The following is a 57548-nucleotide window of genomic DNA, read 5'->3' on the forward strand; positions in this document are numbered from 1 at the left end:
CGGGTAAATACCAAACGGGATCGCCTCTTGCTTCGCTCGAGACGCTACATTTTTATACTCGTTACACTCGTTAAAAATATGCGCCTACGGTTCGATCCCTACTCCATAAAAACATAAATCAAAAACACCCACACAGAGTGCGTGGGTGTTTTTGGTTTTGCTCCTCGGGTAGGGATCGAACCTACGACCATCGCCTTAACAGGGCGCCGCTCTACCGCTGAGCTACCGAGGAATATTTCTACTTTTTAATATACCCTGTCGAAATTCTCTTCCTTCTCCAGTTTTCAAAAATTTTTCTCGCATACGCGCTTTGGCGCGTGTTTCGCATTTTTCTGAATAAACAAGCATGAGAGGTCGGCGGGCTTTGGTTGGTCGCACGCTACCTCCATTATGTTCACGAACACGACGAGAAATGTTTTTTGTAAGCCCAGTATAAAAACCAGAATCTTTCTGGCTTTGTAAAATATAGACATAATACATGGCCTTATTTTATCACCGTCGCTGAGCCCTGCCTGCCGGCAGGCAGGTACCGAGGAATATATTTCTGCAATGTACAACTAACAGTAGTATAGTGATTTTTTGGAAAAAATCAAAAGAATAGATACACTTGATGGCATGAAACCCCTTGTTCGACTCCCCTTCATTTTTCTACTCGCATTCATTCTCAACTTTGTGTGGGAAGAATTACACTCTGTGTTGTATGTACATTATCAAGGTGAAGCGATTACACACCTCATCTTGTTACGTGCGGGACTTTTTGATGCATTCTTTATTACACTTGTATCGCTTCCCTCTCTGTTCATTCCAAAACTCCGCGGAAACCTTATTCTCCCAACCATTCTCGCAACTATTTTTGCAATAGGACTTGAACTGTTTGCTCTCAATACGGGACGTTGGGTATACACAGACGCCATGCCACTCATTCCATATATACAAACAGGATTCACTCCCTCAATTCAACTTGGTCTACTGACTCTCATCACACTATTTGTAGTACTACAAAAAGAAAAGGAGCCGATTGCCTAGAGTGTTCTCGGGTGGTAGAATGCTGTTATCTCTATCAGGGGATGGAGGTGCTTATTATTAAACAAGCCTAATATGAGGAATGCCGTCGTATGACGGGTCAGCATGGGGCTTACTCCCCTTTTTTGTATTAACGATGCATGTATGTGAATCACACAGTGTGGTTCCCCACTGAGACGTTAGTACACAACAGACATTAGTATGACTACAGACACACTTATATCTACAGAAGATGTAGATGTTAAAGATAAAAAAGCAGACCGCATGATGAACGACTTTCTCGTTCAGACAAAAAATCCTCCCGCAGTAGGAGATATTGTTGAAGGACGTGTTATTGCGCTTCACAAATCATCCGTCTTTGTTGACGTCGCACCATTTGGTACAGGAATTATTTTCGGTCGCGAGTTCAACAACGCGCGAGACATCATCAAAAACATTTCAATTGGAAATGAAGTAACCGCAACGGTTGTTGATAGCAACAACGCTGACGGGTATTTTGAGTTGTCTCTCCGCGAAGCACGCCAAGCACTCATCTGGAGCGAGGCGGAAAAAGCGGTCCGAGAAAAAATCTCATTTGTGCTTCCTATTAAAGAAGCAAATAAAGGTGGTCTTATTCTTGAATGGCAAGGAATTGCTGGATTTCTTCCTGCGTCACAACTCTCAACAGACAAATATCCTCGCGTTGAAGGCGGTGATAAAGACAAAATCTTTGATGAATTACAGAAGCTCGTTGGACAAACATTGCAGGTAACACTCATCACTGCAGATCCAAAAGAAGGAAAACTTATCTTCTCGGAAAAAGGGACTGACCAGAAAGAAAAACAGGCGCTTGTTGAGAAGTACGCAGTTGGAGATGATGTTGAAGGAGAAATCACTGGCATCGTTGACTTTGGTGTCTTCATTAAAGTTGAAGACGGCCTTGAGGGACTCGCGCACATTTCTGAACTTGACTGGGGTCTCGTTGATAACCCACGTAAAATCTTCACTGTTGGACAAAAGGTTCGCGCACGCATTATTGAAGTGAAGGATGGAAAGATTTCTCTTTCTATCAAAGCACTCAAAGAAAATCCTTGGGGAGCAGCCGCAAAGAAATTTGCGAAAGATGACATCGTACAGGCCGTCATCATCAAGTACAATAAACACGGAGCACTCGCATCCATTGAAGAAGGTGTTGCTGGTTTGGTACACGTTTCAGAGTTTGAATCTATTGAAAAATTGCGCGAGACACTTGAGCTCGGTAAATCATACGCATTCAAAATCAACCTCTTTGATCCAAAAGACCAACGCATGACACTTTCCTACACTGGAGCAAACAGTAAATAATTATTTTCACGTAGTGAAAACGAACGAACGCCACTCCTCCTAGGGTGGCGTTTTGTTTTTACCTGCAGGAAAATCTAGAGAACAGACAGAGGAGGTGTGCGTTTTGACGAGAGAAGGTTGCTCATCTCCTCCGTAAGCACGCAAAATGCGATTGCTTCCTCGAGAATGGGGTCAAACGGTACCGCTCTGCCAATGAGCCATTCTCCGCACAAGGTGCACTCAATCTCAATAACCCCCCAACTACCATCTTCCATGGAAAATGGCGTTTGTGTCTTCTCACCGTCGTGAAGACACAACATCTGGTTCTGGTGCGCCATGTGAGAACCCCTTTCGTAGGTATATATCGGATACGATTCTGGAAACAACTCTACGCCACAAAATAGTTTTGTGCAAGAAAATCAATTACACATGTTCATCGCACGACCACGCCCGTCACGCACGATGAGTACAAGTGCTTCACCTATTTTTTTTGTCACTTTTTTGAGTGTAACGGCATCATCTTTTACCACCTTTCCTAAAATAAATGTAAGCACCTTCTCCTCTCCTTGTGGTTTTCGCAACTTGCCCGTAGACGTTGTTGGTGTAACGCCAACACGAATACGAACAAATGCTCGTGTTTTTAGTTGCTTCATCACAGAATCCACACCTCGGTGCCCCCCAGGCCCCCTATCAAATGAAATCTTGAATGAACCCAGTGGAATATCAATATCGTCATGTACCACAACAATATATTCCGGTTTTATTTTGCGAACCTTGGCCAGATACGCCACCGCAAGACCTGACTTGTTCATAAACGTCTCAGGAAGCACGCATTCAACGGTGTGCGGGTTTATTTTTCCTTTAGACACAAGTGCTTCTGCTTTTGACTCTTTTTCAAATGAATCAAAATCCATTTTTTGTGCGAAGGCGGTCACCGCGTCACGCCCAATGTTGTGTCGCGTGTGTTCGTATTCATCCCCAGGGTTACCTAAACCAACAATAAGATATTTCATAGACACTATGGTAAGTGTTCACTCACAGACAGTCAATATCTATGAGCACACATGACACAAATGCGCCACAACACGAAACAAAATATTGCGTCAAGGAGAAAGCGAGTATACACTTATCTCGAAATGTTAGAGCAAAACGAAAAAATCGTTGACTCGCCAAAACTTCCTCCTCAAAAAAGCGGAATGAGTGTGTTCTTCTCCGAACTTGTTCGCTTCATCTTCATTGCTGTGTTTATTGTTCTACCAATACGTATTTTTATAGCGCAGCCATTTATTGTAAGTGGTGCATCTATGGATCCCACCTTTGCAAGTGGCGAATATCTCATTGTCGATGAAATATCATACAAATTTGAACAACCACAGCGTGGTGATGTCATCATTTTTAAATATCCCTTGGACACATCAAAATATTTCATTAAGCGTATTATTGGTCTTCCCAGCGAGCACCTCACCATCACAGGGAGCACGATCGTTATACAAAATGCTGAAAATCCTGATGGTTTGACGCTCAATGAAACCTATCTGACACACAAAACATTTGGTGATGTTGATGTTGTGCTCGGGGTAAATGAGTACTTTGTCCTTGGTGACAATCGACCCGCAAGTTCCGACTCACGTATTTGGGGATCATTGAAGGAAGAATTTATTATTGGTCGCGCACTCGTTCGACTTCTCCCGGTCACGCGCATGAATCTTTTTCCTGGTTCACACACATATTTCATAAGCGAAGAATCTACAACCACCCCACTATCCCAATAACCATGCCACACCCATACCAACAACATCGAGAAGGGGTCCTGCAGAAACCAATCGTGTCGCGGGACAAACAGTTGTGGTATGGATATGAAGGCAATTTAAAAAAGGCAATTGATGTTGCTGATTTTTATGGATTCAAACTCGCAAGCCCGCTCTCCATTGAAAAAGAGGACCGAGTACATGAAAAACGACACCATTGTCCCGCACAGCACGTTGCAGCACTACGTTCATTTGTTACTGATGAAGTACATCGTGGCGGTACTGTTCGTGTCGCTCATACGCGACGTATTCCGTATAAAAAAGATATTGAATTACGCCTTGAGATTATTGGTGACCGAGAAAGTTCAGCTGAAGGACTCCTGTTTCAAACAGTTCAATCCATACTGAACGAGTATGACCACAAACATATCACCGCCTCAATCAACAGTATTGGTGCGCGAGAATCAGTAGCTATCTTCACACAAGCTCTTGCAAACTATTTCCGACCACGCCTTGGTGATATTGAGACATCCTGTCGGGAAGCATTTAAAGAAAACACATTTGCACCTATGCAATGTCGGCATCAAAAATGTATGGATGCACGCGCCGAGGCACCCCAATCACTTAACTATTTATCCGAACCAAGTAGACGACATTTTAAAGAGGTGCTTGAATATCTTGAATCACTTGGTATTGCGTACACTGTTGACCCGTCACGTCTCGGCTCTGAACACTACTCCTCACGAACTATTTTTTCATTTGCAGATACTACTACGAATGACATCCCGGCAGATGTGCCCCTTGTGTGGGGAGAACGCTATGATCACCTCGCAAAAAAACTCGGCATGCGCAAAAGTATTCCCGCACTGCACGCAACATTCCTTTTTGATACAGAATCACCTCGTGAGAAAATAACACTTCTTAAACGAGCACCCAGAGAGGCGTCCGTCTATCTTATTCAAGTTGGTTTGCAAGCAAAAATTCGCGCCCTTATTGTCGGCGAAGACCTCCGAAAAGCGCACATTCGTGTTACCACCACACTTCACAAAAATAGTGTGTGCGAACAAATGGATGAGGCGCGTGGGCTTGGTGTTCCTTTTGTTGTCATTATTGGACAGCGGGAAGTATGCGAAGGAACGGCGCTCGTTCGACACGTTACCACCAACCAACAAGAAACTATTCCTCTTTCTCAATTATCCCTCTACTTGAAGAACCGTGTCCGCCGAGCGTAGCAAGCACCTTGCACAGCTTTTTTTGGCATGGTAGAATGCTTTTTCATGAATCCCGTTAGAGATCGTATAGTTAGTACGACCCCATGCGGGAGGAAGAAGAAGTATCTGTAATGCAATTGTCATACTAACCAAAGAAATCATTGTATTTCTTAATCTCTAACGGGATGAAAGCAAACGTGCACATCATTAAAACGGAGCGGGAGAACAATATGAGTCTTCTTCGCCGTTTTCGTCAAAAAGTGAATGAGTGGGGCGGGCTTAGGAAGCTTCGTTCAATTAGATATCACAAACGGGATCTTTCGGGATACGTCACAAAAAAGAACCGACTCAAAGCGATTGAAAAGAAGGTTGACCGTGAACGACTTTTCAAACTTGGTCACGTTGACCACGCCTAAGGCGAAACATGGCTACGCATTGCGCAACTACTCTTACGACAACCGCCCCTCTTTCAGTACCGAAAGAGGGTCGTGTTTTTGCACGTATGGCACACAATGTCCTCGGCGCATCATATGAACTTTCTTTGGTATTTATTGGAAATGCACTTTCAAAAAAACTAAATAGTACCTATCGAAACAAAAACAAGGACACCAACGTGCTCGCATTTTCCCTTTCAAAAACATCCGGCGAAATCTATATCAACATTCCCCTTGCACGAGCCGAGGCGAAACAATTTGAATCTACTCCCCTTTCACACATTCGTTTTCTATTTGTACATGGACTTCTTCACCTCAAAGGTCACGACCATGGAGAAAAAATGGAGCGGTTGGAACGACGCCTTATGAGAGAGTATTTTTCAAAGGCATAGGGAGTTTTTGGCGCCTGAAAAATTGGAGCTGTATTCCACTTTTTTCCTTGTTTATAGTGCTCGGGGCGGGATATACTATACGTATACAAAATCATGAGTAGAATTATTTCCACAGGTCTTGCCATAGGCACAACGACCGTTCGTGTGGTCGTTTCTGAATATGTAAAAACAGATCGCGGCCCACTCCGTCGCGTTCTTGGTACTGGCTTTTCAGAATCATCTGGACTTCGTCACGGATATATTGTTGACCCAGAACAAGTAACCCGGAGTGTTTCGCGAGCGCTATCACAAGCACAGCGAGCCGCACACGTGAACATACAAAACGTGCTCCTTTCAGTTGGTGGCACCGGACTTGAATCATTCACCACAACAGGTTCAACGAGCATCACTCGCGCGGATTCAGAAATCACAGACCTTGATGTAACGCGAGCGTTTACCGCAAGCCAAGAGATGCTCCCCGACATTGCTCAGATGAATCGAAAAATAATTCAAACCGTTCCACTTTCATACAAAATTGACGGAAAAGAAGCCCTTAGTCGTGTTGTCGGTATGCGAGGTTTAAAACTTGAAGTAAAAACACTTTTTATTACAGTGCTCGAACAACACCTCTCCGACCTTATTGAAGCTGTTGAGAGTGCGGGTGTTGAGGTTCGAGAAATTATTGCCGCCCCTATCGCATCAGCTGTTGCCACACTCACCAAAGCACAACGCATCGCTGGTGTTGTTCTTGTTGATATTGGTTCAGAAACAGTATCACTCATTGTATATGAAAACGACACACCGCTCTCACTAAAAGTATTTCCACGTGGTGGAAATGACATCACCAACGATATCGCACTCGGTTTGCGTATTCCGATTGAAGAAGCAGAGCGGGTGAAAACGGGAACAGGCATGTCCGTGCAATATCCACGAAAGAAAATTGATGAAATTATTACCGCACGCCTCAAAGATATTTTTGACCTCGTCCAAACACATTTGAAAAAAATGGGGCGCGATGGTTTACTTCCTGCTGGTGTTGTTCTCGCTGGTGGTGGTGCACAAATTGCGTCAATTGTTGAGATAGCAAAAAGCTCTCTCGCGCTTCCTTCACGACTCGGCATGATTGAAGTCAACAGTACAGCGCACGGACAAGTGTACGACCCGTCATGGACAGTGGCCTATGGGCTTTCAATTCTTGGTTTGTCTCCCGATATCGCCACAGGCGCACAAATATCCACGCTCGGACAAAATCTTAAAATGTTTAAGCACACAGGGTCGCGGCTCGGTGAACTCTTCAAAAGATTTCTTCCATAGTGTTTCTAATTAGAAAATAAATATCTGATTCGTCAACTATTTTCTTCCCTTTGACACATATACCCCGCACTAAAAAATCCTTAGTGCTGGGTATAGCCAAGGGCGACTCTATCTGATACGATTGCGGTATTACAGGGGTAGTAATACGGCTTGCAGAGAGACTCTGGGCCAGATTCTTATTATTTATGGCTACTAAAATTGAACCGGTTGTGGAAGCATTCGCACGAATCAAGGTTGTTGGTATTGGAGGGTCAGGATTGAATGCGGTGAACCACATGATTAGCGAAAAGGTTCGCGGTGTTGAATTCATTTCTATAAACACAGATGCGCAAGATTTACACCACAGCAACGCAAAAAAGAAAATTCATATCGGAAAAAATTTGACGAAAGGACTCGGTGCAGGAATGGATCCAGGTGTTGGACGACGTGCCGCTGAAGAAACAAAAGAAGAAATACAGGAAGCACTGAAGGGTGCCGATATGGTTTTTGTAGCCTGCGGACTCGGAGGTGGAACAGGAACAGGGGCCGCTCCAACGGTTGCGCAAGTAGCACGTGAACTGGGCGCACTCGTTATTGGTGTGGTAACTAAACCGTTCAGTTTTGAGGGCCTCCAGCGTCAACGAATTGCACAACAAGGTGTTGATGAACTCAAAAAAGAGGTTGATTCTCTTATTGTGATTCCTAACGACCGGCTTTTTAATGTCATTCAAAAAGATACAACGCTCAAAAATGCGTTCTCAATGTGTGATGAAGTTTTGCGACAAGCCGTTGAGGGTATTGCCGACCTCATCACTATGCCAGGTATTGTGAACTTGGACTTTGCAGATATTCGAGCCGTCTTGCAAAACACAGGTTCAGCTCTCATGGGAATCGGACTTGGTACAGGCGAACGACGCGCCGTTGAAGCAGCACAGCAAGCCATCAATTCCCCACTCCTTGATGTATCCGTTACCGGTGCAAAGGGAGTCCTCTTTACAATCTCAGGAAGTGATGACCTCACCATGATGGAGGTACACGACGCCGCAAAGGTTATTACTGAAAATGTTGATAAAGAAGCAAAGATTATCTTTGGTGCCGTCAAAGACGATCGCCTCAAGAAAAATGAAGTCAAGGTTACCGTTATTGCTTCTGGTTTTCCAGAAGGTAATGGTGTATCACCAACACTCTTTGCGGGAGCTTCACGAAAAGAAAAGGAGGAATCGGGGGGTATCTTTAACTCATTCACACGAACAACCGCAGGAGATCTTAAGAATAAAGAGAAAAAGAATGAGGAACTAAAGGAGGAGGTGTTCGTTGAGGAATCGAAGCCGGTTGAAAAAACGGACCTCAAACCAAAAGCAGAAACGGAAGACGAGGACGATTGGGGAGCAATTCCAGCGTTTCTCCGCCGCAAAAAATAACCACATTAGCTTGTAGCTTGTTAGCTTGTAGCTAATTAGCTTCGTTAGCTTGTGGGTTTAGATTTATTTGAACCCACCTAGAGTATTTTGGTGGAATGGAGCCACTTCATTCCTATAAAGATTTAATTGTGTGGCAAAAAGCGGTCTCCCTCGCTATCGCAACCTATAAACTCACGGATATTTTTCCACGGAGTGAAATCTACGGCCTAACGTCTCAAATGCGACGTGCTAGCGTTTCTATTGCCTCAAATATTGCTGAGGGTCGCCGTCGCGGAACACGAAAAGACTTTATTCAGTTTTTACGGATAGCGTACGCATCAGGAGCAGAGCTTGAGACGCAACTCTTTATTGCACGGGAAGTTATTGAGATAAAGAGTGGTGCCTATGGTACAGTAGATTCGTTGTTGGATGAGGTGATGCGCATGCTCAATGTTATACTACGACAATTAAACGTACCCGCCTCTTAACAAGCTAATAAAGCTACAAGCTAACAAGCTATGACCTACGACGTAATCATCATTGGAGCAGGACCGGGCGGAACAGCAGCCGCCGTCTATTCTGCCCGTAAACAACTCAAAACACTCCTCATCTGTAAAGAATTTGGAGGACAAAGTATTGTGTCAGAGGATATTCAAAACTGGATAGGAACACCGTCTATTTCAGGAATCGCTCTTGCAAAGGCGTTCAAAGACCATGTTGCAAAGTATGCTGATTTTGTAACTATCCAAGAAGGCGTGTGGGTAGAAAACATTGAACACACGGAGGTGGGGTTCACGGTTAAAACAAACAAAGAAACTTTTTCAGGACGCTCCCTTCTCATCACAAGTGGCTCTACACGACGAAAACTTGCTGTCCCCGGCGCTGATACGTTTGAAAACAAAGGACTCACCTACTGTGCATCATGCGACGGACCACTATTCTCTGAACAAGATGTTGTTGTCGTTGGTGGAGGAAACGCAGGATTTGAAAGTGCCGCCCAACTGCTCGCCTACTGTAAGAGTGTCACTATCTTACAACACGGAGACAGATACAAAGCTGATGAAATTACTGTTGCAAAAGTACTCGCACATCCAAATGTGAAAGGGATTCTCAACACCGAAATTGTTGAAGTGAAAGGAGACAAGTTCGTTACAGGAATTGTATATGAGGACACAACAACAAATGAAAAACACGAGCTCCCTGTCACGGGAATCTTTGTTGAAATAGGCCTTGTGCCAAGTACTGATTTTCTGGGAACACTTGTTGAAGTAGATACTTACAGACGAATTAAAATTGACCCATGGACACAGCGCGCTTCCCTTCTTGGTGTCTGGGCGGCTGGTGATTGTTCAAATATTAAATACCACCAGAACAACATCGCCGCTGGTGATGCCGTGCGTGCAATAGAAGATTTGTATCTCTACTTGAAAACGGGAAAATAAAAAAGGGCGCGACAACTTCGTCGCGCCTCTCTGTCGGAAAGGACAGAGAAACTTTTACTGCTTCTTCTTGTTGAAAACGAGAATCCCACTGAGTCGACGGCGGATGGTCCTCACGAAGACGACCTTGAAGGACGGCGCAAGAAGCAACTCGCCATCAAAGGTGCAGAGGTCTTGGTACACCCCCTTCAGGTATTCCACGGTCTCCGCCAGTTGGTTCTTTTCCTCGGTGAGTTTTGCCACGTCTACTTGCAGGGCCTCAACCCTCACCTCGAGGTCCTTACGAGACATCCCCGACTGCTGCCCTTCGAAGGACTCCTCGGGACGGATGGAGCCGGTCCGGATCATCCGAAACAGCTCGTTCACATCCTTCATGTTCTTCCCGAGGATGTTGACCATCGTGCTTCGCTTGGTATCACCCTGCTCCACCAGAGCTTCCGCCGACTGGTGTCGGTAGATACCCGACTCTCGTCGCGGATGGGAACTGATTGCTTCGTGAAGTGAAACTTCTTCGACAAGCTCCACCAGCAGTGCGGGAATCGGATCCGTCGGTTCGCTGAGCCAGATGAACCAGCGTCCTTTGTCGTTCGAAAGATTGATGCCAGGAAGACGATACACGTCGTATGTACCGCCGTCTCCGTTCCGACATGTGCTGGTAGTGAATCCTTCGAGATTCTTGACCTCTTCACCCTTCAAGAACACGTTCACGGACATCGCGCTTCTCCTCTCTTCTGGTGTCGCCTGGATTTTGCGGGGCTTACTGGGCCCCTACACTCCATGGTCGACGGTGTAAAGAACATCAGCAGAAGAGTATCACACAAAAGTATAAAAGTCAATAGCTACAGGTGCCCCCGTGTCTACTGCAGTGTTATTTTTTGCACCTTAATTTTTTTGCCGAAAAACGTACTGCCTAGTGTTATGAATTTGGGGGTCAGGTCTGTTGAATAAAAACGAACCGTTCCGTTCCTGCTTATTTTTCTTTCAATTTTTGGATGCCGGGTAAGATAGTCTTTTAGTTTTTTAGGAACAACTCTGCCCTCTGAAATAAGAGTGATTCGGGAACCACATATTTTTCTAATTTTGTTTTCCAAAATCCCGTAGTGCGTACACCCAAGAATCAGTGTATCAATATTTTTTGTGATGAGCGGTTTGAGGTAGCCCTTGAGAAGTAGTGTTGTCACTTGTGAATTGTGTGCTCCTTCTTCCACAATCGGCACAAGCAACGGGCAGGCGTTCTGGAACACTTGTATCTTTGGATCGAGTTTTGTAATCTCTCTCACAAACGCACCTGATTGTACGGTTCCACTAGTTGCAACAACCCCGATTCGTTTGTTCTTTGTTTGAGCAACCGCTTCTTCGGCCGCAGGAATCAAAACACCCAACACTTTTTTATGAGGATAGTATTTTGGTACATATTCCCGTTGAATTCTTCGAAGCGCATCACTTGAAGCAGTATTGCAGGCAAAAATAATAAGTTCGCAGTTATGTGCAAACAAAAAATCAACCGCTTGCTTCGTAAATTCATACACAAGCTCTTTTGAACGTGTACCGTATGGCGTACGCGCCGTATCTCCCACATACAGATAGTTGTACTCTGGTAGTTTCCTAACTATTCCGCGCAAGATAGTAATTCCTCCGAAACCAGAATCAAAAACCCCTATGCACTTATTTTTACTCAACTTTGTAGACAAGTGAGTGTTCTTTTGCTTTTTGAGAGAGCTTAACCGCCGCCTCGTCGCCCTTCTTTGTTTTTTCAACATCCTCATGGTCAACTTGAAGAGATGAGACCGTTTCTTCAAATTCTTCATTGCCGTGCTTAATCTTGATGGTGTCACCAACTGCAAGCGGTTCGGTAAGTTTTATTACGGCAACATTAATTTTATCAAACCAGTGCGATACGGTGCCAATTTGTTTTTCCATATAATTTCTTAGAAAATGTATAAACCTCATCGACCTTTGTTTGTGTGCGCCCTGTAGGAATCGGACCTACGGCCTTTACAATGTCAATGTAACGCTCTACCCCTGAGCTAAGGGCGCAATGGTTGTGCCATTTTAGCCCAAAAAACACTTCTTCTCAATCCTTGAGAGCGCGGTGATAGCTGGTTAATACCGTAGTCGTTTAAGAATATCTGTTCGTCGCCCTTGTTCAGCACGACTTTCGCGGAGTACTTTTTGTGATGAGGGATTTGAAAGTTGGGAGCCGAGTGCGATACGCATGTCATGCAGTGCCCGCGTCTCTTTTCTATTTTCACCCTTTCCAATCTGGCGCTCCTTTTCCTCACGGATGGTATGAATAACACCGAGTGCTTGTTTAAAACGATCGGCCAGTTCTTTCTTTCCAGTTTCTTGCGCATACTTTTCGTACGCTTCAAGTTGTACCTCAATTTCTTGCACCATGTCTAGTTGGATTGGATGTTTTTTGAGCCGTTCGCGACTATCCGTATCTGAACTGGTCCAGAGGGATAGTAGTTCAATAAGTGTGTTCGCTTCCAAGCTCAACACAACGCGTGGCGTCTTCTCCAATGGCCCCTGTTTTCCTGATGGTGTCTCGTGATATTTGACGGTTGTAAGGCTTTGCTTATCAATTTCCTGTTTAATAGAGTGAATTTTCTCTTTGAGAGTTTTTGTGCCAATGGTAACGTCAACGGTTACGGCAAGTGTCTTTTCACCATCCCCCGTCTCAAATGTTAGAACAATATCTGTTTTATTAAAAATATCATCTATGTCTGCTGTTTTTTCAGGATACACATGTATATCAGGAGTAGAAATCCACCCATGTCTTCCAATTTGTTCATATAAAAATGCCTCGGCGGCAAGAGATGCTTGTTCCATCAGTGGGTCATCGTGGTTGAATTTCTTTTTCGCTTCCCCGGCCTCTTGTTGTTCAAGTTTTATCTTTTCCGAAGAATACACCGCACCGTGATCAGTTGGGTTCACCGCTTCACGCTCAATAAGCGCGAGTGCTTTTTCGTGTGCGTTCTTAATAAGTTCTGTATGAACACTAAAAGATATTTCCTGCCTATTCGGTTGTGATGCTTCTGGTGATCCAAATTTCATATAGATAAGTATACACTGCGGAGACGGGAGGATTCGCCTCTCGTTGCTGGTGCAACTCGAAACCTTCGCCTCCTCTTCGGAAGCTGCGGCCCGCGGTTCGAATTGCACCCCCTTTCTCCATAGTACGCAAAACAGATGGCAAAAGCCATCCTTGTTTGCATATGCGGAGACGGGAGGATTCGAACCTCCGATCCGGTTTCCCAGATGCCGGTTTTCGAAACCGGTGCCTTCAACCACTCAGCCACGTCTCCTTACAAAACACGCCTATCCTATCACTTTATCAATGTCTTCTCTAGAGATTGGGCCTTCGCGTAAAACTTCACACATATCATCAACACATTGCACAACCGTTGAAACGTGTGTCTCTGGAAGTTGCCCCCCATCTATGGTTCCATCAATCATTTTCCATGTATCTTTCAAACTTTTTTTAACATCAGGAATTGAATAACATGCGGGCGTATCTGACGCATTAGCGCTTGTTGCGGTTATAGGAAAATTGCACGCACGAACAAGATCAAGAACCCATTGTCGATTTGGAATACGAAAACCTATGGTTGTGCCTTCTGCAAGCAGTTTTTTAGAAACACGTTCGCGCGCGGGAACAACAAGAGTAAGGGGTCCAGGTAAAAAAGCTTCTGCCACAGCAAGAGCCCGCGGAGAAAAAACTCCATATCGTTTTGCCATAGCAATGTCCGACACTACAACAGAGATTGCCTTTGATTCGGGGCGACCTTTTACCAAACTTATTTTAGTTATTGCACCATCACGATCAGTCCGCACCGCAAGTCCGTATGCAGTATCTGTTGGAAAAACTAAGACCCCACCATCTTCTAAAATAGCCCGTGCTTGAATTATTCCGGCTGCGTTTTCTTCTATTTTTTTAACCATCTCCGTATTTTGCCATTTATCTGAAAAAATGCTATATTTTTGCTCGTTGGCCCTCAAGTTGGGCCCGCATAAATACCAGCGGCCTCATCGTCTAGCCTGGTTAGGACGTCACCCTTTCACGGTGAAAACTCGGGTTCGAATCCCGATGAGGTCACAACACAAAACAGGGCGCCCATATGGGGCGTTTTTGTTTTGTGTCTAGTGGACCGAAATAGCAGGCAAACTACTTTGCCTGCGTCGGAATTCGAATGACGGAGCATGTTTCGAGCATGGCGAGAAACAGCGAGTCACGTCCAGCAGTACTTATGAGCAAAGCGAATTAGTAACTGCGGGACGAATCCCGATGATACGACAAAATACTTAGTGATCCGTGACCACAAAAAAGGAGATAAAAGTTATACACCCCACACATATCACTTACATATCCAGAAGTGCTACTCTTAAAGAGACCTTATAAGTCATTACTTTTATTATTATTTTATAGTAACCATTTTATGGAACCACAATCAAACGTATACAAATACGCAACATGGATTCTTGTCGTTGTTGTCATTATTCTCGGTGTCATGCTTAGTAGGAAGAATGCTGAGACCATCACAAGTCAACTTGGAGATTCTACCGTTGACATTCAAGCATGTCGTGTAAAGGTTGCAACATGGCAAGAGGCAAATCCTAAAGGAACACCAGTCAGTGCAACGGCACAAGCTGAGCTCGATGGTATTCTCGAGACATGTCTCGGTAGTGTTGAGGATGCTCAAGACAAAATATAAAGTTAGAGAAATCTTCTCTCTTATGAAAACAGTTCCGACGCCGTGTCGGAACTGTTTTTGTATAGACAATTTGCTATACTCACCTGACCTCAATACGATGTCATCTGGTCTAAAAAGACCCTTATTTCATGAAAATACTAGCAATAGAAACGAGTTGTGATGAGACGGCCGTGTCCATTCTAGAGTGCTCTGGAGACGCCCATATGCCCTCCTGCGCCGTGCTGGGCACGGGTTTGTACTCACAGGCATCCAAACACGCCGAATTTGGTGGTGTCTTCCCCAACCTTGCAAAACGAGAACACCAACTAAACCTGACTTCGATGTTAAAAATCGCACTGAAGGAGTCAGGTTTAAGCACCAAGCACCAAGCACCAGATTCCAAACAAATTCAAAATTTCCAAACAATGCAAGAAATTTTAGAACGGGAGGAAACGCTTTTTAAGAACCTACAAGAATATCTCTCAAAAAACCCAAATAATCCTGGGTTTGATGCAATTGCGGTAACCCAAGGTCCAGGTCTTGAACCGGCGCTGTGGGTTGGGATTAACTTTGCAAAAGCACTTTCTTTTTTCTGGAATATTCCACTTGTTCCCGTCAATCACATGGAAGGACACATCCTTTCTGTCCTCTCGGACAGAAAGGAAAATTCCAATGATCAAATAACAAATAACAAAATAGCGTTTCCTGCTATTGCCCTGCTTGTCTCCGGAGGACACACGGAACTTGACCTCGTGCATGATTGGGGGACGTATGAGCTCATTGGGCAAACGCGCGATGATGCTGTTGGGGAAGCGTTTGATAAAGTTGCACGACTCCTCGGACTTCCCTATCCTGGTGGACCAGAAATAAGTCGCCTTGCGGCGGAAGCACGAAATCCGAAATCCGAAATCCGAAACACTATCCACCTTCCTCGACCAATGATTGACTCAAATGATTTTGATTTTTCATTTGCAGGACTTAAAACAGCCGTTCTCTACGCAGTCAAAAAACTTGGCTCGCTCTCTGATGAGCAAAAGAAAGAAATTGCATGTGAATTTGAAAACGCCGCAGTAGAAGTATTGGTTTCAAAAACAAAAAAGGCACTTGAACACTACAACGCCCCAACACTCATCATCGGCGGAGGCGTTGTCGCAAATACACATTTACGTGAAGAAATGAAAAAAATGCTCGCACAGGAATTTCCTGATGTAACACTTCTTCTTCCCACCCACGAACTCTCCACAGATAACGCGGTCATGATAGGAATTGCTGGGTACATTGCATATACAAAAAACCCCAACGAATATGGAGTCTTTTCACCTGAACACGGTGACCTGCGCGCACACGGAACCCTTAGACTCTCAAGTTAGTTTGGGATTAGGTTCCATAACTAAAACCCGTGTCCTCTCAAAATCAGTAGGAATCAAACGAACCAACCGACGATTGACAAAATCTATTTGAAAAATCATATCGTTTGCCTTCCAAGACCGTTGTAAACCGTTCGCTAAGAACAGATTCTGAAGGTCCACCATTTCGCGTTCAGTATCTTGTTTCAGCTGGTGTATATCCTCAGCACTCCATCCCGAAACCGCCACATCGAGTTCTTTTTTTGTATAGCCATCTACCTTCTCCATTAAAAAAATACTGTTCTGTTCACTCTCAAAAAAACCAATCGGTTTCGGCGCAGGTAGTCCGAGGGATTGGATGTATGAAAGGAGATTGTACTCATATAAAGGTTCCCCCGTCTCCTTCAGCATACTTTTTTCTCGGTTTGTCCACTTCGCAATCGGCGTGACAACCCTGTCTCCCTCTTCCCAATCAGGTAGCTGCCGTACTGCGCCAGGATCGTCGCGAAGAGAACCTTCTTTGTCATACTTCTTCTCACCACTTTTCATTGGTGTCCCAAGACGCTCGAAGTACCCGAGAGGATCTTGCCTTAATTCTAGGGGAACTAAAGAAGCGTACTTCTCCCCAAATTCCATCTTGAATGGTTGATCTGAGGTTTCCGATGTATGAAAAGATTCAAGGCCCATACGTTACACAATCAATAAATCTTTTGCGAGAAGAAGATAGTTGAAGTACGACAAGAAGACAATCAAAATAATGAGTGCGATGCCATGAGAAAATTCACGCGAGTGTCTTTTGTGTACTTGAAAGAGAACCATCAACAATGTCACAAAAGCAAGTGCGAGTCCGATGATGATGTATCCCCAACGAACCACGGCTCGTGGTTGTGCTAAAAACTTCTCCCACGCATTTGTATACGAAATTCGTTCAACGGGCATAATGACCTCCTCCTTAACTGAAGCTCCTGCCGTATTCGCATCTCGCGCTGGGGTAAACTCCTGTGCTAATGAAACATCTTGGGCCCCTTCTGGAGCTGGAGCCGGTACTTGGGTCACTGCTGTTGGGGTCACCTCCTGAACTACCACTGGCTCTGAAACGGTCTGCTGGGCTACAGCCACGGTAGCTCCCTGTACCTCCTGTGTGCTCGCAACGGCAAGCGTAGGGGCAGTTTGAGCAATCACGGGGGCAACCGCGACTTGTGCTGGCGTACCAAAAAGCTGAACGACAAAAATGGTCTTCCTGTCCTTGTATTGCCCTGGGACAGCGGCAATACCTATTTCAGTAAAGGTCCCATTCATGATGTTTTCTCGGTGTCCTGGAGAGTTCATCCATGCTTGTTCAACGTCACCCGAGTCAACAAAGTTCACCGCCAAGTTTTCTCCCGCATTCACAAAATTGTATCCCGCTCGGTAAAACCAATACCACGGATTGAGTCCGTCGGGACTTGTGTGTGCAAAATATTCGTTTTCCGCCATGTGCTCCGCCTTCATGCGTGCCGCCTTTTCCAAAATCGGACTCACCGTCAAATCAGAAAGTCCTTCTGCTTCTCGGTCCTTGTTTGCAAGGTCAACAAGCACTCCGGGAACAACCGCTGCTGTAAATTCAATACTCGTACGAATGAGAAGCGCTTGGAATACAGAAAAACCAAACGTGAGCACGAGAATCGTGGTAAGCGCAACAATACTTGCATCACGAACCATGTGTGGCTTGTGGTCGTTGCCTTCGTGCGGAATGAAGTAATCTTTAATATGTTTTCGCATAGCTGTTAGCATGAGTATATCCTACTTCGTATCGTCGCTATCAACAAGTGTCGCGTAGACAACAAGTACTCGGTCGTATTCCTGTGTCTCTTGGCTATATGTTCCTGAGCAGGTAATAAGACGCAAACCTGGAAACGTTATATCGCCGTATACTTTTTCTGTCGGAAAATTGCTTCTATCGTACCGTTCAAGTACTGTTACACGAAATGTTGCTGTTGTTCCGTCTGCGCGATCTACATACACATAGTCGCCTTCTGTGAGTTGACCAAGAGATAAAAACACACCAGGGCCTTCATACGAGTCAACATGTCCGAGCACAACAGCAGGACCAATTTCACCAGGTGTCGGACCATAGGTGTACCATCCAACTTCTGTGTATCCTTTTGGAATTTCAATTTCACCATTTTCTTGCAGACCAAGAGGAACAAAATTAGTGTCCACAAATATATCTGGAATACGCAAACGCATTGGGTCTGAATCTTCAAGCGGGCGCGCTGGATCAAAAATCGGTCGTGAAGATGTTGCAAGAGTTTCTTGAGAATTTTTTTGTGTCAAATATGTGGTGACACCTCCTTGTGATGCTATAAGGATTCCAAAACCAACGACAAGCAACACAACGCCCACAGATATAAGTACTTTTTTTGTGTTCATTTCTGAATTAAACAACATCATATTCGCTGTACATGGTAACTCTTTTTGCCCGTTGTGTCAACCCCATCGTGGGTTGGGGCCGTCTTAATGCAAAACCCGCCCAAAAGGCGGGTTTTGCGCTTTTTTGTTTTCCGAAGCGAAGCTTCCCTTTTGGAAGCTTCGCTTCTTGTTTTAAATCTTTAGTAAAGACACATCTTCAATCCTCCAAATCCTGTAGCAGGAGCACCGAGTGGAAGAATGGATGTTTGCTCACCCAAGACCTCACCAAGAACCTCTCCGCCACCATCTGTGGATGAGTTTCGACGACGGAAGCCACTTCCTCCACCGTCGTCGTCATCGTCTCCGTTTGTATCATCACCACCAGTATCTTCGTGAGAATATGAGTTGGTGAATGTACATGTTACATCCTGATCTTCAGAGAGATACACAGTTACAGACCTCTCTGGTTTATTCGTGTCATACTCAGTTCCATAGTTACAACTAATGAGAGACAGGCTCCAATCAACACCTGCATCTACTTCACTGATTGTGTACGTTCCTGAAGAAAGATTCGACAGTACCTCAGGTTCATCATTTGCAGAAAGATCAAACGATGATTCATCCCAGTAATTAAATGTAAATATGTGGGTTCCATCCGCACCTTCGTTTACCTCCTTGTCAATTGTGATTGAACCTCCGTTCTGATGATTACCAAAGTCCTTGAGCGAGAAGGTGCCGGGTGTTCCTTCTCCGTCGCCCTGAATCCGATGTCCAACAGTGCCGTTTGCGCAGGTAACCGTTCCGTCCGAAGCGGAAATCGGCGAGGTCTGTTCCCAACCGCTTTGGACCTCTTCGCAGACAACGTAATTAAGCTCTGGGTCTAAACTGTCGAAGGAGTAGTTGCCGTCGCCATCGGTCGTAGTCGTGTCCGCGGGCGTCTCTTCGATTACAGTCGTATCTTCGTCGATTGTGTACGGGAACAGGTTGATGGTCCATCCGTCGATGCCGGATTCGTCATCGCTCTGCCGATCGCTGTTCACGTCGTTCCACTTCATGCCAGTAACAATGGATCGCGTGGTATTGGTAAAGGTACAAGTCACATCATCGCCACTTTCCACAGTGATTCGTTCGCCATCTTCAACGGCACTACCAGTGCTATCACCATCGTAAATACATTCTACGTCGGCTAATTGCCAGGCGCTCTGCTGGGTTTCCAGAACATCATATGTTCCAGGAGCGAGGGAGATGGGACTGGAAGTCGCGGTGTTATCTTCTGGGTCAGCGTCAGGTGTAAGATCAACCCCGTACAAGAACACGGTTGGATCTATTCCCGTCACCAAAAATTCAAAGTTGGGGGTCCTTCTAGGGTCAACTGGCTCACCTTGCACGAGACCTTGAAAATCCCCAATCTTCACAATCGTAAGGGTTGCTGGAGGTATACATGTCTCGCTGTCCACAGTCAGTCTGAATATAACTCCTGCTGGATTACCCGGTCCGTCGGGTTCGTCGTTTGTTGCCTCAATCGTCAGCGTGTTCGTACCGCTCAAAAGAGAGCTGGCTGGGATAGGGTGTGTTCCAACAATCTGCCAATTGTCACCAGAGCCTACCGCATTGCCGTTGATGGTGACAACGTAACTGTTGTCCGCGGTGATATCAAGAGAAGCTCCTGTTGGTGTTCCAACAATCTCAAACGTTCTCGTGAAGGTCAGCGTGCCGGCTGGGTGCGAGCCTGTGTCATCGGCAGGGACTTTGTCTGCATCCCAGATCCACGTAGCACCTGATGGAAGTGGATCATAGTCATCCCATACGGAGTGTGGAGTAACAGCAACCGCATTACCACTACCTACTTGTGTTTCCGAATCACTGACAAGTGTCTGTGTGCTTGGGTCACACGCTGGTGCTACCGTTGCATTTGCGTTCAGTGGACTAAAAGAAAATACCCCAATAAAAAGAAGTGCGCCCAAAAGCCCCAGCCCAATAGTTCGATGTGTTTTATACGATGTAGTAATGAGAGCCATATGTATATGATTAGTGACCCACCTTTAGTGGCGAGCTCTGATTAATTAACAACTTTTATTAAAATACTTTTCCCGAGGGTTAAACCTCTGCTTAAAAGAAGCGAAGCTTCCCTTCTGGAAGCTTCGCTTCTTGCTTTTAAATCTTTAGTAAAGACACATCTTCAATCCTCCAAAGCCTGTGTTTGGAGCTCCGAGTGGAAGAATGGATGTTTGTTCACCCAAAACCTCACCAAGAACCTCTCCGCCACCATCTGTGGATGAGTTTCGACGAAAACCTGAGCTTCCGCCACCATTACTTCCACCACCATCGTCTGTTGTAATTGTAGGATTTTGGTGGTTACCGAAGTCAATACCAACCAGAGAATCTCCTAGAGAAAGTTCCACTTCATGGCCGGCCCCTTCACCCTGACAGAGCGTGTTGCCCGACGGGTATGTCTTCTCCCATCCGTCCTGGCCCGTCTCACAGACTATGTATGTGTCTGGAATAAGGTCGGAGAATGAGTAGTTTCCATCAGCGTCGGTTTCCGTTGACACGATGAACCCGCCTTCACTATCGTTTGAAGCGTGGATCGCCCAGCCCTGAAGACCTGGTTCACCCGAATCCTTGATACCATCAGCGTTAAGGTCATTCCACTTCATACCCGAGATTGAGCCTCTGTCATCATCGTTTGTAAAGACACACGTAATTGTTTCTCCGTTAGACAGAACAATGTTGCCTGAATTAATATCGGTGTGTCCTGTGTCATCTGATGTACACGATACACTTTGAAGATTCCATCCAGGTAGAACTGTCTCAGTCACTGAATACGAGGTGCCAACATTAAGGTCACCACTGTTGTGTTCCTGATTTGCTTCAAGCAAGAAGTTATCAGTACTCCAACTTGGGTCAAATTCAAACGCAGTGTTTGTGTCGCTTACTTCTGTCACCTCCTTGCGAACGATAATTCGTTCGCCATCATCGTCATCGTCGTCTCCACTTGTTTGAGGGTCATAGGTGTTGGTGAATGTGCAGGTAACGTCTTCATCCTCACCAAGTGTAATTTCAACATCACCTTCACCTAGGTCGTGAAAAAAATCAACGTCGTCGCCACAATCAACATCCGTGACATACCAATCGTCGTCGGTGCTAGTTAATTCAGTAACGATATAGCTTCCAGCTACAAGACCTGAGAATGTTTCTGGATCATTGCTTGCTGTAAGGAGTATGTCGTCATCGCCCCCATCGAGGTCAAATGAGAATGCTTCATCTTGACTTCCCCCCACAACAACCTTATCAATCGTAATAGAACCTCCGTCCTGGTGATTGCCGAAATCAAAACCATCTCGGTCATCAGTACCTGTGTCAATAATAAGTTGGTACCCAACACCATCATCACACGCTACAGCATATCCGTCAGAAATCTCTGGTGATGTTTGATTCCAACCACTTCCTTGTGCTTCACACACTTTGTAATCGCCATAAGAAATATTGAACTGGTAGTAACCGTCTGAATTTGTTTCCATTGAGCCAACGAGGACATCCTCGTCATCATAGATATTGATAGTCCAACCTTCAATTGTTGGTTCGTCGTAATCTTTGTATCCATCATTATCAAGATCGTTGTACTTCACACCATTGATGTTTCCTTCACCACCTCCCTGTTGTCCGTCTCTCTCGTTGATAAGGTTGAAGGTGTACACACCCTGATCACTGTCGATATTCCAAACAGTACCTCCTCCCGCACCACTGAAGTATGACCAGCCATCCTGCATAACTTCGTCCACAGTGTACTCATCAAGAGCAACATCATTGAAGGTTACACAACCTGTTTCATCAGTAATACCTGTGTACCCCTTGTAGATATCAACCGAGAGTGTTCCTGAGTTATCATCAAACCATCCTGGGTTCTGCACACCACTATCACCATCAAAGATGGTAAATGGTACTGGACCAGTAACGCTTGGTGTGAACCCTTGGAGGTATGCATGTGGAGTATTGTATGCACCCCAGTTGCCGAATCCAAGTCCACTAAAGTCGCCACCAATGTTGAGTTCAAGAATTTCTGTTGGGTACCCTGTGTATCCGTCCATCTGGGTTGCCCAAGAATCTATTGTAGAGTATTCAGAGTCAACAAGGTTTGCACCACCTTGGTTACTCCACGTACCGTCTGCAAAAGCAAGGTATGATGTTCCCGCGTCAAGCGATGTTGAGTCAGTACCGTTGATATCCTCTGAATCAACAATCAAGTCCGATTCTACAGAATCACCCTTGAGGAAGACCGTCCATCCTGAAAGACCCTCGTTCTGGCCCACCTCATACTTACAAATCGTAACTTCATTGTGGTGTTCTGGTTCTTGTGGTGGCACACAGAAGAGCGCCACGTTGTCGAGGAACGTCCCCTCGGAGTTTGGAGTACCGAGGTCTTTAAATGCGATGTCTGTTGAACTGTCTCCGGCTACAAATGAGTGTGCATACGTGTTCCATACCGTGTTTAGATTTGCACTTCCATCAAGACTCACCGCGTTAAGCACGTTGCCATCTTGTGAGACTTCAAGATTGTTTTCTGAAGTTCCTGTTCCTGGTCGTGGAGAGAATGCGTATGAAAGTTGATACGTTCTTCCTGGAACCGTTGCAATAGCTTCTGAAATGATAGTTGATGCCTCTTCACCATTTGGACCACTTGCGTGACCGTTCCAATCAGAATCGAGCTCAGCGTACTGTTCAAGCTCATATGGCAACCATCCGTTTACTCCACCGTGAAGTTCTGCATTTGCTGTAGCGGGAGCGCCTACAAATGCACCCGCCCATGCAACCGTCCAATCAAGACCTGAAAAACCTGAAGCAAAGATGTCCCATCCAGAACCATCGGTAACGTCTGGCAATTCAAATCCTCCGTTTGCAATAAGATTTTGTTCAGGATTACACTCGCGAGCGTTCACAAGGTTAAATGTTTGTGTGGGTTCATTTACTGTGACCTGACTTCCTGCATTAGTTGCATCATCTGCATCAGTAAGGTTTTCCCAACCCTCCTGCATAAATTCATCAAGAGTATATGTGCCATAAGGAACCGCTTCAAATGACACACAACCATCTTTATTCGTTGTTCCTGAATAGTCGTGTTCATCAGTATCATCGGCCATAAATGTATCATCACCGACATACTCATCAAGCCACACCTCCCAATCTGAGAGAAGGTTTTCTGGGTCAACTGAGTTTTCATACTTACAAATCGTTATGTCTGATGTGTCTTCAACTGGTGGTTGCTCACAAGATGTCTGCTCTTCACCGTTCACCACAAGTTGGTAGATACCTGCTGCGGGGTTCCTTTCAGGAAGCTGTTCGTATCCTGCCATACCAATGTTTTCAACCGTCAATTCAATAGTGTTCCATCCTGAATCAACATAACTGGTGACATCCGTAGGACCAGTAACAGCTCCATAGTTAAATTCGGTTATGTTTGAGATAACAGGGTCACCGTTGATAGTAATCCAGTAGCGGTTATCTGCAGCAAGATTAAGAGTTGCGTCGTTTACAGGACCGTCAACAAAGAAATCTTTTGTAAATGTTTTTGCCACAGTTTGTGATCCGTCAACAACTTGATAGCTGTCCCAAATCCAAGTAGCTACACTGTTGAGTGCTGTGGTCCATGCACCGTGAATCCACGCGGCAACTGCATCACCGTTACCAACGCCTTCGTCACCCGCTTCACTCACCACCTCTACACGACACGCTTCTGCCACCAAGATAGGAACGTTCCACGCAACACAGTAGTAGTCTGTGTCCGGTGTGGTGCTAAGCCATTCCCAGTTATCATAGTGAAGTATGTCATCAGAACAATAGATTTCTGCTGAAACATTTTCTGTTGTGTTTTGACCTGTAAAAGGAATGTAATTTGCGTCAAAAAGTTCACGTACACGAAGCTGACTATCGTTTGAAATATCAACCACTGCAGTACCAGCAACAAATGCTGTCCATCCTGCTCCTGCTGAGCCTGGAGTATTGTCGTCAGGGTCTCCAGCGGTGCTGTAACTCCATTCAAAGTCCCACGGAACGAGCTGACAGCCGTTATTTGGGTTTGCTGCGAGCCAGCGAGTTGCAGTATTTGATGTCACAGTTGTAAGTGTTGATGTACCTGCGCCCCAGTTTGGAAGGTCACTTTCTTCATCACACTCAATTTTTTGTGCGTGAAGGGTAACAGTTTCTTCTGATGGAACGACGCCTTCGTTATATGCAACACAGTGGGCAGTTCCGTCAGTGGGAACGAATGTAAGCTCTTGGTTATCGTTTGTACCAGAAGTATCTCCGTCACCTTCACAGTAAAGACCTAAAACATCTTCGTTTGGAAGTTTGTTACCGGCGCCGTCGGTTTCAACAATAAGATAGCGTCCAGCTGATGGGAGATTGTCTATAGTGAGTATTCCGCTACCGTTTGTTGAACCATCTTCAATGAATGGTCCGTCTAATTCTGGGTAAGGACCATCGGTATCATCTGCTTCGCCGTGAACATACCCAAAAGTCTTGCCCGACTGCAAAGCACATGCTTCTGGTACATCTCCGCCTACACCATTATCGTCGCGATTTACGGTTGTACCGTCAGGACACACGTATTTTGTAATTTCAATTGAACCCGTTGGGTCATCACTGCCTATATCTTCACAAGCATCCCCGATATTATTCTGATTTCCGTCTACCTGATCTGGATTTACAGCATTTACACAGTTATCACATGCGTCTCCAACACCATCCCCATCTGCATCTTCTTGGTTAGGATTTGCAACCTCAGAACAATTATCTGAGTCATCGGGAATATCATCATCGTCTGTGTCTACTGGATCTGGTGCGGGACAAGCGCCACTTTGATCGGGCATAACATCTCCGTGGTCAAGATGTGTTTGAAGAGCGTTTGCATTAAAGGTTAACAAAGAGAAATTGCCGTCGTCGTCTTTGTGACAAACAGTAACATCTCCTGCTGGTTGTGCATTTACTAACGAGCCAAAAGAAAACACTCCAACAACAAGGAGTGCGCCCAAAAGCCCCAACCCAATAGTTCGATATGTTTTATACGAGGTAGTAATGAAAGCCATATGTATATGATTAGTGACCTACCTTTTTGGGTAGGCTATTAAAAACGTTTTTTATAAAAATACCCCTGTGTACAACTAATTATCCCTCTACAAACCGTCTCCACCTCGGAGATCAAATTTTTCTAAAGATTACACCGTCATTTTAATCTAGTCAAGCCCCACAAGTCAAAGACATTTTTAAAGATTTTGTGTATAGACGGTGGATAATAATACAATACAAAAGAATAATTGTGTCAAACGACTTTCCTGTTCATTGACAAAATTCTTTTTACTCATTTTGATAATTTTCTTTTTTCTCACCCCATCCTTTTCAACACAACAAAAAGAGTTCAATCCCCCACCCCACCAAGATTAATATCTCCCAAAGGTTAAACCTTCGCAAAGGTTTAACCTTTGGGTACCATACATATCCATAAAGGACATTATAAAAGACATTTAAATATGGATGCGATGTTTATATTTTTATAAAGGACATAAAGGACATTATCTCGCCCCACCTTCCACCACCAAAGGTTAAACCTTTGGGCGTTGCGTCCTTTATAAAAATTTCATCCCTGTGGTGTAAATTACCGAACGAAGGTTTAACCTTCGTAAATCTTATGGGAAGAAAAGTGGCACTTGCTCTGGGTGAGTTTTACCATCTCTATAACCGGGGCGTCGAAAAAAGAATAGTTTTCACTAATAAATATGACTATGATCGTTTTTTGTCCCTGATGTATCTATGCAATACCACAAAATACGTAGATGCTCGAGAGCAAGGAGGTACGCTTCAAAAAGCCTACAGAACAAGGGGTGGCAATCGAATAGTTGATATCTGTACGTATTGCCTTATGCCAAACCATTTTCACATTCTCATAAAGGAAATGGCCGAGGGTGGTGCCAGTAAATTTATGCAAAAACTAACCACAGGATACACAATGTACTTCAATAAACGATATAAACACACCGGGGCACTTTTTCAAGGAACATACAAATCATCACACGCAAATACCGACCAATATCTTTCCTACCTTATTGCGTATATTCATCTCAATCCTGTCAAAATTATTGAACCGAACTGGAAAAAAGACGGCATCCTGAATTTACAAAGAGCTGAAATGTACCTAAAAGAATACCCGCACTCAAGTTATCTCGACTATCTCGGCAAAACACGCGTTCATAATTGCATCATAAATAAGAGTGCTTTGCCTGAGTACTGTAGTACTCCACAAGATTTTATGGAAAGTGTTAAAACTTGGCTCTCCCCGAAGGTTTAACCTTCGCGAAGGTTAAACCTTCGGGAAACGGCTCTTTCAGCTTTATCTTTCTGTTGCTAGAATGGTCGTATGACTCCTGACAAATTCCTCAAACCATATAATCCAGTACAAACAGAAAAAGACACATACACACGATGGGAAGAGAGCGGTTATTTCAATCCTGATGTGTGTGTACAAAAGGGGGTTACCTCGGCCGACGCCCCGCCATTTTGTATCGTCCTTCCCCCACCAAATGTGACGGGTACACTCCATCTTGGCCACGCACTTGAAGACTCACTACAAGATGCAATGATTCGCTTTGCCCGTATGCGTGGCAAAAAAACTCTCTGGGTGCCCGGAACTGACCATGCGGCAATCGCCACACAAACGAGAGTTGAAAAAATTCTTGAAAAAGAGGGGGTCCGTCGTAGTGACTTGGGCCGTGAAAAATTCCTAAAACGAGTAAATGCCTTCGCACAAAATTCACACGATACGATTGTGTCACAAGTACGCGCAACAGGCGCGTCACTTGATTGGTCGCGTGAAGCATTCACCCTCGATGAAAAACGTTCGTTCGCCGTGCGTACCACATTCAAGCGAATGTATGATGAAGGGCTCATCTACCAGGGCAAGAAAATTGTTAACTGGGACCCGAAGGGTCAGACGGTTATTTCGGATGATGAAATTGAGTATGTGGAAGAAAAAACAAAATTGTATTATTTCAAGTATGGCCCATTTGAAATCAGCACCGCACGACCAGAAACGAAATTCGGTGACAAATATGTCGTCATGCATCCAGCGGACACACGATACGCGGGATACACACATGGGCAGAAAATTGAACTTGAGTGGATTAACGGGCCAATCACTGCAACCGTCGTTAAGGACGAAAGTATTGATATGGAATTCGGTACTGGGGTGATGACTATTACACCGTGGCACAGTATGGTTGACTTTGATATGGCAGTACGCCACGGCCTCGACTACGAACAGATTATTGACTCACACGGACGTCTGCTCCCTATTGCACAAGAATTTGCGGGAATGAAAATTACCGACGCGCGAGAAAAAATTGTTGAAAAACTACAACAAAAAGGTCTTGTTACCCGCGTCGAAGAAAACTATGTACACAATATTGCTACCGCACAACGCTCTGGCGGAAAAATCGAACCGCAGATAATGAAACAATGGTTCGTGAACGTAACCAAAGAATTTGTTCTTCCCCACTCGACCATCCCAAGCATCACTTCAGGAGCAACGACCACCCTCAAGGAAATTATGCGTAAGGGTGTCCTGGGCGGAGCAATACACGTTCTTCCCGACCGGTTTGAAAAAATATATTTCCACTGGATAGACAACCTCCGTGATTGGTGTATCTCGCGACAAATTTGGTATGGACACCAAATACCAGTGTGGTATCGGGGAGATGAAATATATGTTGGTATTGAAGCACCCCAGGGTAACGATTGGATTCAGGATGAAGATACGCTTGATACGTGGTTTTCTTCGGCTTTGTGGCCGTTTTCTACCCTCGGATGGCCCCAAGAGACATCAGACCTACAAACATTCTTCCCAAATACAGTTATGGCCCCTGGATACGAAATACTCTTTTTCTGGGTTGCGCGAATGATTCTCATGAGTGGCTACCTACTTGGCAGTGTTCCGTTTAAGACAGTGTACCTGCACGGCATGCTCCGAGACGCGCAAGGACGTAAATTTAGTAAATCTGCAGGAAACGGGGTAGATCCTTTGGATATTATCAAATCGTACGGGGCTGACGCATTGCGCATGTCGCTCGTTGTTGGTATCGGTCCTGGTAATGACAGCAACTTTACTGAAGACAAGGTGCGCGCATATAAAAAGTTTTCAAATAAAATTTGGAACGTCACACGATTTGTCCTAGACAACACAGAGGGTGTTCCAAAGGAGCAACCGGAACTTCGCGCTGAAGACATCGCTCGTCTTGAAGAACTTTCGGCTCTTACAAAAGAAGTTACCGAAGAGTATGAACAATATCAGCTCTACCTTGCAGGAGAAAAACTCTATCATTATGTGTGGCACACACTTGCCGATGTTATTCTTGAGGAACGAAAGGATATTCTTGTTGGTATTGATGAGAAAGCAAAACGAAGTGCACAGTGGACCTTGATGCATATCCTAACCACATCACTCAAACTTCTCCACCCACTTATGCCATTCGTTACCGAGGAAATTTGGAGTTCACTTCCCCACACAGAAACTGATATGATTATGGTAGCTCCATGGCCACGTACATAATTTCATGCCGATCTTTCAATCAGTTGTCATAGCATTTTTAGGAGGATCCATCCCCGCCTTTTTTTGGCTTTGGTTTTGGCTACGTGAAGATAGAAAACACCCAGAACCTCGGCATCTTTTGGTAGCTTGTTTTTTTCTTGGTATGGCCGGCGTAGTGGTTGCAATTCCCTTGGAAAAAGCAGCCGAGCTCATTTCAACCGCTCCCCTTTTTATATTTATTGTATGGGCGCTTATTGAAGAGTCCCTCAAGTATGGTGCTGCCTACATCGGTGGCATGCACACACAAGCAGAAGATGAACCTATTGACGCAATGGTGTACTTGCTCACGGCCGCACTTGGATTTGCAGCAGCAGAAAATATGCTCTTCCTCCTCAACCCACTTATTGAAGGCGATGCGTTCGTGGGAATACTCACAGGAAACATCCGTTTTATTGGAACATCACTCTTACATGTGGTTGCTTCGTGTGTTATTGGAGGTATGGTTGCTCTTTCCTTTTACAAAAAGAAAAAAATACGCCACGAATACTTTTTGGCCGGACTTATCGGTGCTGTTGCCCTTCACACAGCATTCAACTACTTTATTGTGCAGGGTGGTGCTGGTGGTCTTTTCTATGTGTTTGCAATGCTCTGGATACTCGTCATTGGGCTCATGCTCTTGTTTGAAGACGTAAAACGTGTCCATCCACAGGGTGTGGTGTAGCAAGTTGTTCTACGGGTGGTACAATTAAGAATACTGAAAGTAACACTTTATAAAACAGTAACGTACCTCACACCTATTTCATGAAAAAACAATCATTCTTTCAACGACTCACTGGGGCTATCAATACGGATGACGATTTTCTTGACGACGAACAAGACGCAAAAGACATCGTGCGCCGTGAAAGTATTGGAACGCTTGCTGAAGACCACGAGCACGAAGCGGAGCTTGCTGTTGATGTGAGTCAAACACCAACTGAAATCATCATTAAGACCATGGTTGCTGGTGTAGGACTTGATGACTTGGATGTGTCCATCAGTCAAGAAATGGTGATTATCAAAGGTTCACGCCGTGAAGTGTATGAAGCAGATGATAGTGATTACTTTCATCGAGAATTGTATTGGGGAACATTTGCCAGAACCATTCTTCTCCCTGCGGAAGTAAAATCAGAAGATGCGATTGCAGAGATTAAAAATGGACTTCTCACTATCCGTCTACCAAAGATAGATAAGCAGAGACAAACAAAACTTCGTATCCGAACAATTTAAATCAAAAAAACCGCCTTCGGGCGGTTTTTTTGTTACTGGTGCTTGGGACCGGGCTCGAACCGGTGACCCCCGCCTCTTCAGGGCGATGCTCTACCAACTGAGCTACCCAAGCGCCACCTTCCTTTCAAGTTCCCTTGAAGGCCACAATATCATGTTTTTTTACCCTCTTCCACCTCCTTTCAGTCACCTAAAAATTAAAAAAACTTTCAATGCTACTTTGTTCCCCATCACCATTTCCTGTTAAAGATTGTATTGTATCAATGTAGGGTTGTATAAGGTAGAACGCACCAACCGAAGCACCGATAATAATTGCCCAATAGACTACACGCATAACACTTCCCACCATAATGTGTCGATACATTTTTCTAACAAGAATATTTGTTTCTTTTGCAAGTGTGGCGGTTTCTTCAAGAAGTTTTTTTTCTTCAGGTGTCATATGAGTAGTATATCGTATATAGGATTTAGTATATAGTAAGAAGTTGTATAAAGCCCCCATAGCTCAACGGATAGAGCAGTTCCGTCCTAAGGAAAAAATCCTCGTTCAATTCGGGGTGGGGGCACTTGAAGTGATTCTACGTGGCGTAGCGTGTGCTCGGATAATAAATCCCATTTTCCAATCAATAACCACACTCCAACCAGATTCTTGTAGTGTTTCGAGTGTTGGCCGATTCAGGTGACAATTATAGGCAAACGCTGACCACCGTGGTGTTGCTCTATCAGCAATATAGCGAAGACATGTGTTGGAGGGACGAATATGTTCAACCATATGCAGTACCCCACCTGGACGAAGTACTCGCTCAATCTCATTAAGAACCTTTTTTTGGTTAGAGACGGAACACAAAACAAGACTAGAGACAACGTGGTCAAAACTACCGTTAGAAAAGGGGAGGTTCTCAGCTGATATGTGTGTAATACTTACTGGTATCTTAACACCACCTGCAACCTTCACTGCTTTTTGGTACTGCTCATAGTTAGGTTCAATACCAGCGACAGAAGAGGCGTGTGTATACAGTGGTATGTTTTGCCCTGCTCCAACACCAATCTCAAGTACGTCACCAGTGAGTTCTGCAACAAGTTTTTTTCTCCAATTCAACATAATGTGCGAGTAGCGAGAACCTGCCTGCCGGCAGGCGGGTCGAACTCGGGTCTTAACCTTGGCCCTGCAATAATTTTGCGGACCTGTGCGAGTGGTGGGAATCGGTCACGAGTTACTAATTCGCTTCGCTCATAAGTACTCTCGACCCCGCCTCCCAAATTGTCACACTGTGATAATTTGGTCCGGCCTTCGATTCCCGCGCATCCATCAAAAAAATAATTTTTTGATTGTGCGAGTGGCGGGAATCGAACCCGCGTCAGATGCTTGGGAAGCATCCATTCGACCACTGAACTACACTCGCAAAATTCTTCAGGATTGCGATTTACAATACACTCGTTTCACTCGTGATTCAAGAGAATGTACTCCAAGAGTGAATCTACTGATTCACCTACTGGGTGTGTAAATCGGGAAGAATGTCACATTCTGAAACTCAAACCTGTACCCGCTTGTTCTACCACAACCACTCCCACAACCTACCCCACCACCCAACTTCCACTTCTTCTGTACTCGACGCTTCTTCATCATTGATGAGTATAATCACTTTTTCTCCAGATTTAGCAATACTATATCGTTCGCGTAACTTTGATTCAACACCCGCAACTGTTTCCATAGATTCTATTTCAGAAGAAAGAAATTCCTTGCGTTGTATAAGATCTTCATACTGTCCTTGTACACGCGCACGTGCCTCTTCTGCTTGTTCTTTTTTTTGAAAAATATCCCAGAGCTCTTTTCCACCAATAAACAGTAGCCCAAGTAATACTGCGATAGTAACGTTTGAGTAGAGTAACTTTCGAGCTCGTTGTCGTTGTCTAAAGTCTGCCATAGAGTAAATCTAGTATACCGCAAAATGCTGTGGTACAATCTTTTTTGTTATATGCTATTTCAAAAGAAAACACAAAAGGTGGTAAGGGCGATTTGGATGGTGGTCGTTATTTTGGTTATCATCAGTATGATTGCCCTCTATACACCATCCATTTTCTAATAAACCCTTACCCGACTCTACTCTTTAACCATTTTGAGGAACACATCGTGGGGAATGTTTACTTTTGCGTTTTTAAGCATTTTCTTCTTTCCTCTCTTTTGTTTTTCTAAGAGTTTCATTTTTCGCGTAATATCACCTCCATACAAATATCCAGTCACGTCTTTTCGCATGGCCTTCAAACTATCTGAGGCAACAATACGCCCCTTGGCACGCGCCTGAATCTTTGTCACAAATAATTGTCGTGGAAGAGCTGATGCAAGTTTTTCTACCGCCTTGCGGGCTTCTTCCTCGAGAGTTCTGTGTGATACAACGCGTGAAAATGCTGTTACCACTTCGTCCGCAACAAGAATATCCAGACGGACCACATCCGCGTCTTTCATTTCGGTCAATTCATATGACAGAGATGCGTAGCCCGCCGTCACACTTTTTACCGCATCAAAAAATCCACGCATTAATTCACGTAGTGGCATCGCAAGAGAAAGCGATACACGTCCATCACGAAATGTTTTTGAATCCTCCAACGAAGCCTCGTGGTCATACAGTAATTGCATGAGAGCATTCATATATGCCGATGGTGTAATGAGGTGCACAGCAACCCACGGCTCACGTATTCGTGTTGCTGTGCCATGGTCTGGAAAAAGAGCTGGAGAATAAATCATTTCTGTTTCACCATTTTTGTAGGTAACTTCATACGTAATTGATGGCGTGGTCACAATCATTGAAAGATTGGACTCTCGGCGCAATCGTTCGGTCACAATTTCAAGATGAAGCATTCCCAAAAAACCACAACGAAATCCGCGACCAAGTGTTCCTGATGCTTCCTCTTCATATGAAAGAGACGAGTCAGAAAGACGCAAACGTTCAAGTGCTTGTCGCAGTAGTGTGAAGTCATCTTGTCCTTCAGGAAAAATACTTGCCCACACAACTGGCTTTGGTTGTTGATATCCAGGGAGGGCTTCTGCTGGATCTTTTGGTTTAGTGAGTGTGTCACCAACAGATGCAATACCTGGTTTTTTAATACCCGTCACGATGTATCCAATCTCACCAGGACCGAGAGATTCCATGAGATGCTCTTGTGGTGTGAACACACCAACCTCTCCTGCGAAACATTCCTCACCCGCGGCAACAAAAGAGAGTCTGTCTTTGCCGGACACACTTCCGTTTACAATACGGGTATGCACAATAATTCCGCGATGGTTTGAATACGTAAAATCAAAAACAAGCGCTTGTAACTTTTCACCTGTTGGTTCTTTTGGTGGTGGAATACGTCGTACTATTTCTTCCAATAATTCGGCGACACCCTCTCCTGTTCGTCCTGACACTTTCATAATAGTGTTGGGGTCACAGGTAAGTATTTCAATAATTTCCAATGCAACATCCTCAATACGTGCAAGGGGTGAATCAATTTTTGAAAGCACTGGAATTATGGTAAGACCTTGTTCGCGCGCCATAGCAAGTGTGGTAAGTGTTTGTGCCTGCACTCCTTGTGTTGCGTCAACAAGTAACAGTGTTCCTTCAACGGCCTTGAGGGCGCGCGATACCTCATATGAGAAATCTATATGTCCAGGTGTGTCAATGAGGTTAAGAACGTGCTTCTCCCCCCCTGTGCTGAAATCCATGCGTACAGGGGCCATTTTGATGGTAATACCGCGCTCACGCTCCAAATCCATTGAATCAAGCACCTGCTCGCGCATTTTTCGTTTCTCTATGGTATGTGTCACCTCAAGCATGCGGTCAGCCAATGTGGACTTACCGTGATCAATGTGGGCGATAATACTAAAATTTCTAATGAGTCGTGATGGCATAGTAGGTCAATCCTACCAGAAAAACAGCGTTGTGAAAGGAGTACTACAATTCTTCTGGACTTGGTGCAATAGGTTTTGTGCGCCAGAATTTAACATGGACTGTTTGCCACATCTCTGCAAGCTCGTTATTTTTTAGACCAATGAGCACCAAAACACCCGCGGCCACTCCAACAATACCCGCACTTACTCCGTGCACAAGAACTCCAGCGAACGAATCAAGATTTATAAAAGGTTCAAGCACATGTAGGGTCATATACGCACCCGCTCCAGCGATTATTGAAGCAGCAAAACTTTGCCAAAACGTTTTATACATACTAGAAGGAAGGTGGCCACCGAAATCGTGTCTGAAAAGTAACCAGAAAGCGGTCGCATTGCACATCATGCCAACGGTATATCCAAATGAAAGCATAATAATAACAGCACCAGAAACATCGCTGATACGAAAGAGTGATTCCACAAAAAACCGTACCCCTTCAAATGAACGGTAGAGCCACACACTCCCGTACGCAGTAAGAAGTGTGAGGACCGATGTAGAAACATTAATCCAAAACGGTCGAGCCGTTTTTCCAGCAGCATAGTACCCACGAACAAAAAGTAGCACCAAACTATGTGCAACAAGTGAGACCACAAGCATTGCCATTACTGCGGCAGTTAAACGTGTTGCTGACCAATCAAATGCACCCGATCCCAACAGAAGGCGGACGATGTGTGCACGCAATACGATAAATAACACAGTTGCCGGGAGAGACCAAAAGAGAATGTGCCGAACAGCAACTAATAAATGATCTATAAAAACGTCTCGCTTCCCTTCTGAAAAAAGATTTACCAATGTCGGAAATGCCGCAACAGAATATGAAACACCAATAATGGTGAGTGGTGCAAGATTAATATTTAATGCAAATGTAAATACAGCAATGGACCCTTCAGGAAAACGCGACGCCATACCAATGAGTATCATTAATATAATTTGATCGAACGCGAGAGTCATTGTCCGTGGAATAGAAACCATAACCAATAATTTAATATCTGGCCATGAAATGGTACGTGTAAGTTTTGGCACAAGTCGCTCTTTGATAAGAGTGGGAATTTGCACACAGAGGTGGAGCACGGCGCCAAGAACGACACCGTACGTAAGTCCTTGAATTCCAAACATCGGATACAGCACCACGACACCAACAATAATACCGATGTTATACACAAGCGGAGAAATCGCGTACACAAAAAACTTTTTTGTAATTTGAGTAACGCTCGCCACAATGTTAGAAAGACCAAGAAATATTGGAGAAAGAAGAAGAATTCGTGTCAGCATAACCAATGTGTCGTGTTGTTCTGGTGAAAATCCTGGATACAGAAAATCTGAAAGAGCTGGAATGAAAAACCACAGAACAGCACTCACGCCAACCATGAAGAATGTGAATACGGTTGTTATCTCAGAAAGAAAACGGCGAGCATCCTCCCTATCATCTATTTTTTTTGCAAGAAACGGAATAAGAACGAATAGAGACACAAATGACGCGATGGACGCAAACACCACGTCTGGAATTCGAAAGGCGGCATAGTACACATCTAGAGTCGCGCTCGCTCCAAAGGCATGGGCCAGCAACCTATCTCGAATAAGCCCCAGAACTTGTGATGCAAGCGAGAAAATGGCAATAGTATATGCCGCCTGGTGAAGACCCTCTATTTTTGTTGAAAAAAGTGCAAAAAACCTTTGTATCATACTGATTTATGTTCGTCACAAATGATACCAGGTTACAGGATAAGAGTCATTGTATAAGTTGTTTATGGCACTTGCTTTTGTATAAAACCACACGTATACTTCTGAAGCTTGTACAGGGCAATCGCGCCTGTGTTCTTTCACAGAGTGAGGAAAGTCCGAACATGTGCCAATTTTGCCTACCGAAGGTAGTTGTAACAATTGAGCATCCCGCCGAAACACTTTAGTGTGAAGGCGGGGCCCTATAACTTTTTGAAGTTACAATGGGACGCTTGAACGTGCAAACATCTTCGGTGGGTGAAATTAGCAGGACGGTAGTGGGTAACGCCCACCATACGCAAGTATAGAGGTACGAGCAGTGACGGTTTGTGTGGCAACGCACAAACAATCCCTTGTGGATTATTTCGGTGGCAACATCGAAGTGAAACGGCAAAATCCTTACCTACATGCAAGGTCGTGCCATATTTTTGTTTTACAAAAACATGGAGAACCGCAAAGACATCGTGTGTAAATACGATGCAAGATAAATGATTGTCACCAAGCGCTCGCAAGAGAGTGCTGGTACAGAATTCGGCTTACACGTACAAGTACTATCATAAAAACCCGCTTCACGCGGGTTTTTGTGTTTCTTGTTATTTAAATACCACCTCAAGTTGTGTTCCCTTCTCGATATGTAGTTCGTTTGATACGCCAGCATTTACTTCGAGTACATACAGGGCTTTTTCGTTTGGTATAAAGACACTTGGATAGGTTTCTGGTGACACATTTTGTTCAAGGTGCACAACGGTGAAGTTGTTATCTAACCAAATGATATCAAGCGAAAAAAACATATCCTTCATCCAAAAACCATATACATCAGAAGTGTCAAAAACAAAAAGCATTCCTGTATTTGGCAACAGTGATTTTCGACCACTAAGACCTTGCGTTCTTAATTCTGGTGTATCAACCACTTCAAATGCTAGTGTTTTATCGTCAATCGACACCGTTGCTATCTTCGGTGAATCTTGTGGTATACGTACAAAAAAAGCGAGAGCAATTGCCCCCATACATATACCAGCAAAAATCAACAAAACAGTTTTCATATTGCGGGCTTCGCCACGCCGAAGGTTTGCTACTGCGAACCGAAGGCGGGCCCACGAGGAATCGGTCACGAATCACTAAGTATTTTTGTTTCCTACGGAACCAAAAATTCTAAGTGTTCTCGACCCCGCCTCAGCATATCTGCTTCCGGCTTTCGATTCCTCATATTAAATTACATTTTAATTATAATGCGGGCCCACGAGGAATCGAACCTCGATCACCGGTTTTGGAGACCGGAGTTTTACCACTAAACTATAGGCCCGAAATGAGGAACAGAGAGAAGCTTGCTTACTCTTTGTCTCCGAATGAGGGCCTATATCGAGTAAGCGAAAATATAGGCCCCTATTTAGGCATTGTACCAGTTTTACTTCCCCTATGAAAACAGCCCCTGCTGGGCTGTTTTGCTTCTTTATTTCTTTACTTGTTTATACGCAACATGCTCCCGCAGTGTTGGGTCAAATTTCTTAAATTCAAGGCGCTCTTTATTTTGAGCCCCCTTACTCTTTTTGTTGCGACGGGTCCAATACATGTGGTCGGACTTGGTCGATTTCATTTTTACGAGTGCGTCTTGTGACATAGTGGAGATATACTAGCACGGGAATTAGTCACGCGCAAACATGACTTTTTGGTACCCAGTGCGATATACTAACCTTATGTCCGAGGAAAAAACCACTGAAAAAAAGATTTCCGTGCAAGATTTGCACCAAGCTGTGTCGTATATTAAAACACTCATTTTAGATGAGGAGCACTTACTTGATGATACCGAGCATCTTAAAAAGATTCTTTCACAAGCATCTGTTGGTTTTGACGCAGAAAAAGATCATGACGTGATTGAAAAACTTCACTCCCAGCTCCACTACCTACGCACAATGGTGTACAAAGACGAGTTGACAGGAATTCTCAACAGACGCGGTATTCATGAAGAATTTACCTCATTCTTTGAAGAGGCAAAATTTAGTGAAGAAAATAAGGGTAAAAGAACGGGAGTCACCATTCACGACTTCTCTATTCTTTTTATTGATTTGGATAATTTCAAAAATATTAATGACACATTGGGACATGATGCGGGAGATGAAATACTAAAAAAAATTGGCTCTATACTCAAAGCCGATATGCGTGACACTGATGCAGTTGGTCGTTTTGGAGGTGAAGAGTTTGTTGTTGCCATGCTCGGTACAACAGAGGATGATGCCTATATAAAAGCTGAAAAAATAAGAGCGCACATTGAGGGAACACTTTGTCTTGAGCCTTCTGCGTGTGTAACTGCAAGTATTGGCGTCGCTTCACTCCACACCACAAAAGCAGAAACACTGGAGCGGTTGATAACCTTTGCCGACCAAGCTATGTACGAAGCAAAAACAAAAAGAAGTAAAAATAATGTCGTAAAATATAGTGAGTTGAAGAAATAAGAAGCTGGGGAGGACCGCGAGTACGCTTTTCTCCCTCGACTAAACTTTTGCCGTCGCAAAAGTTTGTCTGGGCACCACCTCACGAAATTTTCTACTGAAAATTTCGCTCCGGTGTTCGAATCCTCCTCTTCCAACAGCGTCAGAATGAAAAATACACCAGGCATTGCTGGTGTATTTTTCATTCTGTGCGCCGGGGAGGATTCGAACCTCCGTAGCCCGAAGGCGCTAGATTTACAGTCTAGTGCGATTGACCGCTCCGCCACCGACGCATCGAGGTATACGTTACAACAAAAAAACAGTAAACGCAAAATTATGCGTGGGCTATTTCTTTATCCTTTCTTGAAATCCGTGACTTGGTAGATTTACTTGTACCTTTTTTAGTAAGAGAGAAGACAATATCCATTTCTCCATTTTCTTGTTTTTGTGCATCTACAAGAACGGCTCCACCTTGGAAAATACCCTGAGACACCATGAGCTGTGCCACGCGTGTCAAAATCTTGTCTTGAATCAAGCGCTTGAGTGGTCGTGCACCATATGTTGGGTTATATCCCTTTTCTGCCAAAAACGCCACCGCCTCAGGAGAAACTTCAAGGGTAATTTCTTTTTCAGCCAAACGTTTCTTCACAATTTCCAATTGAATAGAAACAATGTTACCAATCGCCTCTTTTGAAAGCACGTTAAACACAACCATTTCATCCAAACGGTTCAAAAATTCTGGACGAAACTGGTCACGAAGCGCTTCCATAACTTTGTCACGAATATTTTTACTTGATTGTTCCTCTTCATCACTCGATGCAAATCCGATGCCATGCATACGGTCAAGATACTGTGCACCGACGTTGGATGTCATAATAAGAATTGCATTTTTGAAGTTCACCGTGCGCCCCTTTGCGTCAGTGAGTCGTCCATCATCAAGAACCTGCAAAAGAATATTGAATACTTCTGGATGTGCTTTCTCAATCTCATCAAACAAGATCACACTGTACGGTCGATGACGAATGAGTTCCGTGAGTGCGCCCCCCTCTTCATGACCAACATATCCTGGAGGCGCACCAATGACTTTTGAAACAGAGTGTTTCTCCATAAACTCGGACATGTCAACACGAATGAGTGCCTTCTCATCATCAAACATAAATTCCGCAAGCGTCTTTGCCAATTCAGTTTTTCCAACACCTGTAGGACCCAAGAATATGAATGAACCAATTGGTCGGTTGGGGTCTGCGATACCAGCACGTGAACGCTTTACTGCATTTGATACTTTTTCAACGGCTTCGTCTTGACCGACAACGCGTCGACGAAGCTCGTCTTCCATGCGAGACAGTTTCTGTGCCTCACCTTCTAACATTCGTGACACAGGAATACCTGTCCATCGTGACACAATTTCTGCAATGTCTGGCTCTGTCACATCCTCTTTGAGAATACGTCGTGATTTTTGAAGTCGTTTCAAACGAGCAGTTCGTGTTTCAAGCTCCTTCTCAAGTGTTGGGATGTTTCCATAACGAATTTCTGCGGCACGAGCCAAATCGGCAGTTGCTTCGGCGGCCTCTGCATCAAGACGAGCACGCTCCATTTGTTTTTTAATTTCCTTAATTTCAGTGATTGTTTCTTTTTCATTTTTCCACTTGAGTTCTATTTCTTCAATAGTTTCCTTAAGGTCCGCAATTTCTTTATCAATCACCTTCACTCGCCCCTTCACCTTTGCAGATTTTTCACCAACTCCAGACGCCTCGCCTTTGAGTGCTTCCTTTTCAATCTCCAACATCATTATTTTTCTGTGTGTCTCCTCCAAAATTGGTGGTTTGTTTTCAAGTGAAATACGTAATGCGGATGATGCCTCATCTATGAGGTCAACAGCTTTATCAGGCAAAAAACGGTCAGAAATGTACCGACTTGAAAGACCCACTGCAGCAATAATGGCATCGTCAGTAATTTTTACTCCGTGGAATAATTCATACTTTTCTTTTAATCCACGCAAAATAGCAACTGCATCTTCTACAGATGGTTCATTAATAAATACTGGTTGAAAACGTCGTGTTAATGCGGGATCTTTTTCAATGTGACGTTGATATTCCTTAAAAGTTGTGGCGCCAATCGCTCGTAAATCACCGCGCGCAAGCGCCGGCTTTAACATGTTTGAGACGTCAAGCGAACCCTCTGCAGCTCCAGCACCAACAATGGTATGAATTTCGTCAATAAAGAGAACAATATTTCCGTTTGAATTTTCAATATCTTTTACGATTGCTTTGAGACGTTCTTCAAACTCTCCACGATATTTTGTTCCTGCAATAAGAGAACCGAGGTCAAGAGACACTAGATCCTTTCCCTTTAACGACTCTGGAATGTCTCCAGACGCAATTCGTTGTGCAAGTCCCTCAACAACCGCGGTTTTTCCTACTCCAGCTTCACCGATTAAAATTGGATTGTTTTTTGTACGACGAGATAAAATCTGAATAATTCGCTGAATCTCCTTATCGCGCCCAATCACGGGGTCAAGTTTATTTTCTTTTGCGAGTACGGTGAGACTTCGTGTGTATCGAGCAATCGCACGTGGTTTTTTGGGTCCGCCCTCTGCTGTTTCGGGGTTCTCACGAAGTTCTTTAAGTACGTGGAGAACTGCCTCACGAGATACTTTAAATTGTTTTAAGATTTCTTTTGACTCACCCGGACTATCAATAGCACTGATAAAAAGGTGTTCGGTAGAAACAAATTTATCTGAAAGAGATGCTGCTATTTTTAAAGAGTGCTCAAGGGCCTTCGCAAGTTCTGGAGTCAAATACATTTGGTATGCAGGTGATACTGTCTGATTGCTATCAGTTGGCTCAAGGGAATCAAGAAGTGCGTCGGTCAACGCTATCGTATCAACTTCAAGTTTGTCCAAAATTGAAGCAACCATGCTTTCTTCCTGAAGAATGAGTGAAGCGAGCAAGTGCAAAACCCCTACATTACTTTGTCCACGTTCAATGGCAAGCTCGTGGGCACGCTTAATTGCCTCCTTTGCTTTTGTTGTAAATTTTTGAAACGGGGGCATAGATTTCAGTATAATAACCTATATTTACGATATAGTCAATCCCACCCTAAACCAAGCACGCGACTCTTTTTACTTACAGAGACGTTGAGAATATCGTTCTAAAGAGCCCTAATTCAGTTGGATGCACAATACCCACAATCTCGCCCCTATTGGTCATTAGAGGCGTTCCTAGGGCCATTCCTGCCGTATCAATAGTTGTCTTAATAAGCCCCATACCTGTCTGGTTTTCTGGAGTAGGAAGCGTGATGTTTGTAACAACGCCTGGAGAAATTGTAAACGATTCATTTCCGCTCAACGCAACGATGGTTTGTCCGAGTCTTAAATCAACAATAGACGCGTGTGGTGCTGGTTTGAATACAAGCACCTCACCTTCTTGTGCTGGATCAATAGTAAACGTGCTGATGCCGTCGGTACTGGTCCCCGCAATCACCTTTGTTGATACACCGTCATCACGCATGGCAAGGTAGGTTTCTTTCGATTTGAATGATGCCGAACTGGACAGCATGGTTCCTACCTCATCTGTGACAATACCAAAAGCTACAAAAGTATTTTTCGTACGACCAATTTCATACAAACGAACAATGCTTGGACGAATGGTTTCAATGGCTTGCGCAATAAGTTCATTTTCCTGAACAACAACCGTTTTTGTAATAACTTCTTTTTCTCCCGGTATAAATGTTTCAATTGGTTTTTCAATAATTCTATCAATAACGCGCATCACATCAACTGGAGCTTTTTCAATAAGTGATACCGTTGCAATACCCGTAGCGATTGATGTCACAAAAGACACCAATAGTGTTAAAAGAATTATTTGCATTTTGCTGAGTGTTTCGATATCCATATAGAGTAGAAGTTGGAAGTTAGATGTTGGAAGAAAAATATATTTGATACTCCTAGTATAAATGATAACTGTTGTGCCGACAAGAATGCTATGCGAGCACGTCCACAAGAACACTTATCACATACTCAATATCTTCACGTACTGATTCCTTGCCAAATGAAATACGTAGTACGTTATTTTTTCTCTCTGGGTCAAGTGCCGCAATAACATATGAACCCTCACCTCCTCCAGACAAACAGGCACTTTTGGCTGATGCGGCAATACCGTGCATTGAGAGTTGCGTCACCAAAAACTCAGCTTCAATGTTGGGGAAAGAAACGCTAATATTGTTTGCAACACGATTTGTTAGGCTTCCGTGAATGCGCGCATCTGGAAACCGGGCGTGTAATTGTTCAATAGAATAGTCACGTAGCACCGTAATCCGAGCAACGGTCTCGTCCCGTTCCTGCTCACAAAGTTCAAACGCTTTTGCAAAACCAACAATTGCTGGAACGTTGGGGGTACCACCTTCATCTTTTTGAATTTTATGAATCGTCCCGCACATACCCACGTACGGCGTTCCATGCTTTATCACAAGCGCTCCAATACCTTTTGGTCCATACATTTTGTGCGCATCAAGCGTCATCATATCCGCACCAATGTTTGGCAATACCACTGGAAGCCATAGTGGCGCCTGACTCGCGTCGGTGTGTAACACAATCTGGTTTTTTCTTCCCTTGTTTATATCTTTCAATCGCTCTGCAAGTTGCGCAATTGGTTGAATTGTTCCAATTTCATTGTTCACCAACATATTCGAAATAAAAACCGTTGTATCCTTAATAAGTGCGAGTGTTCTATCAACATCAAGAATGCCGTCAGTAGTAACTGGTGCATAGGAAACAGACACACCGCGACGTGAAAGTAACTCTGCACACGAACGAACGGAGGAATGTTCGATGCTCCCCACGATGCAATGCATGTCAGACAAAAGCATACCCTTGTCTTGTAGTGCGTTCAGTACTCCCATGATAGCCCTCATATTTCCATCACTTCCACTATGCGTAAAACGAACTTCATCTGCAGTAACTCCCACATACGTTGCTATGCGGGAACGTGCATCTTCAACGACACGTCGCGCTTCCATACCAAACGCGTGTGGAGAGCGCGGATTCGCGAATACATCGGTCTCATACAAATGCATGACTTCCGCCACACGCGGGTCAAGTGGAGTTGTCGCCGCATAATCAAGATACACACGAGGTCGAGTTGTTTTTGGGCGCATGTTGGACATACTCATATCTCTCATACTACGCCGATGATGCTCACACGGCATCCTTTCATACTCTACAAAAACATTGTATAATACACGCACCGCGTCGAAAGACGCTTTTTCTATCCTTATGACTGCCCTGCGTAACAAAAGCATAGAACGACCCCCTATTGTCGTTGTCCTCGGGCACGTTGATCATGGTAAATCGAGTCTTTTGGACTATGTTCGAAAAACAAACATCGTTGCCACAGAGGCAGGAGGTATCACACAGCACACAGCTGCGTACGAAGTAGTGCACAAAGACAAAACCGGTGCACTGAAAAAAATCACCTTCATTGACACTCCAGGACACGAGGCGTTTAAGGCCCAGCGCCAACGAGGTGCTTCCGTTGCTGACATTGCCATTCTCGTTGTTTCTGCAGAAGATGGTGTTAAAGCGCAAACAAAAGAAGCCGTGCAAGCAATTGAAGATGCGGATATACCATACATTGTGGCCATCAACAAAATTGACGCCCCAAATGCAAATGTGGAGCGAACTGTCGCCAATCTTATTGAAAATAGTATTTTCGTGGAAGGTCACGGTGGCTCTACTCCCTACATTCCTATTAGTGCAAAAAAAGGAACTGGTATTGATGAGTTGCTTGAAATGATTTTACTTGTTGCGTCTCTTGAAGAACTGCACGCAGAACCAGATGTGTCTGCAACAGGTATCATTATTGAAGCACACCGTGATGCACAGAAAGGAATTTCTGCCACGTTCATCATTACCAATGGAACTCTTTCCAAGGGCTCAGCCGTTTCTGCTGGAAAAAGTTGTTCACCGGTGCGTGCTTTGTACGATTTTAAAGGCGAACACATTGAAACAGCAAGTGTGTGTGCTCCAGTAACTATTATTGGATGGAATGAACTTCCAGAAGTGGGATCTGAAGTACACACGTTTGATAAAAAGAAAGATGCGGAAGCGTTCTGTGCTGAAACTGTTGAGACACACATAGACACACCTGTGGCTACAGCCATTTCCCCAGATGACACATCAGAACACGCGCTTGTTCCTATTGTTATAAAAGCAGATGTGTCTGGCTCACTTGATGCCATCGCACATGAAATTGCAAAAATTCAGGAAGAAAAAGTTGACCTCAAAATTATTCTTACGGGAGTTGGTCCAATATCTGAGAATGACGTGAAGCGTGCTGGTGGTGATGTGCGAACAGTGATTATTGGTTTTAATACAAGTGTGGAAACCGAGGCGCGCCTTAGTGCTGAGCGTGTTGGTATGACCGTGCACACTGAAACTATTATTTACAAACTCACCGAATGGTTGGCCGCACTGGTGGCACAGCGAAAGCCAAAAGAAACCGTGCAAGAGGTCTGTGGTCAAGCGCGCGTACTCAAACTTTTTAGTGTGGTTAAAACAAAACAAGTCCTTGGTGCACGTGTTGATGAGGGGGCGTTCCATGTTGGTGATACGGTGACCATCGTGCGACGCGAAGAAGAAATTGGACATGGACGTATTGTTGGTTTACAAAAAGATAGAGATCAAGTAAAACAAGTTCCCACTGGAACAGAGTTTGGAGGACGAGTTGATTCTCCTACCACTATTGCAACTGGGGACACACTTATTTCGTACACGTCAGTAACACGATAATCTATGTCACGTCGAGAACAAAAAGAAGAATTGTTTGCACACATTGCCGCTGATTTCGTGAATCTTGAATCAAACCGACAGTCGTTGGTAACGGTCACACGCGCAGTGTTATCTTCTGATGAAAAACGTTTAAGTATTTTTATCAGTGTGCTTCCTGATTCCTATGAAGACACTGCGTTGGATTTTTTGAAACGAAAAAGAAAAGAGTTTCGTGCATTTGCACAAAAACGTGCACGAACACGCATCCTTCCCTTCTTCGATTTTGAAATCGATTACGGAGAAAAGAATCGCATCGAACTTGAGGCATTGTCAGATGACAATAAACCTTTAGAATAGGTGAAGTGGCACGGTGGCGAAGTGGTAACGCGACGGTCTGCAAAACCGTTATTGCGCGGGTTCAATTCCCGCCCGTGCCTCCAGGAGGATTTGTTGTGTTGGGAATTAAATGCCGGATTTGGGCCAGTGGTGGAATGGTATACACGCACGACTTAAGATCGTGTCTCGTATGAGATGTGGGTTCGAGTCCCACCTGGCCCACAAAGCGAAGCTTTGTCGTGTGGGACGAGAAAGTCGCAGACCGACGGGCCGAGACGGGGCTGCAAAATTTTTCAGCAGAAAAATATTTGTGGCCGAGTCCCACCTGGCCCACACCATAAGAAACAACAGTGAGAGAAATTTTTAAAAAAGAAAAAACTGATACAATGTATCAATCTAACATCATTTTAAAACACCTAGAAAATGGAATCTTTCGAAAAAAATAATCAACTTAGTTACGAAAAAAAAACTCTTTTAACTGAGAGGGACAGGGAGGTTGTAAAAGAAAGTCTTGAAACGCTTTTGCATAAATTTAGAGATATTCCAAATGAAAAACTGCCAACAGTGGTAGCATTCTTAGAAACCTCAACTCGACCCGCAGTTTACGCTGTAAAACCAATTTTTAAAAAAATTTATAAAGAGGCCCAATTGAATGAACCTAAAATTCAATTTTTGACCACTTTTAGAAGTATCGACAAGACCTCCCTTGGCCACATATTTACAGAAAAATTTTTTTATGAACTAGAAAATGGAAAATCGTTTGAAGAAGCCCTAAAAGAAGCCCGAGACAGGTCTCTTTCTGATGGGGCCAGTGAAGAAATGCTCGAGTCTTATACTGACAAAATAATCGACCACTACCTAACACTAATGGAGAAACTTAAGACCCTACTTGAATCGTCAAATGACGGTCCTGTACTAATTTTTGACGATTATATTTTTAGTATGGCTTCCTACAACCAAATAGTTGGAGCTTTGAAGGCTTTGGAAGTTCCTCCCGGTAGGGTTACTTTCTTTGCAATGTATGGCTGGGCTGGTAAAGAGCCCCTTGAAAAAGCAGCTTCCCCAGATGTTCCTATCTGGGTTGGATCAGATATCAAAAAAGATGAAACTTGGTCTGGTTTTTCATACAGAAGAAATCCAGAGAAGTCAAAATACCTCGGTGTGGCAAAAAACTTCCCAAATGTTACGGAGAAAATATCGTCTGAGGAAAGGGATTCTGAAAAAATGAAAGAGCTGAGACAAATATTTAGTAATTTGGGCGAAGAAGTTTCTCGAGAGCCTTAATAGCTGTTTTTAAATATAACGTATGAGAGAATACCCAAAAAATCCGGAGATAGAATCAATCGATCAAATTCCAACTATAAAATCTGGATCTTTGATTATTGAGAGAGGAAAAACAGAACAACTTGAGAATTTACCCGAAAACAGTATAGCCCTTGATGGGTATGTTCAAGGTCCATTATTTGATCTTGAACACAATAAGTTTTCATTTGATCACCACGATAATGTAAATAGACAAATTACTCGCGCAAGCTGTCAACAAATAGCTGATGCACTACTGCTTGGTTTTGAACCCAAAGAATCAAATATTTATGTTAATGATATTGACGGAGACACCGTTTTATCCGTGTGGCTACTTCGACACCCTAAAATGGTGAATGATCCGAGGGTCAGAATGTTGGTTGAGTCTGTGGGTGGAGTAGACGCGCACGGTCCAGCATATGTACCGCTTGATTCAGAGCTTGCCGAGAAATTTTATAAGGGAGTAATGAAACCTGAAATTGATACACGAAGGAATAGAACATACGCTCAGACTGACTTAAATACTTTATTAGAAGAATGTCTAAAAAATGTGGACGCCTTGGTGGCAGGAACATTGGTGTATGAAAAACTAGAAGATCACAGGAGTTTTGAAGTTATAAAAGAAGGCACGGGATGGATTATGGTAGAGTCTAATGACTTCGTTTTTGATCTTGTATATAAAGCTGGCCATACTCGCGCAGTGGCAATGCAAAAACAACCGGATGGAAGTATTGCGTATACCGTTGCAAAAAAATCAGAACTTGTCAGCAATTTCCCAGTCGGACCAACATCAAAGGACGGGAGTATACTTTACGAGCTAAACAAACTTGAGGCAGGTTGGGGCGGAGGATCTACTATCGGTGGAGCCCCCCGTAATCCCGACGGATCAAGATCTCATTTATCTCCGGAGGAAGTTTTTGGTGCTATCGAAGATATACTCAATAAATAGAGTGACTATTTTTATTTAATTACTTGTACGAGCGTTTAACTATTTACGGGTATAAACAAGGCACTATGTGCCGTGGGTAAGAATATTTCTATTCTTTTGGTTGTTTTTTATCTTTTTGATCCCGTATTAAATCAGCAATAAAATAAGAGTCGGCAAATTGGCCTCGACTATTTTTATAGACAGTATAGCCGTCATAAATTAATCTGCCTGATGGAGTAAATCTGTCTTTTCCATCAAAAAAACCATGTTCACTTACCAGTTCCCAACCAAGTTCAGATGCACTCTTATCAAATTCCTCCGTATGGTTGTCAACGGATTTTTTTACCTCTTCATGCTCACTACTAGGCATTTCCATTTTATTTTCCATGTTTATATAAATTAAATTCGTATAATTAATAACGATTATACTATTAGTCTTATACTCTACTTACTTTCAAGTTTTTCTTTAATAATCTTGTCTAGTAAAACCGCATACTCTTCTGGATTTAATGTGGTTCCCCCTTTTCCTTCAGGACCCTTGGCTCTTTTAGTACTGCCCGCATTCCACCTGCCACCAAAATCTGGCAAATTAAGGGTGTTCAGAGTTAGACCTTCAGGTGCTTTCATTCCTAATCGTATCTTTATCTCCCATCTTTCTGGATTATCTTTCATCGGACTTCCGAGAAGTATGACGATTGCATCAGGTAAAAGGGCCGGCAACAGTCCTGCGTCAAATTTTTCATTTACAGATGTAAAATACACATCCCCGATACTATTGAATTTTCCGTCTGTTATTATTTCTTTTGCCCTTTTTCTGTCTTGTAATCGTTTGTTGAGCATTTGTTCCGCTTCTTCATCAACCGGTTCTCCTTTAAGGAGTTTTTCAAGATTGGTTAGAGAAAAAGAAATGCTTCTTTTATCTTGTAGAGATTGGAGTAGATCAGCAATTTCATTTTGAGCACCTGTGTGGTCAGCCGCAATTGCAGCCTCTCCAAATTTTTGATCTGGTGACAATATGCCTCTCATAATCGAACTTGAAAGAACACTGTCACAATCCACATGATTGACTACAACATGAACTGGTGGAATCATCACACCATTTTTTTCAACAAATTGTATGGCTAGGTTAGTGCTAGAAATTTGTCTTGCCATTAAAGCTCCTGGCGCATGATGATCTATGTTTGTTACATCCTCCTGTCTATACCCGGATTCTAACTCCTCTCCTTTTTCAATATCTTCTACATAAAAATCACAAACTACGATAGGATCATCTGGTATAATCTCTCGTAATTCTGATATTGTAATTTTTGATCTTTCGGGAAAAAGTTCGATTGGTAATTTTTCTAACTTGTCAGTAAGTGGTTCTGGGTCAGAAATAGTATATCCTTGCTCTACAAAATTTTCTGGTTGTTTTTCCATATGCTCTAATACTAAGCATATTATCTACCTTACACAAGTGCGTCTTAAATCGTGTGATTAAGTCCCACACCTAGAATAATTCTTTTTTATTGCTACAATAACGCTATTCCACCACCCATAGCTCAGCTGGTAGAGCAGCTCCCTCTTAAGGAGACGGTCGTAGGTCCGATTCCTACTGGGTGGACTTTCGGTAGAAAGTCCTGCAAACTAGAGCGCACGGCGGTGCGCACCGCACCAGCAAGCCGTACCTGGTTCGCGCGAAGTGCGATACGGCTTACTGGGTGGACTACGAGTACTTAGAATTTTACAAGTGTAGCGAAGTAAAATACTTAGTAACTTGTGACGACTTTCACACATATTGGGCGAGTGGCGAAATTGGTAGACGCGCTAGCCTTAGGAGCTAGTGTCGCAAGACTTGGAGGTTCGAGTCCTCTCTCGCCCACCAAACAAACAGGAGGGATGCGAAGCATTCTTCCTGTTTTTGTTTTGTAGGTAACGAGAGGGGGCTCGAAATACGGCCCTACAAAGCCCTATTTTATGCATTCGTAGCTTGACAATCCTATTGTTTGTGATATACTGTGTCTCGGCAGTTCTTTGACATCATGAATTTGGAAATTCATCTCGCAAGGGATTGAATATATCAGAAAACAAACAACCTCACTCTCTCGAAAGGAGAACACCATGGCTATCATCCGCACGGGCTTCGTGATGGAGCTCTTTGAGGCAGTCGCCGCCCGCTTGGGCGTCGACTGGTTGGTCGACAAGGGAAAGAAGTCAACCACCGAAACTCCATCAGCCACACAAGCAAGTGACCAGAAAGAAGACCGCATGGACTGGCACTTGCTCATCAACAACGACAGTGTATTGCCCTTGAAGAATCGGAAGATTCTTCATGAGGCAGTCGAGAAGTTGTCGCCAGACGACCGTGATCGTGCCGAGCAAGCTATCGGCAAGGTCCTCTCGGATGGGCGTGATGGCTTCTTCAAGGCGCGGTCCGTTGTCACCATGACACAGAAGAGTTCCGAATCCCGTAAGGGGGACGACTCGAAAACCGTCAAGGAGACGACTGAGTCGTCGAAGTCAGGTGTGGCAAAGACAGTGAAAGAAACGACCGAGTCCCACAAAGGAGGCGACTCGAAGTCAGCACGTGAGCCAGTGACTCGGGAAGTATATCCGAAAGGTTTTGAACCCGAGAGTCTCACCGTTGAGTTCCTCAGGAGCTCAACAAACTCACTAGAGGCGGCCGATCTGTTCCTCGCGATGCTTCTCCAGAAGTCTCGCACCCAGCAGGCACGAGAAGCTGCTAAGAAAGCGCTCGATCAGGTTGAGAAGTTTGTTGGGAACAAGCTCTGGTGGTTCTTCGGAACGTACCTTGCTCTTCTCATCATCTCTCTCGTCGGCTGGGTTGTCTGCTTCAGCGCAGTCATCACCAGCCCCGAAGCATTCTCCACGTTCATGTGGGGTCTCGTGTGGTTCGCCCTCTTCGTCGCTCTCTCGACGCCAATCGCAAAACTTCTACTTCCCAAAGAGTAAGGAGTAGGTCATGAACGAAAAAGATTTGCCGAAAATCATCGGCGCACTCCTCTCAGGAGTAGTCCTCTTTATCCTCATGACGTACATGGGGGTAACGAACGGTTTTCTGAAGATTCTTGTTGTTGTACTTCTCCTCCTGTCGTTTTTCAGCGACAGGTTTGGAAATGCTGGCAAGAAGTTGCGTACCATCTTCAGCATCGCGACGGCTGTTGTGTTTCTCCTTTCGTGGGGATACACTGCAGCAACTGCAACATGGGGAAAGCACGAGCTCCAGGTGGCCATGCCACGTGAAATCTTTAACTCGGAGAGTCCTCTGCCGAAAGCAGGAGAAAATCCGACTACGGGTGCCACATCGAAATTCATCCGTCTTCCCGACGGAACGCTCAAGCCCGTTCCACTTTCGTGGAAACGCGACCAGCGAACGGGGTTGGAGATCCCAAATCCTGGGACCGTCGAGTACTGGAACCAACTCAACGAGTACAACGCTCAGGAAGCCCGCAAGACCACCACTCCGGTAGAGTACCGGTTTTGCTGGAGCAAGCCGAAGGAGGTCAAAGGTTACCGTCCAGACCTCCGACAGAAGTGTCTCCCTATGCGAATCAACGCATGGAGCGGTGGGTACATCAACATCTCCGTCTTCCACCTCTCAGGAGGTGAAACGAAGGAGCAGGTGTACTCCATGAATCGGCCCGAAGGGACCGGCACATGGAAGAACACCGACGGAAGTGGCGGACACGGGGTGTGGGAAGAGCTTCCCCTCCCAGAAGGAACCAACACAAAGATGTTGGGAAGACTCAAAGATGAGACCCAGAAGGACGACGGGTGGTTCAGTTTTGTCATCACCCCAAAGTCCACCACCCCAAGTTCATGATGTGCATAGTGACGTTGGTGGTCCTCACAGACCACCAACGTCGAAGGGCGCCCCTCGCGGGACGCCCTTTTCTTATACACTATCCATTTTTTATATTGGCGCTGTTACGGTTGGTGTAATCGCAGCTGGTGGATTTGGATTTGTAGCACCAATGGTACCTGTAATAATCTTAATGATCCCAAATACTGAAATCATAATGACCATCCCAAGAATTCCCCACAGCATATTCCGCCTCCCTTTTGCCTTACCATCATCACTTTCCGAATCACGGATTGATTCAACAATTCCCCAGAAAAATATGACAAAAGCAACAGCAAAAAGAAGAAGGATAATCGGCTTAAGAATCACCGTATATCCAGTTGCAAGAAAAGTCTGGAGTGACATACGGACTTACTTTTATTGAACGCCAGGTACTGGCAAATTACCACCTGTCGTAACTCCAACCTGAGCGGCAATGAAGTTAATAATACCGACGATTGCAACCATCACGAAAAGCGCAATGATACCTCCAATCATAAGACCCTTGCCTTTCTTTCGAGCCTCATCATCATCTGAATTCATGATGAACTTAATCAACCCCCAGAAGAATACAAGGAGGGCCAAACCAATAACAATAGGCGTTGCGGTGTCAATCAATCTTCCAATTGCGGTAAGAATATTTGAAACACCACCCAACTGTGCAAATGCAAACAATGGTGTGAATGCAGATGCGATAGCGAGACCTTGTAGAACTTTTTTCATACGTAGTGTGTAATTACTTTTAATATAATGCTAACAACTTAATACTATCACCAACATACCCGAGAAACTAGATACTCTGTCCCCAAAACCGTTACAGAGTTACCTTGGGAGGAGTGAACGGACCGTCTACTGGGCTAAGACCGAGAGATGACCTAATAAATGCGACTAACCCAACGACTGAAAATAATACGAATAACGCTATCACCCCGTATATCATAATACTTTTCCCTTCCTTGGCCTTGTCCGCATCACCAGCACTGGTAAGATACTTTACAATTCCCCACATAAACACAAGAAGAGCGAGCGAGGCAATTATTGGGATAAGCCAACCAACCCACACCCCCAAACTGGTTATAACACTCCCAACACTCTGTGCAAACACAAACAACGGCGAGAGTACAAGCACTGCAACAAGCGATGATATATATCTACGCATAATGATTAAATTAATGACAATTAAAATATTGACCTATAAAGCAGTTGCACAATTCCCCAGAACGAAAAAAGAATAAAGAGTGCGAGGATTCCATACGTCATAATACTTTTACCTTCTTGTGCTTTTGCTTCATCACCGGCATTGCGTATGTATTTTACAATACCCCATATAAAGAATAGCACCGCAAGCCCTGTGAGCAAAGCAAGAATGGGATTAAGAAGTCCTGTGAAGAGTCCAATCAAACCAGCCAAATCTGTAACGGCAAAAGAAACCAGTGGCGCAAAAACAAGTGTGAGAAGTAGCAGTATTTTTTTCATACAATATCTTGTTGGGTTGTTGGCGCATCTCTGTGGCCAAGTTGAGTAACGGTATTTTTAATAACATCTGAAAGAATTTGTGCACCAAGAAGAACTGCCGCGCCAACAACCGTCCAGAGAAAAGTATTTTTTGCATCCGTAATTCCCTTTGGGTCCCCTCGCGCTTTCACAAACAAAAATCCTGAATAAATGAGGAAAAAGACGATGACAAAGTAACCAATATCTTTAACCGCTGTGACAATAATAGTGATGAGTGCAGGAATACTGGTTACATTATTAAGTGGGTTCTCGATGGTACTACCTTCACCGCCCACTTGTGCAAAAATGACCATAGGAACCACAAAAACAAACAGTGCCAGAGCGAGAGACACAACCGCACGTATCTTTTTATTTTTTTGAAAAAATGTGTTCATAGTTATGGTTGTCTAAATGGATTTGCTGACCACCCCCTTCCTGTTAGCACATTTGTTATTAAATCAATAATCAAAAATCCTGCAAGTGCAATAATAAGCCCAAAGAAGACATTTTTAAATATTTCATGAGCTTTTGATATCTTGCCCATATCCCCCGCCGCCGTGAGATACAAAATACCCGCCCACGCAAATAGTGCCGCCGAAATCGGAAGTGCAACCGTATAGAGGAGAAAGTTAATGACATTATTAACGAGAAGAACGAGGTCATTGAACGTGCAGGCGGTCTGGGGTGGTGGCCCACCACAAGGAACAATCGCTGCAAAAGATACCAGAGGAACGAGCACTACCGCCAAAGAAAGGCCGAAGGCCACCGTCTTTCGTTTCTGTTCTTGTGTCATATAGCCATTGTATGCCCTTATCAGAAAAAAGTTATCCCCACCCACATTTTTCGTCTTCATTTGCTATTCTAATAGCTGGCTCATCCGTCCATTTGCCTGACTTACCGCCTGACTTATTGATACTCGCCCCGACGTTACATCTTCAATGAGTGTACTAAAGAGTGCGTTCGTTTGAACGGGGTCTGGGTCATAAAATCCTCTTGAGATAAGTGCATCATTATAAAATACTGCCTTGTATGGGTCGGTCGGCACTTGTGAGAGAGCGTCGCGACGTGCTGGCGGAAGTCCGAGTATGTCAAGAAAAAATGGAGACATCTCTTTACTTGTCAGAATTGTTGCGGCTTGAAATGCATTTGCCTTCGTTGGTGATTGGTTGAGAATTGCAATCGCATATATGGTGCCGAACGTACTTTTTTGAACAGCGTCACGAACCTGTGGCATGCGCGTCACATCAAAATTAAGATTTGGGTTTTGTTCTCGTATACCAAAAAGCTCACCAGAAAAACCGAGGTACATAGCAAGATCACCCCTTACAAATAAATCCTTTGAGGCAATCAAGGAACGATTCCATGAGTATGACGGCTTTACTGGATTTGCAAACTCAGTATAAAAGCGGAGGGCTGAATCTGCAGGAACTTCGGAAAGACCAAATCGTTCGCTGATACTGCTCATCACGCCGTTTTCTGTGCGTATTGTAATCGGATTACCAGCCTGCATCATCATAAGTGCGAGAATCTCTTTTGCATGATTGACATTGCGATATTCTCCGAGCGCTATGGCACTTTGTAATACATTATGTGCTGTATCTGATTTTGTGAGCTTCGGCACAAGGGCTGTTATTTCTTCCCACAACAATGGTGGTTGGGCTATGCCCGCAGCATTAAAGAGTGTCCTGTTCCAATAGAGCACCATAGGGTCAACGGCAAGCGGAAAGGCAAGAATACCGTCCGTACCAACAAACAACTCGGCACCCTCAATAAAAGTATCCCTAAATGTTCGCTCGGGAAGATTTTGAAAAGGAATCGGATAGATTTTCTTTTCGTGCTTGAGGAGTCGTTCTTGAGAAAGAATAATCGCATCGGGGCCTCGGTTTTCTGCAAGAGCTTCTGTTAGTTTTGCATCAAATGCTTCTTCAGAAAATTGTGTGTAGGTAATCGTGAGAATATTGTCATTTTTTTCATTAAAAAGTTGTACGGCTTTATCAATCATGTTTTTATCAAGCGTTCCCCACAAAACTGCCTGCGCAGGAACATCTCCCGAACCTGACGAGCCAAACTTACCATACGATGCCACCGCAATAACTCCGGCAATAATAAAAAATCCAAAAATAACGAGAATAATTGTTGGAAATGATTTCATATAAAGTGGGGGTTGGAAGTTAGATGTTGGATGTTGGAGGTTGGTTTTAGTTTGGTCTTTGTTATTTTTCTTTCTACATACTACTTTCTACATACTACTTTCTGCTTACTACTTTCTGCTTACTACTTATTTTCTTTCGGCTTTCTTAAAAGCATACCGTAGTGGTGTGTTCCTGCATCAATGTCTTTTTCAAAAACAAACCCCGCACTTTCAGCGAGCGTTTGGGCGGTGTGACGTTTGAGCACAGATGTAGCATGAGGTCCCATACCTCCGTACGAATCACTCCAGTCAACAATGAGCGCCTTTCCATCAGCACGTAGAATACGGAACATCTCCTTTAAAAAACGCTCCTTGTGCTCTATTTGAAACAAGATATTGGTGGCCATAACTGCGTGCACTGATGCATCCGCGAGTGTTGTTCCCCGCTCTTCTTCAAGATCAGTCCACATGGTGTGTACATTCAAAAGGCCTTCCTGCTGTGCTTCTTTGTGCACTTTTTGTATGAGCTCTTTCTGAAGATCGCACGCATACACTACCCCCGTTTCACCAACGTGGCGCGCAGCAAGAAACGTGAAATCCCCGGCACCAACGCCGAGGTCTGCAACATGCATTCCTTCACCGAGTTGAAACTGCTCAATAATTTTTTCAGGGTGTGCAAACATATACCACTATTGTAAAGCACCACTAACCAAGCACCAAATGATAAGTGGAACAATCGAAAAAACCCACAAAAAATTCTTACTACTTACTTCTACCCTACAAGCAGACAAATGATGCGATAGAATCTCCCTCACGAAGCTTCATAATACGAACACCTTGTGTCACGCGTCCAAGAAGTGAGATTTCAGAAAGTGCTACCCGAATAACCTGTCCTTTTTGGGAAATGACCACAAGTTCACCTTCTTCAGATGACACAATCTGAGACGCCATCACCTTACCCGTTTTTGCGGTTACATTCGCCGTTTTTACACCCCCACCTCCTCGTTTTTGAGTTTTATACTCATCTATTGCTGTTCGCTTTCCGTATCCGTTTGAAAGGAGAATAAGTAGTGCTGAGTCGGCGTCTTCTTTCTTCACAACACTCGTGCCCACAATAACGTCTTTTGCTGACAGACGCATTGCCCGAACACCTCCGGCAGTACGTCCCATGGCTCGAATATCTGTTTCTTTGAAACGAATTGATTGACCACTTTGAGAAACGAGCAATGTTTCATCTCCAGGATTTACAAGAACGGCAGCAATGAGTTCATCATTTGCGTCCAGTGAAATCGCAATAATACCACTACGGCGTACATCGTGGAAATTGGCAACTGCAACCTTTTTTGCAACACCGCGACGAGTCACCATCATAACACCACCTTTTGACTCTTTTGAAATTTTTGACAGCGGAAGAATGGATGTCACGCGCTCTCCGTCTGAAAGCTGTAGGAAGTTCATCACCGACTTTCCTTTCGTTGCGCGCTTTCCTTCTGGAAGTTCGTACATCTTCAATTGGTACACCTTTCCTTTGTCCGTAAAGAACAGGAGGTCGTCGTGTGTATGTGCACCAACAAGCATGGTAACAAAATCTTCTTCTTTGGTATCCAAATCGATCACTCCAACACCACCACGCTTTTGTGCCTTGTATTCACTTGGATTCGTGCGCTTGATGTACCCGCCAGCAGTAAATACCACAACGTTTTCTTCGTTGGGAATTAAATCTTCAGCAGAAAGATTTTCAACGCCCCCTCGAACCACTTTTGTTCTTCGGTCATCACCGTATTTCTGCTCAATTGCAGTGAGCTCTGTCTTAATAACCTCACGCATCTTTTTCTCACTCTTGAGAAGTGCTGTAAGTTCGGTAATAGTTTTTTGAACCTCTGCAAGCTCGTCTTCAACCTTCTTTCGTTCAAGACCAGCAAGCTTTTGAAGTCGCATTTCCAAAATGGCAATCGCTTGGAGCTCTGAGAAACTGAATTTTTTCTTAAGGGATTCTTTTGCGTCAAGAGCATCTTTTGATTTCTTAATAACCGCAATTACTTGGTCAATATGGTCGAGTGCTTTGGAGAGACCAAGGAGAATGTGCTCTCGGGCCTGTGCAACATTGAGGTCAAATTGCGTACGACGTCGAACCACAATAAGGCGGTGTTTGACAAACTCTTCCAAAATACTCTTCAAGGAGAGCGTTTGCGGA

At 44.2% G+C, this 57548-nt stretch carries 57 protein-coding genes and 13 tRNA genes (1 of these 70 running past the window's edge); 29 read left to right on the forward strand and 41 right to left on the reverse strand.

Going from position 1 to position 57548, the window contains the following annotated elements; genetic code table 11:
• Positions 1-160: 160 nt before the first annotated feature.
• Positions 161-232: transfer RNA gene (locus tag NUW02_02980), tRNA-Asn, on the reverse strand.
• Positions 223-480, reverse strand: a complete 258-nt coding sequence (locus tag NUW02_02985; protein MCR4274986.1) for a GIY-YIG nuclease family protein — start codon at positions 478-480, stop codon at positions 223-225. The genes NUW02_02980 and NUW02_02985 overlap by 10 nt, the downstream gene beginning before the upstream one ends.
• 99 nt (positions 481-579) lie before the next feature.
• On the opposite strand from NUW02_02985, the gene NUW02_02990 reads away from it, so the two are divergent.
• On the forward strand, positions 580-1026 hold the full coding sequence (locus tag NUW02_02990; protein MCR4274987.1) for a hypothetical protein: 447 nt from the start codon (positions 580-582) through the stop codon (positions 1024-1026).
• 198 nt (positions 1027-1224) lie between these two features.
• Positions 1225-2346 (forward strand): S1 RNA-binding domain-containing protein, encoded by a 1122-nt coding sequence (locus NUW02_02995; GenBank protein MCR4274988.1) that lies wholly within the window; start codon positions 1225-1227, stop codon positions 2344-2346.
• 74 nt (positions 2347-2420) lie between these two features.
• Here NUW02_02995 and NUW02_03000 read toward each other — a convergent pair whose 3' ends face one another.
• On the reverse strand, positions 2421-2663 hold the full coding sequence (locus NUW02_03000; protein MCR4274989.1) for a hypothetical protein: 243 nt from the start codon (positions 2661-2663) through the stop codon (positions 2421-2423).
• Positions 2664-2744: 81 nt separating this feature from the next.
• Positions 2745-3338, reverse strand: coding sequence for an aminoacyl-tRNA hydrolase (gene pth / locus NUW02_03005; GenBank protein ID MCR4274990.1), 594 nt, complete (start codon positions 3336-3338; stop codon positions 2745-2747).
• A 123-nt stretch (positions 3339-3461) separates the two neighbouring features.
• Here pth and lepB point away from each other — a divergent pair, with 123 nt between their 5' ends.
• The 8 genes from lepB to NUW02_03045 all read left to right on the forward strand — a co-directional run bounded on the left by lepB (position 3462) and on the right by NUW02_03045 (position 10224).
• Entirely contained in the window at positions 3462-4097 is a 636-nt protein-coding gene (gene lepB / locus NUW02_03010) for a signal peptidase I (GenBank protein ID MCR4274991.1), read from the forward strand.
• A 2-nt stretch (positions 4098-4099) separates the two neighbouring features.
• Positions 4100-5305, forward strand: a complete 1206-nt coding sequence (locus NUW02_03015; protein ID MCR4274992.1) for a His/Gly/Thr/Pro-type tRNA ligase C-terminal domain-containing protein — start codon at positions 4100-4102, stop codon at positions 5303-5305.
• A gap of 164 nt (positions 5306-5469) precedes the next feature.
• On the forward strand, positions 5470-5700 hold the full coding sequence (locus NUW02_03020) for a hypothetical protein (protein MCR4274993.1): 231 nt from the start codon (positions 5470-5472) through the stop codon (positions 5698-5700).
• A gap of 8 nt (positions 5701-5708) precedes the next feature.
• Positions 5709-6110, forward strand: a complete 402-nt coding sequence (gene ybeY, locus NUW02_03025) for an rRNA maturation RNase YbeY (GenBank protein MCR4274994.1) — start codon at positions 5709-5711, stop codon at positions 6108-6110.
• Positions 6111-6203: 93 nt separating this feature from the next.
• The gene (gene ftsA / locus NUW02_03030) at positions 6204-7403 is read left to right on the forward strand and encodes a cell division protein FtsA (GenBank protein ID MCR4274995.1); all 1200 of its coding nucleotides are present in this window, start codon (positions 6204-6206) and stop codon (positions 7401-7403) included.
• Positions 7404-7588: 185 nt separating this feature from the next.
• A complete protein-coding gene (gene ftsZ / locus NUW02_03035) occupies positions 7589-8803 on the forward strand; it encodes a cell division protein FtsZ (GenBank protein MCR4274996.1) in 1215 nt (404 codons plus the stop codon).
• Between the two features lie 95 nt (positions 8804-8898).
• Positions 8899-9270: a four helix bundle protein gene (locus NUW02_03040; GenBank protein ID MCR4274997.1), complete on the forward strand. Its 372-nt coding sequence runs from the start codon at positions 8899-8901 to the stop codon at positions 9268-9270.
• Between the two features lie 30 nt (positions 9271-9300).
• Positions 9301-10224, forward strand: a complete 924-nt coding sequence (locus tag NUW02_03045; GenBank protein MCR4274998.1) for an FAD-dependent oxidoreductase — start codon at positions 9301-9303, stop codon at positions 10222-10224.
• 54 nt (positions 10225-10278) lie between these two features.
• On the opposite strand, the gene NUW02_03050 is transcribed toward NUW02_03045, so the two are convergent.
• From NUW02_03050 to NUW02_03080, 7 genes are all read right to left on the reverse strand, one after another.
• Entirely contained in the window at positions 10279-10935 is a 657-nt protein-coding gene (locus NUW02_03050) for a hypothetical protein (GenBank protein ID MCR4274999.1), read from the reverse strand.
• A 143-nt stretch (positions 10936-11078) separates the two neighbouring features.
• Positions 11079-11912 carry a glutamate racemase gene (gene murI, locus NUW02_03055; GenBank protein MCR4275000.1) on the reverse strand — a complete coding sequence of 278 codons (834 nt, stop codon included), beginning with the start codon at positions 11910-11912 and terminating at the stop codon, positions 11079-11081.
• Complete coding sequence (locus NUW02_03060; GenBank protein MCR4275001.1) at positions 11893-12141, reverse strand: hypothetical protein; 249 nt, start codon at positions 12139-12141, stop codon at positions 11893-11895. The genes murI and NUW02_03060 overlap by 20 nt, the downstream gene beginning before the upstream one ends.
• A 45-nt stretch (positions 12142-12186) precedes the next feature.
• Positions 12187-12258 (reverse strand) — tRNA-Val (locus tag NUW02_03065).
• 66 nt (positions 12259-12324) lie between these two features.
• Entirely contained in the window at positions 12325-13278 is a 954-nt protein-coding gene (locus NUW02_03070; protein ID MCR4275002.1) for a hypothetical protein, read from the reverse strand.
• Between the two features lie 164 nt (positions 13279-13442).
• Positions 13443-13529, reverse strand: a tRNA-Ser gene (locus tag NUW02_03075).
• 13 nt (positions 13530-13542) lie between these two features.
• The gene (locus NUW02_03080) at positions 13543-14166 is read right to left on the reverse strand and encodes an L-threonylcarbamoyladenylate synthase (GenBank protein MCR4275003.1); all 624 of its coding nucleotides are present in this window, start codon (positions 14164-14166) and stop codon (positions 13543-13545) included.
• An 80-nt stretch (positions 14167-14246) separates the two neighbouring features.
• Here NUW02_03080 and NUW02_03085 point away from each other — a divergent pair.
• The 3 genes from NUW02_03085 to NUW02_03095 all read left to right on the forward strand — a co-directional run bounded on the left by NUW02_03085 (position 14247) and on the right by NUW02_03095 (position 16285).
• Positions 14247-14320: transfer RNA gene (locus tag NUW02_03085), tRNA-Glu, on the forward strand.
• Between the two features lie 340 nt (positions 14321-14660).
• Complete coding sequence (locus NUW02_03090) at positions 14661-14936, forward strand: hypothetical protein (protein ID MCR4275004.1); 276 nt, start codon at positions 14661-14663, stop codon at positions 14934-14936.
• A 203-nt stretch (positions 14937-15139) separates the two neighbouring features.
• Positions 15140-16285 carry a tRNA (adenosine(37)-N6)-threonylcarbamoyltransferase complex transferase subunit TsaD gene (locus NUW02_03095; protein ID MCR4275005.1) on the forward strand — a complete coding sequence of 382 codons (1146 nt, stop codon included), beginning with the start codon at positions 15140-15142 and terminating at the stop codon, positions 16283-16285.
• Here the strand turns inward: NUW02_03095 and NUW02_03100 are convergent.
• The 5 genes from NUW02_03100 to NUW02_03120 all read right to left on the reverse strand — a co-directional run bounded on the left by NUW02_03100 (position 16277) and on the right by NUW02_03120 (position 25734).
• Positions 16277-16948 carry a hypothetical protein gene (locus tag NUW02_03100; GenBank protein MCR4275006.1) on the reverse strand — a complete coding sequence of 224 codons (672 nt, stop codon included), beginning with the start codon at positions 16946-16948 and terminating at the stop codon, positions 16277-16279. The two genes, NUW02_03095 and NUW02_03100, sit on opposite strands and share 9 nt — an antisense overlap.
• A gap of 3 nt (positions 16949-16951) precedes the next feature.
• Positions 16952-18022: a CAP domain-containing protein gene (locus NUW02_03105; protein ID MCR4275007.1), complete on the reverse strand. Its 1071-nt coding sequence runs from the start codon at positions 18020-18022 to the stop codon at positions 16952-16954.
• Positions 18023-18043: 21 nt separating this feature from the next.
• The gene (locus tag NUW02_03110) at positions 18044-18694 is read right to left on the reverse strand and encodes a class F sortase (protein MCR4275008.1); all 651 of its coding nucleotides are present in this window, start codon (positions 18692-18694) and stop codon (positions 18044-18046) included.
• Between the two features lie 158 nt (positions 18695-18852).
• Positions 18853-20670 (reverse strand): hypothetical protein, encoded by a 1818-nt coding sequence (locus NUW02_03115; GenBank protein ID MCR4275009.1) that lies wholly within the window; start codon positions 20668-20670, stop codon positions 18853-18855.
• Positions 20671-20814: 144 nt separating this feature from the next.
• Positions 20815-25734, reverse strand: a complete 4920-nt coding sequence (locus NUW02_03120; protein ID MCR4275010.1) for a hypothetical protein — start codon at positions 25732-25734, stop codon at positions 20815-20817.
• Between the two features lie 713 nt (positions 25735-26447).
• Here NUW02_03120 and NUW02_03125 point away from each other — a divergent pair.
• The 4 genes from NUW02_03125 to NUW02_03140 all read left to right on the forward strand — a co-directional run bounded on the left by NUW02_03125 (position 26448) and on the right by NUW02_03140 (position 30491).
• On the forward strand, positions 26448-26990 hold the full coding sequence (locus NUW02_03125; GenBank protein MCR4275011.1) for a transposase: 543 nt from the start codon (positions 26448-26450) through the stop codon (positions 26988-26990).
• A gap of 69 nt (positions 26991-27059) precedes the next feature.
• Positions 27060-29246 carry a valine--tRNA ligase gene (locus tag NUW02_03130; GenBank protein ID MCR4275012.1) on the forward strand — a complete coding sequence of 729 codons (2187 nt, stop codon included), beginning with the start codon at positions 27060-27062 and terminating at the stop codon, positions 29244-29246.
• Positions 29247-29250: 4 nt separating this feature from the next.
• Complete coding sequence (locus tag NUW02_03135) at positions 29251-29946, forward strand: PrsW family intramembrane metalloprotease (protein MCR4275013.1); 696 nt, start codon at positions 29251-29253, stop codon at positions 29944-29946.
• An 80-nt stretch (positions 29947-30026) separates the two neighbouring features.
• A complete protein-coding gene (locus NUW02_03140) occupies positions 30027-30491 on the forward strand; it encodes an Hsp20/alpha crystallin family protein (protein ID MCR4275014.1) in 465 nt (154 codons plus the stop codon).
• A 36-nt stretch (positions 30492-30527) separates the two neighbouring features.
• Here NUW02_03140 and NUW02_03145 read toward each other — a convergent pair.
• Both NUW02_03145 and NUW02_03150 read right to left on the reverse strand, forming a co-directional pair.
• A tRNA-Phe gene (locus NUW02_03145) sits at positions 30528-30603 on the reverse strand.
• Positions 30604-30678: 75 nt separating this feature from the next.
• On the reverse strand, positions 30679-30927 hold the full coding sequence (locus tag NUW02_03150; GenBank protein MCR4275015.1) for a hypothetical protein: 249 nt from the start codon (positions 30925-30927) through the stop codon (positions 30679-30681).
• Positions 30928-30979: 52 nt separating this feature from the next.
• Here NUW02_03150 and NUW02_03155 point away from each other — a divergent pair.
• A tRNA-Arg gene (locus NUW02_03155) sits at positions 30980-31051 on the forward strand.
• Here NUW02_03155 and NUW02_03160 read toward each other — a convergent pair.
• From NUW02_03160 to rpmG, 8 genes are all read right to left on the reverse strand, one after another.
• Positions 31033-31587, reverse strand: a complete 555-nt coding sequence (locus tag NUW02_03160) for a methyltransferase domain-containing protein (GenBank protein ID MCR4275016.1) — start codon at positions 31585-31587, stop codon at positions 31033-31035. The genes NUW02_03155 and NUW02_03160 overlap by 19 nt on opposite strands.
• Before the next feature lie 230 nt (positions 31588-31817).
• Positions 31818-31888 (reverse strand) — tRNA-Gly (locus tag NUW02_03165).
• 150 nt (positions 31889-32038) lie between these two features.
• Positions 32039-32410, reverse strand: a complete 372-nt coding sequence (locus NUW02_03170; GenBank protein ID MCR4275017.1) for a hypothetical protein — start codon at positions 32408-32410, stop codon at positions 32039-32041.
• 176 nt (positions 32411-32586) lie between these two features.
• Positions 32587-34374: a translation elongation factor 4 gene (gene lepA, locus NUW02_03175; GenBank protein ID MCR4275018.1), complete on the reverse strand. Its 1788-nt coding sequence runs from the start codon at positions 34372-34374 to the stop codon at positions 32587-32589.
• A 43-nt stretch (positions 34375-34417) separates the two neighbouring features.
• Positions 34418-36094, reverse strand: a complete 1677-nt coding sequence (murJ, locus tag NUW02_03180) for a murein biosynthesis integral membrane protein MurJ (protein ID MCR4275019.1) — start codon at positions 36092-36094, stop codon at positions 34418-34420.
• Between the two features lie 629 nt (positions 36095-36723).
• Positions 36724-37173, reverse strand: coding sequence for a DUF192 domain-containing protein (locus NUW02_03185; GenBank protein ID MCR4275020.1), 450 nt, complete (start codon positions 37171-37173; stop codon positions 36724-36726).
• A gap of 189 nt (positions 37174-37362) precedes the next feature.
• A tRNA-Trp gene (locus NUW02_03190) sits at positions 37363-37433 on the reverse strand.
• A 147-nt stretch (positions 37434-37580) separates the two neighbouring features.
• Complete coding sequence (rpmG, locus tag NUW02_03195; protein MCR4275021.1) at positions 37581-37748, reverse strand: 50S ribosomal protein L33; 168 nt, start codon at positions 37746-37748, stop codon at positions 37581-37583.
• Positions 37749-37824: 76 nt separating this feature from the next.
• Between rpmG and NUW02_03200 the strand changes: the two genes are divergently transcribed.
• Positions 37825-38580, forward strand: coding sequence for a GGDEF domain-containing protein (locus NUW02_03200; protein ID MCR4275022.1), 756 nt, complete (start codon positions 37825-37827; stop codon positions 38578-38580).
• 186 nt (positions 38581-38766) lie between these two features.
• On the opposite strand, the gene NUW02_03205 is transcribed toward NUW02_03200, so the two are convergent.
• The 4 genes from NUW02_03205 to NUW02_03220 form a co-directional block, all read right to left on the reverse strand.
• Positions 38767-38849 (reverse strand) — tRNA-Tyr (locus NUW02_03205).
• 41 nt (positions 38850-38890) lie between these two features.
• Positions 38891-41608 carry an AAA family ATPase gene (locus tag NUW02_03210; protein MCR4275023.1) on the reverse strand — a complete coding sequence of 906 codons (2718 nt, stop codon included), beginning with the start codon at positions 41606-41608 and terminating at the stop codon, positions 38891-38893.
• A gap of 73 nt (positions 41609-41681) precedes the next feature.
• Positions 41682-42449 carry a hypothetical protein gene (locus NUW02_03215; protein ID MCR4275024.1) on the reverse strand — a complete coding sequence of 256 codons (768 nt, stop codon included), beginning with the start codon at positions 42447-42449 and terminating at the stop codon, positions 41682-41684.
• A gap of 88 nt (positions 42450-42537) precedes the next feature.
• Positions 42538-43719 carry a cysteine desulfurase gene (locus NUW02_03220; protein MCR4275025.1) on the reverse strand — a complete coding sequence of 394 codons (1182 nt, stop codon included), beginning with the start codon at positions 43717-43719 and terminating at the stop codon, positions 42538-42540.
• 109 nt (positions 43720-43828) lie between these two features.
• Between NUW02_03220 and infB the strand changes: the two genes are divergently transcribed.
• From infB to NUW02_03250, 6 genes are all read left to right on the forward strand, one after another.
• Positions 43829-45343: a translation initiation factor IF-2 gene (gene infB, locus NUW02_03225; GenBank protein MCR4275026.1), complete on the forward strand. Its 1515-nt coding sequence runs from the start codon at positions 43829-43831 to the stop codon at positions 45341-45343.
• Positions 45344-45346: 3 nt separating this feature from the next.
• Positions 45347-45679 carry a hypothetical protein gene (locus NUW02_03230; GenBank protein ID MCR4275027.1) on the forward strand — a complete coding sequence of 111 codons (333 nt, stop codon included), beginning with the start codon at positions 45347-45349 and terminating at the stop codon, positions 45677-45679.
• A 7-nt stretch (positions 45680-45686) separates the two neighbouring features.
• Positions 45687-45762: transfer RNA gene (locus NUW02_03235), tRNA-Cys, on the forward strand.
• A 37-nt stretch (positions 45763-45799) separates the two neighbouring features.
• Positions 45800-45880: transfer RNA gene (locus NUW02_03240), tRNA-Leu, on the forward strand.
• A gap of 201 nt (positions 45881-46081) precedes the next feature.
• Positions 46082-46942 carry a hypothetical protein gene (locus tag NUW02_03245; protein MCR4275028.1) on the forward strand — a complete coding sequence of 287 codons (861 nt, stop codon included), beginning with the start codon at positions 46082-46084 and terminating at the stop codon, positions 46940-46942.
• Positions 46943-46964: 22 nt separating this feature from the next.
• Positions 46965-47909, forward strand: a complete 945-nt coding sequence (locus tag NUW02_03250) for a hypothetical protein (protein MCR4275029.1) — start codon at positions 46965-46967, stop codon at positions 47907-47909.
• 88 nt (positions 47910-47997) lie between these two features.
• On the opposite strand, the gene NUW02_03255 is transcribed toward NUW02_03250, so the two are convergent.
• Positions 47998-48276: a hypothetical protein gene (locus NUW02_03255; protein ID MCR4275030.1), complete on the reverse strand. Its 279-nt coding sequence runs from the start codon at positions 48274-48276 to the stop codon at positions 47998-48000.
• Between the two features lie 56 nt (positions 48277-48332).
• Complete coding sequence (locus NUW02_03260) at positions 48333-49307, reverse strand: hypothetical protein (GenBank protein ID MCR4275031.1); 975 nt, start codon at positions 49305-49307, stop codon at positions 48333-48335.
• Positions 49308-49418: 111 nt separating this feature from the next.
• Between NUW02_03260 and NUW02_03265 the strand changes: the two genes are divergently transcribed.
• The 4 genes from NUW02_03265 (at position 49419) to NUW02_03280 (ending at position 51711) form a co-directional block, all read left to right on the forward strand.
• Positions 49419-49491: transfer RNA gene (locus tag NUW02_03265), tRNA-Lys, on the forward strand.
• A gap of 176 nt (positions 49492-49667) precedes the next feature.
• Positions 49668-49752 (forward strand) — tRNA-Leu (locus tag NUW02_03270).
• A gap of 236 nt (positions 49753-49988) precedes the next feature.
• Entirely contained in the window at positions 49989-50840 is an 852-nt protein-coding gene (locus tag NUW02_03275) for a YccF domain-containing protein (protein ID MCR4275032.1), read from the forward strand.
• 10 nt (positions 50841-50850) lie between these two features.
• Entirely contained in the window at positions 50851-51711 is an 861-nt protein-coding gene (locus tag NUW02_03280; GenBank protein ID MCR4275033.1) for a hypothetical protein, read from the forward strand.
• A 90-nt stretch (positions 51712-51801) separates the two neighbouring features.
• Here the strand turns inward: NUW02_03280 and NUW02_03285 are convergent, their stop codons facing one another.
• From NUW02_03285 to gyrA, 9 genes are all read right to left on the reverse strand, one after another.
• On the reverse strand, positions 51802-52095 hold the full coding sequence (locus NUW02_03285) for a hypothetical protein (protein MCR4275034.1): 294 nt from the start codon (positions 52093-52095) through the stop codon (positions 51802-51804).
• Positions 52096-52107: 12 nt separating this feature from the next.
• A complete protein-coding gene (locus NUW02_03290) occupies positions 52108-52452 on the reverse strand; it encodes a pilin (GenBank protein ID MCR4275035.1) in 345 nt (114 codons plus the stop codon).
• Between the two features lie 91 nt (positions 52453-52543).
• Entirely contained in the window at positions 52544-52888 is a 345-nt protein-coding gene (locus tag NUW02_03295; GenBank protein ID MCR4275036.1) for a pilin, read from the reverse strand.
• 20 nt (positions 52889-52908) lie between these two features.
• Positions 52909-53205, reverse strand: coding sequence for a pilin (locus NUW02_03300; GenBank protein MCR4275037.1), 297 nt, complete (start codon positions 53203-53205; stop codon positions 52909-52911).
• Entirely contained in the window at positions 53202-53618 is a 417-nt protein-coding gene (locus tag NUW02_03305) for a TrbC/VirB2 family protein (GenBank protein ID MCR4275038.1), read from the reverse strand. Before NUW02_03305 ends, NUW02_03300 begins: the two co-directional genes overlap by 4 nt.
• 2 nt (positions 53619-53620) lie before the next feature.
• On the reverse strand, positions 53621-54016 hold the full coding sequence (locus NUW02_03310) for a pilin (GenBank protein ID MCR4275039.1): 396 nt from the start codon (positions 54014-54016) through the stop codon (positions 53621-53623).
• Positions 54017-54079: 63 nt separating this feature from the next.
• Positions 54080-55375 carry an extracellular solute-binding protein gene (locus NUW02_03315; GenBank protein ID MCR4275040.1) on the reverse strand — a complete coding sequence of 432 codons (1296 nt, stop codon included), beginning with the start codon at positions 55373-55375 and terminating at the stop codon, positions 54080-54082.
• A gap of 122 nt (positions 55376-55497) precedes the next feature.
• On the reverse strand, positions 55498-56037 hold the full coding sequence (locus tag NUW02_03320) for a methyltransferase domain-containing protein (protein ID MCR4275041.1): 540 nt from the start codon (positions 56035-56037) through the stop codon (positions 55498-55500).
• A 94-nt stretch (positions 56038-56131) separates the two neighbouring features.
• Positions 56132-57548, reverse strand: the 3' portion of a protein-coding gene (gene gyrA / locus NUW02_03325; GenBank protein MCR4275042.1) for a DNA gyrase subunit A. Its footprint extends 1055 nt past the window's final position; the window shows 1417 of its 2472 coding nt (coding positions 1056-2472); its start codon lies off the right edge, out of view — the gene reads right to left on this strand; it ends in the stop codon at positions 56132-56134.

The sequence above is a fragment of the Candidatus Campbellbacteria bacterium genome, from assembly GCA_024653945.1.
Taxonomy (GTDB): domain Bacteria; phylum Patescibacteriota; class Minisyncoccia; order Phycocordibacterales; family EsbW-18; genus EsbW-18.

Coding starts and splice junctions, on each gene's coding strand:
- NUW02_03300 (MCR4275037.1), bottom strand. CDS start 53,205: ATGAAAAAAATACTGCTACTTCTCACACTTGTTTTTGCGCCACTGGTT.
- NUW02_03255 (MCR4275030.1), bottom strand. CDS start 48,276: ATGGAAAATAAAATGGAAATGCCTAGTAGTGAGCATGAAGAGGTAAAA.
- NUW02_03250 (MCR4275029.1), top strand. CDS start 46,965: ATGAGAGAATACCCAAAAAATCCGGAGATAGAATCAATCGATCAAATT.
- NUW02_03170 (MCR4275017.1), bottom strand. CDS start 32,410: ATGGCAGACTTTAGACAACGACAACGAGCTCGAAAGTTACTCTACTCA.
- lepB (MCR4274991.1), top strand. CDS start 3,462: ATGTTAGAGCAAAACGAAAAAATCGTTGACTCGCCAAAACTTCCTCCT.
- NUW02_03070 (MCR4275002.1), bottom strand. CDS start 13,278: ATGAAATTTGGATCACCAGAAGCATCACAACCGAATAGGCAGGAAATA.
- NUW02_03000 (MCR4274989.1), bottom strand. CDS start 2,663: ATGGCGCACCAGAACCAGATGTTGTGTCTTCACGACGGTGAGAAGACA.
- NUW02_03095 (MCR4275005.1), top strand. CDS start 15,140: ATGCCCTCCTGCGCCGTGCTGGGCACGGGTTTGTACTCACAGGCATCC.
- NUW02_03130 (MCR4275012.1), top strand. CDS start 27,060: ATGACTCCTGACAAATTCCTCAAACCATATAATCCAGTACAAACAGAA.
- NUW02_03125 (MCR4275011.1), top strand. CDS start 26,448: ATGTATCTATGCAATACCACAAAATACGTAGATGCTCGAGAGCAAGGA.
- NUW02_03200 (MCR4275022.1), top strand. CDS start 37,825: ATGTCCGAGGAAAAAACCACTGAAAAAAAGATTTCCGTGCAAGATTTG.
- NUW02_03295 (MCR4275036.1), bottom strand. CDS start 52,888: ATGCGTAGATATATATCATCGCTTGTTGCAGTGCTTGTACTCTCGCCG.
- NUW02_03060 (MCR4275001.1), bottom strand. CDS start 12,141: ATGGAAAAACAAATTGGCACCGTATCGCACTGGTTTGATAAAATTAAT.
- NUW02_03015 (MCR4274992.1), top strand. CDS start 4,100: ATGCCACACCCATACCAACAACATCGAGAAGGGGTCCTGCAGAAACCA.
- NUW02_03305 (MCR4275038.1), bottom strand. CDS start 53,618: ATGAACACATTTTTTCAAAAAAATAAAAAGATACGTGCGGTTGTGTCT.
- lepA (MCR4275018.1), bottom strand. CDS start 34,374: ATGCCATCACGACTCATTAGAAATTTTAGTATTATCGCCCACATTGAT.
- NUW02_03315 (MCR4275040.1), bottom strand. CDS start 55,375: ATGAAATCATTTCCAACAATTATTCTCGTTATTTTTGGATTTTTTATT.
- NUW02_03260 (MCR4275031.1), bottom strand. CDS start 49,307: ATGGAAAAACAACCAGAAAATTTTGTAGAGCAAGGATATACTATTTCT.
- ftsA (MCR4274995.1), top strand. CDS start 6,204: ATGAGTAGAATTATTTCCACAGGTCTTGCCATAGGCACAACGACCGTT.
- NUW02_03050 (MCR4274999.1), bottom strand. CDS start 10,935: ATGTCCGTGAACGTGTTCTTGAAGGGTGAAGAGGTCAAGAATCTCGAA.
- NUW02_03115 (MCR4275009.1), bottom strand. CDS start 20,670: ATGGCTCTCATTACTACATCGTATAAAACACATCGAACTATTGGGCTG.
- murJ (MCR4275019.1), bottom strand. CDS start 36,094: ATGATACAAAGGTTTTTTGCACTTTTTTCAACAAAAATAGAGGGTCTT.
- NUW02_03045 (MCR4274998.1), top strand. CDS start 9,301: ATGACCTACGACGTAATCATCATTGGAGCAGGACCGGGCGGAACAGCA.
- NUW02_03150 (MCR4275015.1), bottom strand. CDS start 30,927: ATGACACCTGAAGAAAAAAAACTTCTTGAAGAAACCGCCACACTTGCA.
- NUW02_03140 (MCR4275014.1), top strand. CDS start 30,027: ATGAAAAAACAATCATTCTTTCAACGACTCACTGGGGCTATCAATACG.
- NUW02_03310 (MCR4275039.1), bottom strand. CDS start 54,016: ATGACACAAGAACAGAAACGAAAGACGGTGGCCTTCGGCCTTTCTTTG.
- NUW02_03290 (MCR4275035.1), bottom strand. CDS start 52,452: ATGAAAAAAGTTCTACAAGGTCTCGCTATCGCATCTGCATTCACACCA.
- NUW02_03210 (MCR4275023.1), bottom strand. CDS start 41,608: ATGCCCCCGTTTCAAAAATTTACAACAAAAGCAAAGGAGGCAATTAAG.
- NUW02_02995 (MCR4274988.1), top strand. CDS start 1,225: ATGACTACAGACACACTTATATCTACAGAAGATGTAGATGTTAAAGAT.
- NUW02_03105 (MCR4275007.1), bottom strand. CDS start 18,022: ATGCGAAAACATATTAAAGATTACTTCATTCCGCACGAAGGCAACGAC.
- NUW02_03090 (MCR4275004.1), top strand. CDS start 14,661: ATGGAACCACAATCAAACGTATACAAATACGCAACATGGATTCTTGTC.
- NUW02_03245 (MCR4275028.1), top strand. CDS start 46,082: ATGGAATCTTTCGAAAAAAATAATCAACTTAGTTACGAAAAAAAAACT.
- NUW02_03020 (MCR4274993.1), top strand. CDS start 5,470: ATGAAAGCAAACGTGCACATCATTAAAACGGAGCGGGAGAACAATATG.
- NUW02_02985 (MCR4274986.1), bottom strand. CDS start 480: ATGTATTATGTCTATATTTTACAAAGCCAGAAAGATTCTGGTTTTTAT.
- NUW02_03285 (MCR4275034.1), bottom strand. CDS start 52,095: ATGTCACTCCAGACTTTTCTTGCAACTGGATATACGGTGATTCTTAAG.
- NUW02_03280 (MCR4275033.1), top strand. CDS start 50,851: ATGAACGAAAAAGATTTGCCGAAAATCATCGGCGCACTCCTCTCAGGA.
- NUW02_03120 (MCR4275010.1), bottom strand. CDS start 25,734: ATGGCTTTCATTACTACCTCGTATAAAACATATCGAACTATTGGGTTG.
- NUW02_03100 (MCR4275006.1), bottom strand. CDS start 16,948: ATGGGCCTTGAATCTTTTCATACATCGGAAACCTCAGATCAACCATTC.
- NUW02_03220 (MCR4275025.1), bottom strand. CDS start 43,719: ATGTCCAACATGCGCCCAAAAACAACTCGACCTCGTGTGTATCTTGAT.
- pth (MCR4274990.1), bottom strand. CDS start 3,338: ATGAAATATCTTATTGTTGGTTTAGGTAACCCTGGGGATGAATACGAA.
- infB (MCR4275026.1), top strand. CDS start 43,829: ATGACTGCCCTGCGTAACAAAAGCATAGAACGACCCCCTATTGTCGTT.
- NUW02_03275 (MCR4275032.1), top strand. CDS start 49,989: ATGGCTATCATCCGCACGGGCTTCGTGATGGAGCTCTTTGAGGCAGTC.
- ftsZ (MCR4274996.1), top strand. CDS start 7,589: ATGGCTACTAAAATTGAACCGGTTGTGGAAGCATTCGCACGAATCAAG.
- NUW02_03135 (MCR4275013.1), top strand. CDS start 29,251: ATGCCGATCTTTCAATCAGTTGTCATAGCATTTTTAGGAGGATCCATC.
- NUW02_03215 (MCR4275024.1), bottom strand. CDS start 42,449: ATGGATATCGAAACACTCAGCAAAATGCAAATAATTCTTTTAACACTA.
- NUW02_03160 (MCR4275016.1), bottom strand. CDS start 31,587: ATGTTGAATTGGAGAAAAAAACTTGTTGCAGAACTCACTGGTGACGTA.
- NUW02_03230 (MCR4275027.1), top strand. CDS start 45,347: ATGTCACGTCGAGAACAAAAAGAAGAATTGTTTGCACACATTGCCGCT.
- NUW02_03185 (MCR4275020.1), bottom strand. CDS start 37,173: ATGAAAACTGTTTTGTTGATTTTTGCTGGTATATGTATGGGGGCAATT.
- NUW02_03080 (MCR4275003.1), bottom strand. CDS start 14,166: ATGGTTAAAAAAATAGAAGAAAACGCAGCCGGAATAATTCAAGCACGG.
- ybeY (MCR4274994.1), top strand. CDS start 5,709: ATGGCTACGCATTGCGCAACTACTCTTACGACAACCGCCCCTCTTTCA.
- NUW02_03110 (MCR4275008.1), bottom strand. CDS start 18,694: ATGATGTTGTTTAATTCAGAAATGAACACAAAAAAAGTACTTATATCT.
- rpmG (MCR4275021.1), bottom strand. CDS start 37,748: ATGTCACAAGACGCACTCGTAAAAATGAAATCGACCAAGTCCGACCAC.
- NUW02_03320 (MCR4275041.1), bottom strand. CDS start 56,037: ATGTTTGCACACCCTGAAAAAATTATTGAGCAGTTTCAACTCGGTGAA.
- NUW02_03040 (MCR4274997.1), top strand. CDS start 8,899: ATGGAGCCACTTCATTCCTATAAAGATTTAATTGTGTGGCAAAAAGCG.